The organism is Pandoraea sp. LA3 (genome assembly GCF_022696215.1).
GTDB classification, from domain to species: domain Bacteria; phylum Pseudomonadota; class Gammaproteobacteria; order Burkholderiales; family Burkholderiaceae; genus Pandoraea; species Pandoraea capi.
The window spans coordinates 576,713-628,776 of the sequence record NZ_PTPY01000038.1 but is presented as its reverse complement, the minus strand read 5'-3'; the positions used below and the strand labels follow the sequence as shown (position 1 = coordinate 628,776).

Genomic DNA, 52,064 nt, shown 5'->3' with positions numbered 1-52,064 from the left:
GCGGAAACAGAGCGCGGGAAGCGGGCGGTTTCGGTGGAGGCACTGAGGGCGGGGAGGGAGACGGGCCGGGGCCCCTTTCTGCAGCGAGTTGGGTTTATGTCTGAGCGGCGGAAAGGGGCTCCGGCCCGTCAGGCGGGGGGTGTTCACCCCGTATCACTAGCAGAAGAAAAGAAAAATACGTCGACGCTACTGCGCCGAGGTCTCATGCTGGCAGCAATCCTGCGGCGCGATAGCTCTCGATGAGGTGATCGTAGACCGCGATGTCTGAGCGACTACGCGCGATCAATTGTGCGCCGGCAATCGCGGCGTAGATAGCACGTGCTCGTCCTTCGCTTTGGTCGGGGGCGACGAGCGAGGCTTCGCGCAGCATCCGGGCGAGCCATGTCACATTCACATCGGCAAACGTCATCACTTCCCGTAGCACGATATCGGGCAGATCGTCCGACTCTGCAGCCATGAAGCTGCCGAGGCAGATGCGATTGTCGCGCTCCAGCGCCTTGCGGAACGTGCCGGGATATTGTCTGAGGCATTCGACGGGATCGCCGGACCGTGCGTAGATCGCATCTAGATTGGCGGCAGTGTCTTCCCAGTAGCGTCGGGCGACGGCGGCTCCCAGATCGGCTTTGCTTTCGAAGTGGTGATAGATGCTGGCCGCCTTGATGCCGACGGCGGAGGCGAGATCCCGGAAATTCAGGCCGTTGTACCCGTGGGCCTGAGCGATCTGGGTCGCGGCCAGCAGAATGCGTTCCTTCGAACTCAAGCCCGAATCGGTCGTCCCCACCATTTCCCTGAATACTCCGAAAGTTGAAAAGCCCATTGACGCCAGAGATTATACCCTCTATCGTTAACCTAACGAACGTTAGGTAGTTTTCATCAACACACTGCGCAGAGGGCAGAGCATGAATCTCAAGAGCACCAGTTCCAACGACGAAACCTTGGCGGACATGGCGATTTACGACTTTCCGAGGGGACCGTATCCAACGCGCGTGCGGATTGCCCTGGCAGAGAAAGCAATGGAGCCACGAGTGAAGTTCGAACTCGTGGATCTTTACAAGGGGGATCACAAGCGACCGGCATTCATGGCGGAGAAGAACTACTCCGGCACGGTACCCGTGCTCCAACTGCGCGATGGCACGTACATCGCAGAATGCACGGCCATTACCGAATATCTCGACTGGCTGGACGGCTCCCCGACATTGACGGGCAACACGCCGTTGACCCGGGCGAAGATCCACATGATGAACAAGCGCGCCGAGCTGGAGTTACTCGATCCGATCAGCGTTTATTTCCATCATGCGACGCCGGGGTTGGGGCCGGACGTGGAGCTGTACCAGAACGAGGAGTGGGGTATTCGCCAGCGCGAGAAAGCCGAGCGGGGCATGCAGTACTTCAACGATCTCCTGGAAACGCAGGCATATATCGCGGGTGACGAATTCTCCATGGCGGATATCACGGTAATTGCGGGGCTGCTCTTCGCGTCCTACGTCAAGGTCGAAGTGCCGGAAACCTGCAAGGCACTGAAGGCGTGGCATGAACGGGTGAGGGCGCGCCCGAGCGTGCGTCATCAGCCGGCGTTTGCGGGGTAGTGATCCCCCGGGCGTTCGCCGTTTGCGGATGAGGGCAGTGTCGGGACGGGAGGTGCGTGAACGGGCGCATGCCCGTCCCACCGCAACCAGCGTGGATGCCGCATGCGTGTCGAGTGGGGGGCGCGTGAGTGCCGATAAGCAAGCGGGGTAAACACACGCGCCACGGAGAAAAACCAACTCCTATACTCCAACCATCGCCGAAACACCGTCGTGGTGCATTTTTATCGTCACCAAAGGGTGCGGCGGGCGCGCATAACGGGTGCATCGGCGTGGCTGAAGAGGTGCCGCACCGAAATCGTGCGTGGTGAGTCAAAAAAGCGGAAAAACAGCTCGGGCATGGATATTGCTCGATCTCGACACAGCAATCTGCGGAGAAGCGTATGGTCGAGAGCTATAACGAGATGGCGAGCATCACGGGTGCGACGCGTTCGCACTACCGGCGGTTCGACGACTGGCTGAAATGCCAGCCCGACGATGTCTTGCACCATAAGCGAGCTGAGGCCGATCTGGCGTTCCGGCGCGTCGGCATCACATTTGCTGTCTACGGCAATGAAGCGGGAACCGAGCGCCTCATCCCGTTCGATCTCATCCCGAGAATTATCCCTGCCCATGAGTGGCAGACCTTGCAGACCGGTCTGCGGCAGCGCGTCGAAGCGCTGAACAAATTCATCCACGACGTCTACCACGACCAGAACATCCTGCGCGCGGGCGTCATTCCAGCGGAGCAGGTGCTGAAGAATGCGCAGTATCGCCCCGAGATGCAGGGCGTCGACGTGCCGGGCGACATCTACTCGCACATCGCCGGTGTCGACGTCGTTCGGGCAGGCACAGGGGACGACGGCGTGTTCTACGTGCTGGAGGACAACCTGAGAGTGCCGTCCGGCGTCTCGTACATGCTGGAAAACCGCAAGATGATGATGCGGTTGTTCCCCGAGCTGTTCGCGAGAAACCGCATCGCGCCGGTCGAACATTATCCCGATCTGTTGCTGGACAGCTTGCGGGCCGTGGCGCCGATGGGGGTCGACGATCCTACCGTCGTCGTGATGACGCCGGGCATCTACAACTCGGCGTACTTCGAACACGCGTTCCTCGCCCAGCAAATGGGGATCGAACTCGTGGAGGGGCAGGACCTCTTCGTCGAAGACAACCTCGTCTACATGCGCACCACCAACGGTCCCAAGCGGGTCGACGTCATTTATCGCCGTATCGACGACGACTTCCTCGACCCGCTCGCGTTTCGCGCTGACTCGACGCTGGGCGTGCCCGGATTGCTGAGCGTCTACCGGGCAGGGCGCGTGACGCTCGCCAACGCCATCGGGACCGGCGTGGCGGACGACAAGTCCATCTACCCGTTCGTGCCCGACATGATCGAGTTCTACCTCGGAGAGAAACCCATCCTGAACAACGTGCCGACGTATCAGTGCCGTCGTGCCGACGATCTGGCCTACACGCTCGACAACCTCGGCGAACTCGTCGTCAAGGAAGTCCACGGGGCGGGCGGATACGGCATGCTGGTCGGGCCGGCGTCCACCAAGGCCGAAATCGAAGCGTTCCGGCAACGGCTGATTGCCAAACCCGACGGCTACATCGCGCAACCCACGTTGGCACTCTCCGCGTGCCCGACTTTCGTCGACGCCGGTATCGCCCCGCGCCACATCGACCTGCGGCCGTTCGTGCTGTCGTCGGGCAAGGGCGTGACCATGGTGCCGGGCGGTCTCACGCGCGTGGCGCTCACCGAAGGGTCGCTCGTCGTCAATTCCTCGCAGGGCGGGGGGACGAAAGACACCTGGGTCCTCGAGAAGTAAGCGGCGTTCGCCAGAGACAGAAGACAACTTATCGGGAAGAGATCATGCTCAGCCGTACCGCCGACCACCTGTTCTGGATGGCCCGCTATATGGAGCGCGCCGAGAACACCGCGCGCCTGCTCGACGTCAATCTGCAAAACCTGTTGCTGCCGCAAGACGCCATCGACAATCTCGACGACGAAGACGATACCGATTTGGCACATGCGCTTGCCGGCGGCATCGACAACGAAGCCGGGTGGCGCGCCACGTTGCGTATCTCCGAGCTTGAGCCGGCGTTCAACCGCAAACACGCGCGCGCCACACGTGCGAACGTGCTCGACTTCGTGGTGCGCGATCGCGACAACCCGTCGAGCATCGCCTGCTGTCTGGCCGCCGCCCGCGAGAACGCGCGTGCCGTGCGCGGCACCCTGACGACCGAACTGTGGGAGACCGTCAACAGCACCTGGCTGGAATTCCCGCGCATGCTCGACCTCCTGGAGCGCGACCCGGCGCATCTGTTCGAGTGGGTCAAGGTGCGCTCGCATCTCTCGCGCGGCGTGAGCTTCGGTACGCTGTTCCAGGACGATGCGTTCTACTTCACGCGTCTGGGGCTCTTCCTGGAGCGTGCCGATAACACCGCACGGATTCTCGACGTGCGCTTTCATGAGGCCGTGCGTGCCGACAAGGCCGGGCCGGACGCCTCGCATCCCACGGACTTCTACTACTGGTCTGCCGTGCTGCGCAGCGTGTCGGGGTTCGAGATCTATCGCAAGGTCTACCGTGACGTGATCACGCCGGAGCGTGTCGTCGAACTGCTCATGCTCAACGCCCACATGCCGCGCTCGTTGCTGGCCTCGCTCAACGGCGTGTGCGAAAACCTTGCCACGCTCTCCAATGCACAGTCCGGCGACGTCGAGCGTTATGCCGGTAAACTTCAGGCAGACCTCAAATACGCCGACATCCAGCAGATACAGCAGCAAGGCCTGCACCCCGTCCTGACCGAGTTTCTCGAGCGCGTGTCCGTGCTCGGCAACAAGATCAGCCAGACATTCCTGATCCCGCTCGCCGCCTGATGCCATGCGCCTGATCATCCGTCACGAGACCACCTACCGCTACGACACGCCGGTGCGCTACACCATCCAGCAGCTTCGGCTGACGCCGACGGCGTCCGAAGTGCAACGCATCGTGCAATGGCGGTTGAGTGCGCCAGGCAAACTCACCGCCGCGCGCGACGCGTTCGGTAACGACATGCATACGCTCGTGCTGCACCAGCCGCACGACGAGATCCATCTGCTGGCCGAGGGGGAGGTCGAGACCACGCCGCTCGTCGACGGCAAGCTCGGTGAGACGAGTCACGCCGTACCGGTGTTATGCTTCGCCAGCCCAACGCCGCTCACCGGGCGCAGCGACGGAATCGATGCGCTCGCCGCCGACGCCGGGGTGACCACGCCGGGCGACCTGCTCGCGCTGGCGGCCTCCATTTGCGAACAGGTCGACTACGAGTCGGGGATCACCGCCGTGACCAGCACCGCCGCGCAGGCGCTGACGCTGGGGCGAGGCGTCTGCCAGGACCACGCGCATCTGATGCTGGCCGTATGCCGCGCGCGTGGCGTGCCTGCGCGATACGTCAGCGGCTACATCGATCCGGGCGACGTGCCGCATGCGGCAAGCCACGCGTGGGTCGACGTGTGGGTGGATGGCAGCGGCTGGGTGAGCATCGACGTCACCCACGCCTGCTTTGCCAGCGGCAACTACTGTCGTCTGGCGGTCGGCCGCGATTACGAATCTGCGGCGCCCGTCAGAGGCATGCGCAGCGGCGGGGCGAGCGAGGCGTTGCACGTGTCGGTGAGTGTCGACACCGTGCCGCCGGAACAACAACAATAGCTTTTCGCGTGACGAGGCGGCGCGCCTCGCACGGCAAGACAGGAACGACATGACGTATTGCGTGGCCATGAAGCTCGATGCCGGGCTGGTCTTTCTCTCCGACACCCGTACCAATGCGGGGGTCGATCACGTGAGCACCTTCCGCAAGATGCTCGTCTTCGAGCGTCCGGGCGAACGTGTGATCGTGCTGCTCTCCGCAGGAAATCTCGCGCTCACGCAAGCCGTGCGTCAGCAGCTTGTGGATGCCCGCGATGCCGAGACGTTGTGGACCGCCAAGTCCATGGGCGACGTGGCCCGCGTGGTCGGACAAGCGATTCGCGACGTCTACGCACGTGATGCCAAATCGCTCGAAGCCTTCGGCGTCGACTTCAATTGCAGCTTCTTGCTCGGCGGGCAGATCGCCGGGGCGAAGAGCCGTCTGTTCCAGTTGTACTCAGCGGGCAACTTCATCGAAGCGTCGTCCGTCAATCCGTACTTCCAGATCGGTGAGTCGAAGTACGGCAAACCGATCATCGACCGGCTCGTGACGCCCGCGACATCCCTCGACGACGGCGCCAAGTGCGCGCTCATCTCGATGGATTCGACGCTGCGCTCCAACGTGTCCGTCGGTCTGCCGCTCGACTTGCTCGTCTACGAAGAAGATAGCTTGCGCGTGACGCGCTTCGCCTCGCTCGACGACGAGAACGTCTACTACAAGATGATTCACGATACGTGGGGCTCGCGCTTGCGCCAGGTGTTCGACGAATTGCCGGAGCCGCAGTGGGCGACGAGCAGCGTGGTGAGCGTGCCGGCATCGCTGCCGCCGCGCGCCGAGCCGCCCGAAGGCATGCCCGGTGCGGACGAGGCGGGCAGCCTTCAGTCACTGGCACAAACGGTGTCGCTCAAGATGCCGTCCTGATCGGACGATGCGAGACGGGCGGCATTGCGCCGCCCGGAGTCTCAGGCGTGGCTGGGCACGCGATGCTGCTTGCGGTACAGCCATGCGCTGACCGCGAGCGTGACGGCTTCCGTGGCCAGCAGGGTGTACCAGATGGCGTCGCCGCCAAGCAGCGCATCGAGCCCCCAGAGAATGCCGAGCAGCAGGATCCAGCTACGCAGCATGGCAATGGCGGCCGATGGCCCCGGCGCTTCGACGGCCGTCAGGTAACCGGCCACGATCAGATTACCGGCGGCCGGCAAGAACGCCAGTGCATACCAGAGCACCGCGTGCTCCAGAATCGACCAGGCCTCGCCGCCTGCCGGCAGGAACAGAAACGTGAGCGGGCGCGCCAGTGTGGCCATGGCGACGGCGACGAGCAATGAGAAGCCCATCACCGCGATCACGCCCAGACGGAACGATCCCTGAAGCGCCTTCACGTCGCCCGCGCCGCGGTAGAAGCTGATCATCGGCTGCATGCTCTGCACCAGCGCGACCATCGTGACCGTGGCCCCGAGCGTCATGTACTCGAGAATCGCATAGGCCGCGAGACCGGGCTCACCGAAGTTCGTCAGAATGACGCGGTTGAAGACGAACACCGTCACCGCCGGTGCGATCGCGCCGAGAAACTCCGACGCCCCGTTGTACATCGCCCGCCACACATGGGTTTCCCCGTGGCCGAACGCGCGGCGCGCGGGCACGACCTGCTTCGCCAGCACGAAGTGATAGGCGAGCATGACGCTGCTCGACACCATCATCGACAACCCGGTCGCCAGCGACGCGCCGTACATCCCCATCCCGCGAACGACGATAAACCAGTAATCGAGCCCCACGTTGGCGAGTGCGCCGAGGAACATCGCGTACAACCCGAAACGGGCAGCCGGTGCACCCTCGACGCGCAGGAACAACTCCATGGCGTAAAGACCATTGGCGAACAGCACGAACCAGCCCCAGCCGGACAGATAGGCCACGACGTCCGCAGTGATCGCGCCTTGCGCCCCGAGCGCCGCAGCGATTTCGTGCTTGAAGACGAGCACGCCGATGCTCATCGCGATACCCGCCGCGAGCATGACCCACAGCACTTGCGAAAACGCGCGCTGCGCTTCGCTGACGCGTTGTTCACCGAGCAGACGGGCAATGAGCGTGGCGCCGCCCACGCCGACCATCACGCTGATGGCATACGGCACGTAGAGCAGCGGCACGACCAGGTTCAGCGCGGCGAGCGCCTGCTGGCCGACGTAGCGGCCGATGAAGATCCCGTCGATCAGCGTATAGACCGTGTAGACCCAGCCGGAAAGGATCGTCGGGACGGCGAGCGAGGTGAATTCCTTGAGCAGGGATGTCCTTGCGCCCTGCGAGGTGTTGCATGAATTGGTAGACGTGGAAAGAGACATGGTCCCCCCGATGACTTCGCACCGCGTCGTGTCGGGACGCGGCTCACCGTGGCTTGCACATCAAAGACTTCAGAGACTTCGGAATGGGGAGTGTTGTCGCTCACGCGCAAGCGATGGCGTAAGCGCTCCGCCCCGCAACGACATCGCCCCTTACCGGAAGCAAGGAGAACGCCAGCGAGGCAGTCAGACGGACGGAGGGAACATCGCCTGGTGCAGATGCACCCAGACGACGCCTTGTCGGGAATCGGAAAACAGGAGGAAATTCATAGGGTCTCGCACTTGACGCGCCTGCGTTGGGGCATCGCGCCGGTCGTTTGACGTCGTGGGAAGGTGTCGCCGGTATTGGCGTCGTGATTCTCGCGAAAACGTCACGCCCGGACTGCCGGGCGCTAGAGACAGACCGATGGCAGGCGCAGGAGTTCCCCTGCATAAAAAAGGGGCGCCTAAGCGCCCCAACATGGGTCCAGCAAGAAAGTCTGTGAACGTTGGCGCTGCCGTGTTACTGCTGCGCGCCGCCGTTGAACCACGCGGCGATCTTCTGACGTTCTTCGTCGGTCATTTGCGTCACGTTGCCCAGCGGCATCGACTTGAGCGCCACGGATTGCTGATAGATCCGTTGGGCGTTCTGTGAAATTTCCGCAGGTGTGTCGAGCATTACCCCGGCCGGTGCGCTGCCCATCATGGTCGGCTTGGCCGAGTGGCAGGTGGCGCAACGTTGCGTGAGGATCGGTTGAATCTCCGAGAGCTTCACGGCCGGTGCGGCGGCCTCACCGTGCGCCCCGGCGACCGGCGCCGGCGCGGGCTTCGGTGCGGCGAACACGGCAACGCCTGCGAGCAGGGCGGCGCCGGCCACGGGCAGGGCGTACAGATTCTTGCCGGCGTGACGCAGCACGAAGAACTGACGAATCATCGCGCCTGCGGCCATGATGATCGTGAGGATCACCCAGTTGTACGGATTGCTGTACGTGAACGCGTAGTGGTTGCTGATCATGATGAACACGACCGGCAGCGTGAAATACGTGTTGTGCACCGAGCGTTGCTTGCCGAGCTTGCCCCAGATTGGGTTCGGGACTTCGCCTTTCGACAGGGCGTCCACGCTCTTGCGCTGTCCCGGAATGATCCAGAAAAACACGTTGGCCGACATCGACGTGGCCATCATCGCGCCCACGATCAGGAACGCGGCACGTCCGGCGAAGATATGCGTGGTGGCGTACGTGGCGGCGACCACGAACAGGGCCACGGCGACACCCAGCACGCGCTCGTTCTTGCCCAGTGCGCGGCACAGGAAGTCGTAGACGAACCAGCCTCCGATCAGGAAGGCCACCGCGAGGCCCACCGCCTGATTCGGTTGCAGGTCCATCACGTTCTTGTCGATGAGATACGTCTGCGGTTGCAGCAGATACAGCACGCAGAACAGGGCGAAGCCCGACAGCCACGTGGTGTACGACTTCCACTTGGACCAGTGCAGGTCTTCCGGCATCTGCGGCGGCGAGTTCAGGTACTTCTGCGCGTGGTAGAAACCACCGCCGTGCACCGACCACATTTCGCCGAACACACCCTTTTGCCTGTCTTCGGCTGCCTTGGGCGGCTTCAGACCGTTGTCCAGCATCACGAAATAGAACGACTCGCCAATCCAGGCGATGGCCGCGACCACATGCAGCCAGCGCAGCAACAGATTGACCCAGTCGGTAATAAACGCTTCCATCTTATGTTCTCCTCAACTGCCTGACATTCACGTTCGCGATTTAGCTACCGCGATACGTAGAAAAGCTCCACGGCGACACCAGAAGGGGCACGTGGTAATGCTGCGAAGGCGCCGCGATGCCAAAACGCAGCACCACGCGATCGACGAAGCGCGGCGTGGGTACGTCAACGCCTTGCGCGGCAAAGTAATCGCCGGCATGGAACACAAGTTCGTATTCGCCCGCGACGAATTCCTCGCCTTCGAGCAACGGCTTGTCGCAACGGCCGTCGGCATTGGTCAGCACGTCGCGCAGCGAACGGCGCTCGCCGTCCACACGCCACAACTCGACACGGATGCCCGCGCCGGGTTTGCCGTGCGATGTATCTAGTACGTGGGTAGTCAGTCGTCCCATGATGTCTCCTGTGATGGATGGGTGCATTGTAGGGAGATGGCGGCGGGGCAACGCGCGCAATAACAAAGATAAAAACGCGCACATACCCTGTCACGTCAGACAAAAAGGTGATGCGCATCAATATGGCATGCCGACGTCTTCAGCGTATGTCGTATGCACCGGAAATGGGATTTTTTGGACCACTATTTGATTCCGTTATCCCGGATATAACGCCAATCGTATGACGTGTTATCGCGACAGGAGACGACTCGCCCGGAAAGCCCAATGGCGACGTGCGTGCTTGGGGAAAACCCGAGACGCAAGATAAGCATTCATGCATACGTTCCATGAAAAAAACACTATAGCCCCGGGTGGTCTTGCCGCAAAAGGCGTCGACCTGCACCATTGAGTCACCCTAAAAATAGACATCAAACAGCCCCCCGAGGGACGGAGACGCAATGAGTGTGACAACCAATGCCGTGGATCCGGTCGACGAGCGACTGCCGATCGGAAAATTGTTCATGCTGGGCCTGCAACATGTTTTGGTGATGTACGCAGGGGCGGTGGCCGTGCCGCTCATCATCGGCGGTGCCCTCGGGCTGCCGAAGGATCAGATTGCGTTCCTGATTTCGGCCGATCTGATGTGCTGCGGTATCGCTACGTTGATTCAGAGTGTCGGCGTGGGACGTTTCGGGATTCGCATGCCCGTCATCATGGCCGTGACGTTCGCGGCCGTCGGTCCGATGCTCGCCATCGGCACCAATCCCTCCCTCGGGCTACCCGGTATCTTCGGGGCAACGATCGCGTCGGGCATCATCGGCACGCTGATCGCGCCGCTCGTCGGCAAGCTGCTGCGCTTCTTCCCGCCGATCGTGACGGGTATCGTCATTACGTCCATCGGTCTGACGATCATCGGCGTGGGCATCAACTGGGCGGCCGGCGGCGTGGGCAACCCCGACTACGGCGATCCGGTCTACCTCGGCGTGTCGTTCGCGGTGCTCATCTTCATCTTGCTGGTCACGCGTTTCGTGAAGGGCTTCTTCTCGAATATCGCCGTGCTGCTCGGCATTCTGTTCGGCTTCGTGATCGCGTTGATGCTGCACAAGGTGAGTTTCGACGGCCTCGACCAGGTGAAATGGTTCGATATCGTGCTGCCGTTCCATTTCGGCATGCCGGTGTTCGATCCGTGGGCCATCGTCACGCTCACCATCGTGATTCTGATTACGTTCATCGAATCGACGGGCATGTTCCTGGCGCTGGGCGAGATCGTCGGCAAGCCGGTCGACGAGAAGGCGCTGGTGGCAGGCTTGCGTGTCGATGGTGTGGCGACGGTGATCGGTGGCCTGTTCAACACCTTCCCGCACACGTCGTTCTCGCAGAACATCGGTCTGGTCGGCGTGACCGGCGTGAAGAGCCGCTGGGTGTGTGCCGCTGCCGGCGTCATTCTGCTGGTGTTCGGTCTGATTCCGAAGATGTCGGTGGTCGTGGCCTCCATTCCGCAGTTCGTGCTGGGGGGCGCCGGTGTGGTCATGTTCGGCATGGTGCTCGCCACGGGCATCAAGATCCTGTCCAAGGTCGACTACTCGCATAACCGCTACAACCTGTATATCGTAGCGATCAGCATCGGTATGGCGATGATTCCGGTGGCGTCGAACAAGTTCTTCGCGAAGATGCCGGAGCAACTCGCCCCGTTGCTGCACAGCGGGATTCTGCTCGCCACGCTGTCGGCCGTGATTCTGAACGCCTACTTCAACGGCTTCAAAGCCCCGGCGGTCGACGGCCATGGCGAGAAGAACGGTTCGGGCATGGGGCTGGAGGCGCACTGATGAAAACGCTGCTCGTCAAGAATGCCGAGGTACTTGTCACGATGGACGCCGGTCGGCGCGAGATCGCCCGCGGCGGACTGTACGTGGAGGACAACCGGATCGTGGCCGTGGGCACCAGCGATACGCTGCCGTCGACGGCGGACGAGGTGCTCGATCTCAGCGGCCACGTCGTCATTCCCGGTCTGGTCAACACGCATCACCATATGTACCAGAGCCTCACGCGCGCCATTCCGGCCGCGCAGGACGGCGAACTCTTCAATTGGCTGACGAACCTCTACCCGGTGTGGGCGAACCTCACGCCGGAGATGATTCGCGTCTCGACGAAGACCGCGATGGCCGAGCTGCTGCTCTCGGGATGCACGACGTCGAGCGACCATCTCTACATCTACCCGAACGGCTGCAAGCTCGACGACAGCATCGAAGCGGCTGCCGAGATCGGCATGCGGTTTCACGCGAGCCGGGGGAGCATGAGCGTCGGCCAGAGTCAGGGCGGATTGCCGCCCGATCGCGTGGTCGAGCGCGAGGCGGACATTCTCAAGGACACGCAGCGGCTCATCGAGACGTATCACGATGCAGGCCGCTACGCGATGCTGCGCGTGGTTGTTGCGCCTTGCTCGCCGTTCTCGGTGAGCCGCGATCTGATGCGCGAGTCGGCGGAGATGGCGCGTCACTTCGGCGTGTCGCTGCACACCCATCTGGCGGAGAACGTCAACGACATCGCGTACAGCCGCGAGAAGTTCGGCATGACGCCTGCCGAGTACGCGCAGGATCTGGGGTGGGTCGGTCATGACGTCTGGCACGCCCACTGCGTTCAACTGGACGACGCCGGGATAGCGCTCTTCGCGAAGACGGGCACCGGCGTGGCGCATTGCCCGTGCTCGAACATGCGGCTGGCCTCGGGCATCGCGCCGATTCGCCGCATGCGCGACGCTGGCGTGCCGGTCGGGCTTGGCGTAGACGGTTCGGCATCGAACGACGCCGCCAGCATGATCAACGAAGCGCGTCAGGCCTTGCTGCTGCAACGCGTGGGCTTCGGCCCGAGCGCCATGACGGCGCGAGAGGCGCTGGAGATCGCCACCGTGGGCGGCGCGCGGGTGCTGGGTCGTGACGACATCGGCGTGCTTGCCGAAGGGATGGCGGCCGACTTCGTGGCGTTCGACACGCGGGGTGTCGGCATGGCGGGCGGTCTGCACGACCCGGTGGCGGCGCTCGTCTTCTGTAATCCTGGACAAGCTGCGTACAGCGTGGTGAACGGACGGGTGGTGGTGCGCGAAGGGCGTCTGGAGACGCTCGACCTGCCGTCGCTCGTCACGCGTCACAACGTGCTGGCGCGGCAACTGGCCGAGGCTTCCCGATAAGGCGTTGCCACTCCGGCCGCATATTCATGGTGTGCGGCCGAGCGTGGCAATGGGCAGGCGGGAAGTCGGGGGTGGCGCTCCTGTGCATGGGGAGCGCTGCCATGCGGTTCGGCGGGGCGGTGGGGGCCGCTCCGCCGGTAAAACCGGCGGCGGGCGATATAAGGTCGGTGCAAGGCCGATGCAGGGGCGATAGAGGGCCGCTACAGGACCGACGCCCGCTCGTGGGCGCCGCCGACGTTACGGTAGCGTGCGGGATTCCAGCAACGTGCGCGTCGCGTCGGAGATCACGCTGCGCAGCCAGCGCACTTCGTCCGAGTAGTGCGTGCGTTCGTGCCACAACTGGTAATACTGCATCGGCGGGAAGTCGATGGGCGCTTCGAGGACCGTGAGCGGCAGGAATTCCGCGTAATGGTCGGCAAACAGGCGCGTCGTCGTAAAAATCAAATCGGATTTCAGCAACACGTACGGCGCGAGGTTGAAGTACGGAATCGTCACGACCACGTTGCGCTTGAGACGCTCGCGCGCGAGGTGCATGTCGATGGCGCCGCGTTGTGCGACGGAGTAGGGCGTGGGCGCGAGGTGCGGGCTGCCGAGATACTGTTCCAGCGTCAGGCCGCGTTTCGCATACGGATGCGTGTTGCGCACCAGACACACGATCTGGTCGACGAAAAGATTCGAGAGGTGGAGCTGTTCGGGGGGCTCGGGCCAGTTGCCGATGACGATATCGACCTTGCCGTCTTCGAGCGCATGCTCGTAATCGAATGCCGGTCCGAGCGAATGCAGTTCCAGTTGCGCATTGGGCGCTTGCTGACGGAAGCGCTCCACGACCGTCGGCACGAACAGCGTATTCAGATAGTCGGGCGAGCCGATGCGAAAGGTGCGTACCGTCGTGGCCGGGTCGAAATTCGATTGCTGCACCGTGATGCGCTCGATTTCGCGCAGCGCGTTCTGGGTCGGCTCCAGCAGCGACTGACCGTACTCCGTGGGCACCATGCCCGATTTACCGCGCACCAGCAGGGGATCGCCGGTGATGTCGCGCAAACGACGCAGCGCCGCGCTGATGGCCGGCTGCGATTGATTCAGTTTGACGGCCGCACGCGTCACGCTGCGCTCGATCAACAGGGTATGAAGAACGCGCAGCAAATAAGTGTCAATCGGTTCGCGGTTTTGGCTCATGAGAAATATAACGATCCGAATATGTCGGACCCTGTAGTGCATAAGGAAATCATTATGAAGGACAAGGTCGCACGGCTCTATAGCGGAAAGCCCCTATCACCAAAATAGACGGTTGTCCGCTCGTTTGTCGTGAGTCAGGCGGCCTTAGATGCCGTGTTATTGACACACGCTCGACATTTCTTCGCGAATTGGGTATTTTCGGACCGCCCCATCCACAACCCGGCGCAACTTGGGGCATCTCAGACCTCTTTGACTCCGCCCGTGACCCTTTCCATGCAAGCGACGCCACGTCTGGCGCTGACCGGCATCACCAAACGCTATCCGAGCGTGGTGGCCAACGACGACATCGCGTTGAACGTATTACCCGGCGAGATCCACGCCGTACTCGGCGAGAACGGAGCAGGCAAGAGCACGTTGATGAAGATCATCTACGGTGCCGTACGCCCTGACGCCGGAGACATCCGCTGGGAAGGGCAACCGGTGAGCATCGACAGTCCGGCGGCGGCGCGCAAGCTCGGCATCGGCATGGTGTTCCAGCATTTCTCGTTGTTCGAGACGCTGACCGTCACGGAGAACATCTCGCTCGCACTCGACGACGCCGGTCACGATTTGAAGGCGCTCTCTCATCGTATTCGCGAGGTATCGACGCAATACGGGCTGGAAGTGGACCCGGCGCGTCATGTGCACAGTCTGTCCGTCGGCGAGCGTCAGCGCGTGGAGATCGTGCGCTGTCTGTTACAGAATCCGCGCCTGCTCATCATGGACGAGCCGACGTCGGTGCTCACGCCGCAGGCTGTGCAGAAACTCTTCACGACGCTGCGGCGGCTGGCCGCCGAAGGGTGCAGCATCGTCTATATCAGTCACAAGCTCGACGAAATCCGCGATCTCTGCGACCGCGCGACCGTGCTGCGCGGCGGCCGTGTCTCGGGGCACGCCGTGCCACGAGAGGAAACGGCCGAGACGCTCGCGCAGATGATGATCGGGAGGGCGCTCCCGCAGATCGAGCGTCGCGCCCATCAGCCGGGCGACGTGCTGTTGTCGCTGCGCCGGTTGTCGATGACGAGTGACGATCCGTTCGGCACCTCGCTGCATGACATCAATCTCGACGTGCACGCAGGGGAGATCGTCGGCATTGCCGGCGTCTCCGGCAATGGGCAGGCCGAACTGCTGGCCGCGCTTTCCGGTGAGACGCGCGCGCCGCATGCCGACGCCATTGCGCTGCACGACCGTGCCGTGGGGCGCATGGGGGCGGCCACGCGCCGACGTCTCGGACTGGCGTTCGTGCCGGAAGAGCGTCTGGGGCGCGGCGCGGTGCCCAGCATGTCGCTCACGGACAATGCATTGCTGGGTGCGTCCGGCACGGCACACCTCGGGCTGCTGCGCGGCGGATGGATTCGTCGCGGCACGTTACGCAAGTTCGCTTCGCTCTGCATCGAGCGCTTCAACGTGAAGGCCGGCGGGCCGGAAGCGGCGGCGCAGAGTCTCTCAGGCGGCAATTTGCAGAAATTCATCGTCGGACGCGAAATCCTGCAAGAGCCACGCGTGCTGGTCGTGGCGCAGCCGACGTGGGGCGTGGACGTCGGGGCGGCCGCTTTCATCCGTCAGCAACTGCTGGACCTGTCGGCGCGTGGCGTCGCGGTGCTGGTGCTGTCCGAAGAGCTTGACGAACTGTTCGAGATTTGCGACCGGATCACGGTGCTGGCACAGGGGCGTCTATCACCTGTGCGCAAGCCCGAGCAGACCGACGCGCGCGAGATCGGCCTGTGGATGGCGGGAATGTTCCCCGGCGGCCCCGGCGAGCGCGCGGCCTGAATCACCTTGTCATCGGGGCAGCGCCGGGCGATGACGCCCACACCGCACGCACCGACGCCGTCACCGTAACGTTTTCATTGATTTCCAGACACCATGTTCGACTTCACGCTTGAGCCTCGGCCGAGTCCTTCGCGCACCATGCGGCTTGCCATGCCGCTCGTGGCCACGCTCATTACGCTCGCCGGCGGCGTGCTCATCTTCAGCTTCCTCGGCAAGAACCCTGCACAGGCGATGGCGGCGTTCTTTCTGGCGCCGATCAGTAGTCTGAACGGCTGGTCGGAGTTGCTGCTCAAGGCCTCGCCGTTGTGTCTGATCGCGTTGGGGCTCGCCATCGGCTATCGCGCCAACGTCTGGAACATCGGCGCGGAGGGGCAACTGCTGCTCGGCGGGATTTTCGCCTCGGGCGTCGCCATCCATTTCGACGGTCATGGCGGCCCGTGGCTGCTGCCGTTGATGATGGCCGCCGGGGCGCTCGGCGGCATGCTGTGGGCAGCCATCCCGGCGCTGCTGCGCGTGCGTTTCAACGCCAACGAAATTCTGGTGAGCCTGATGCTCACGTATGTCGCTACGCAACTGCTGATCTATCTGGTGAGCGGCCCGTGGCAAGACCCGCACGGGATGAACTTCCCGCAGTCGATCAACTTCAGCCGTGACGCCTTGTTCCCGCGCTTCTTCGGCGACTGGCACTGGGCGGCGTGGCGGGGCACACGCCTTAACGCGTCGGTCTTCATGGCGGTAATCGCCGTGCCTGCGGCTTGGTGCTTCATGCGCAAGAGCTTCGCGGGCTATCGGATGGAAGTGGGCGGGCTGGCACCGCTCGCGGCACGCTACGCAGGTTACTCCGAGCCGCGCGCCGTCTGGCTGGCGCTGCTGATCGGTGGGGCGGCAGCCGGACTGGCGGGCACGGGTGAAGTGGCCGGGCCGGTCGGTCAATTGCAGGCGACGTGGGCGCCCGGATACGGCTTCACGGCGATCATCGTGGCGTTCGTCGGCCGTCTGCATCCGGTGGGCATCGTGCTGGCGAGCCTGCTCATGGCGCTGCTGTATCTGGGCGGCGAAGCGGTGCAGACGTCGCTCCAGCTACCCAAGGCCATCAGCGGCGTGTTTCAGGGGCTGCTGCTGTTCAGCCTGCTGGGCTGCGATGTTTTCGTGAACTACCGCTTGCGTCGTCGCGCCCGTGCGCTGACGCGAGACGCCTGAGGAGCGCGGCATGGACTGGATCAATCTGCTCACGCCGCTGGCCGCAAGTGCCGTGATTGCGGCCATCCCGCTGATGCTCGCCGCCCTCGGTGAGCTGGTGACCGAAAAATCCGGGGTGCTCAACCTCGGCGTGGAAGGCACGATGCTCATGGGGGCCATCGGTGCATTTGCCGTCACTGTGCAGACGGGGAGCCTGTGGCTCGGCGTACTCGCGGGCGTAGCGGCAGGCGTCGCCATGTCGGCCATCTTCGCGTGGCTCACGCTCTCGCTCATGGCCAATCAGGTCGCCACGGGGCTGGCGCTCACGATCTTCGGCATTGGGCTGTCGGCCTACGTCGGTCGTCCGTACACCGACGCCACGATCCCGATGCTGCGCGACATACCGATTCCGGGGCTGTCCTCGATACCGGTGCTGGGACCGTCGATTTTCTCGCTCAACCCGCTGGGCTACCTCTCGGTCGCGCTGCTCGCGGCGATCGCATGGTTCCTCTATCGCTCGCGTGCCGGGCTGGTGCTGCGCTCGATCGGAGAAGCGCCGTCCGTGGCGCACGCCATCGGCTATCCGGTGGTGCGCATCCGTTATCTCGCGACGCTGTTCGGCGGCGCGATGTCGGGACTGGCCGGAGCGTATTACTCCGTGGGCTATCTGCGCCTGTGGCAGGAGAATCTGACGGCGGGACGCGGCTGGATCGCGCTGGCGCTGGTGGTGTTTGCCACATGGCGGCCGGGGCGCACGGCGCTCGGCGCGCTGCTGTTCGGCGTAGTCATGGCGCTGCAATTTCAGGCACAGGCGATGGGCATCCGTATCCCGTCGCAAGCGCTGGCAAGCCTGCCGTATCTCGCGACCATCGTGGTGCTGGTGGTCATTTCGCGCAATCGTCAGACGATTCGCCTGAATGCGCCGGCGTCGCTTGGCAAGCCGTTCTTTGCGGGATCCTGAGCGGGACAACGGTGCCTGACGGTACAAGAATTCCACTGAAACAATCGATGACGAGGAGAGAATCGATGCGACGTAAAGTCCTGATCACGATGGCAAGCCTGGCAGCCGCCATGCTGGTCTCCGCCTGCGGCAAGCAGGAGAACACGACGGCGAGTGCGCCTGCGGCGGCGTCCGATGCGCAAGCGTCGGCGGCCCCGGCCGGCAAGGGCCCGATGGGCGTGGCGTTCGTCTACATCGGCAACCCGGGCGACGCCGGCTGGACTTACGCCCACGAACAGGGCGCGAAGGCCGTCGAAGCGAAGTATGGCGACAAGGTCACGGTGACCCGCGTGGAGAACGTGCCGGAAGGCGCCGACTCGGAGCGCGTGTTCCGCGATCTGGCGAGCAAGGGCAACAAGCTCGTCTTCGGTACGTCGTTCGGTTACATGGACTCGATGGTCAAGACGGCCGCCGACTTCCCGGACGTGACGTTCGAGCACGCCACGGGCTTCAAGTCGGCGCCGAACCTCGGTACGTACGACGTCCGCACGTATGAAGGCGCGCATCTGGCCGGTGTGGTCGGCGGGCATGTGACGAAATCGAACGTGATCGGCTATGTGGCGTCGGTGCCGATTCCCGAAGTGATCCGCAACATCGATGCGTTCACCATCGCCGCGCGCGAAGTCAATCCGAAGGTCAAGGTGAAGGTCGTCTGGATCAATAGCTGGTTCGATCCGGGCAAGGAGCGTCAGGCCGCCGAATCGCTCGTGGGGCAGGGCGCTGACGTGCTGATGCAGAACGTCGACTCGGCCGTCGTCATGCAAGTGGCGGAAGAGAAGAAGATTCACGCTTTCGGCTGGGATTCCGACATGAGCAAGTTCGGCCCGAACGCGCATCTCGCCTCGGCGGCCATCGACTGGAGCAAGTACTACATCCGCACGGTCGACGAAGTCATGCAAGGGACGTGGAAGAACACGCCGGTCTGGGGCGGCATCAAGGAAGACGAGATCAACCTCGTGGCCATCAACGACAAGGCGGTGCCGGAAGCGGCGCGCAAGGCCGTGGCGGCGCGTCACGATGCCATTCGCGACGGCAAGTACGACCCGTTCACCGGTCCGATCAAGGGGCAGGACGGCAAGGAAATCGTGCCCGCAGGCAAGACCCTGAACGACGACGAGAAACACCAGATCAACTGGTTCGTGGAAGGTGTCGAGGGCTCGTTGCCCAAGCAGTAAGGGCCGACGGGGGCGCGCTACCGCGCGCAGCTGCCCGAAGCGATTCGGTGCGGCCTTGTGTGGCAACGCGCTGAGGAAGAACCGCCGGTATTTACCGGCGGTTTTTTTATGGACGCCCGGAGGACGAATGTCGCACTGCTGACAGGACTGTTCCCAAGTGGGAGGGGCGACCGAGGGGCGCGTGACACGCATCGGTGCTAAAATGTCAGGTTTCGTGGCGCAATTTCGTGCCGCCGCACTTCATCTCCCGGATACCGCCTGTGCTGTCTACCGCCAATATCACGATGCAATTCGGCGCCAAGCCGCTCTTCGAGAACATCTCCGTCAAGTTCGGCGGGGGCAACCGCTATGGCCTGATCGGCGCGAACGGCTGCGGCAAGTCCACGTTCATGAAGATTCTCGGCAGCGATCTGGAACCGAGTGGCGGCAACGTCATGCTCGAACCCAACGTGCGTCTGGGTAAGCTCAAGCAGGACCAGTTCGCCTACGAAGACATGCGCGTGCTCGACGTCGTGATGATGGGCCACACTGAAATGTGGGCCGCCATGAGCGAGCGCGACGCGATTTACGCGAATCCGGAAGCGACGGACGACGATTACATGCACGCCGCCGAACTCGAAGCGAAGTTCGCCGAGTACGACGGCTATACGGCCGAGGCGCGTGCGGGCGAGCTGTTGCTGGGGGTGGGCATTCCGACGGAGCAGCATCAGGGGCCGATGAGCAACGTCGCACCGGGCTGGAAACTGCGTGTGCTGCTCGCGCAGGCGCTGTTCTCGAACCCGGACGTGCTGCTGCTCGACGAACCGACCAACAACCTGGACATCAATACGATCCGCTGGCTGGAAGACGTGCTCAACGAGCGCAACTCCACCATGATCATCATTTCGCACGATCGCCACTTCCTGAATGCCGTGTGCACGCACATGGCCGACATGGACTACGGCACGCTGAAGATCTACCCGGGCAATTACGACGACTACATGCTGGCGTCGGCACAGGCCCGTGAGCGTCAGATGGCGGCCAACGCGAAGGCGAAGGAACGCATCACCGACTTGCAGGACTTCGTGCGCCGCTTCTCGGCAAACAAATCGAAGGCGCGTCAGGCGACGAGCCGTCTCAAGCAGATCGACAAGATCAAGGTCGAGGACATCAAGCCGTCGTCGCGTCAGAACCCGTTCATTCGTTTCGAATTCGAGAAGAAGCTGCATAACCTCGCGTTCGAATTCGAAGGGATTTCGAAGGCCTACGATCGTCCGATCTTCAAGAATTACTCCGGCGCCGTGCGCGCGGGCGAACGTGTCGCGATCATCGGTGAGAACGGCGCCGGCAAGACCACGCTGCTGCGTAGCCTGATGACGGACCTGTCGGTCGATGCGGGCAATGTGAAGTGGGCCGAGAACGCGAACATCGGTTACATGCCGCAGGATACGTCCGAGGCATTCCCGCAAGACGTGACGCTGACCGACTGGATGACGCAGTGGGGCAAGGAAGGCGATGACGATCAGGTCATTCGCGGCTCGCTCGGCCGTCTGCTGTTCGGTGGCGACGACGTGGGCAAGTCGGTGCGGGTGCTCTCCGGTGGTGAGAAAGGCCGCATGATCTGGGGCAAGCTGATGCTTGGCCGTCACAACGTCATGATGATGGACGAGCCGACCAACCACATGGACATGGAGTCGATCGAGTCGCTTCAGATCGCCCTGGACAAGTACCCGGGCACGCTGATTTTCGTCTCGCACGACCGTGAATTCGTATCGGGTCTGGCCACGCGCATCATCGAAGTGAAGAACGACGGCACGCTGGTCGATTACGCCGGCACTTACGACGAATACCTGGCCAGCCAGGGCGTGGAAGTCTGACGGCTGACGCGACGCGTCATACCCGGTAGTTCCCGACAGGGCGCTTGCACGGCAGGCGCCCTGTTTGCGTTTACGGTGTGCGTCCAGTCGGTCGTGCGCCGGTGGCTTGTGTTCAAGCTGTGGTGGCCGTGTTGCTCCCTGTGGAGGGGGGCGGTCACGGAGGTTTGTCCGACGGTCGTCTCGGAATGTCGGAAAGCGGGCCTCGGACAAAACCGATTTCATCGGTGCCATGCGATGCCCGATGGCGAGCGGACTACAATGGCCCTTCGCCGTTCATTCGTCGCTATTGGATTAACCGGACGTCAGCAGGAGACATGACATGAAGACTTACGACAAATTTTTCATCGACGGCCAGTGGGTAGTACCCGTCGGGCGCGGCACGCTGGACGTTTTTCACTCCGCAGACGCGAAGCTCATGGGTCGCATTCCCGAGGGCGCGGCGGAAGATGCCGACGCGGCTATTGCAGCCGCAAGCAAGGCGCGTGATGCCTGGGCGGCTACGACACCGGCCGAGCGTGCGACCTACCTGCGCAAGATCGCGGCGGGCCTGAAGGCTCGCACCGACGAACTGGCGCAGGTCATGACGGGCGAGACGGGCATGCCGATCAAACTGGTGCGCGCCATTCAGGTTGGTGGTCCCGTCTATCACTGGAACAAGTATGCCGAACTGGTCGAATCGTTCGCTTTCGAGGCGCGTGTCGGCAATTCGCTGGTGGTGCGTGAGCCTGTGGGGGTGGTCGGCGCCATCACGCCGTGGAACTACCCGCTCAATCAAATCACATTGAAGGTCGCGCCGGCGTTGGCTGCGGGATGCACCGTCGTGCTCAAACCTTCCGAAGTTGCTCCGTTCAATGCTTTCATCCTCGCCGAAGTGATCGCCGAGGCGGGGTTGCCTGCGGGCGTCTTCAATCTCGTGACGGGATTGGGACCGGTTGTCGGCGAGGTGCTGGCACGTCATCCGGATGTGGACATGGTGTCGTTCACCGGGTCGACGCGTGCGGGCAAGCGGGTATCCGAAGTGGCCTCGCAGACGGTCAAACGCGTGGCACTGGAGCTGGGTGGCAAATCAGCGTCGGTGGTGCTCGACGACGCCGATCTGGCCGCAGCGGTCAAAGGCACGCTCAATGCCTGCTATCTGAATTCGGGGCAAACCTGCTCGGCGCACACGCGTATGCTCGTGCCGGCGTCTCGTTACGACGAGATCAAGGCACTTGCGCAGGACGCCGTGGCGCGTTTCACGTTGGGCGATCCACGTGAAGAGACGACGCGACTCGGACCGCTGGCGTCTGCGGCGCAGCGAGAGCGCGTGCAGACCTATATTCGCAAGGGATTGGCGCAAGGGGCTGAATTGATTGCGGGTGGGGAGAGCGTGCCGGCTGGCTTCGAAGCGGGCTTCTTCGTGCAGCCGACGGTGCTCGGGCGCGTGACGCCTGACGCCACGGTGGCACAGGAAGAGATTTTTGGCCCGGTGCTGTCCATCATCACCTATCAGGACGAAGCGGACGCCGTGCGCATTGCCAACGATTCCATTTACGGATTGGGTGGTGGCGTGTGGTCAGGCGATGAAGCGCGTGCGGTGCGCGTGGCACGCCAGATTCGTACCGGTCAGGTGGATATCAACGGCGGGGAGTTCAACGTGCAGGCCCCGTTTGGCGGCTTCAAGCAATCGGGGCACGGGCGTGAGAACGGCGTGTATGGCTTCGAGGAATTCCTCGAATACAAGTCGCTTCAGTTCAAGTCGACGAAGTCGTAGAACCGTTGTCGCAGAAGCGCATCGCCGTGCCGTCGCGGGTGATGCGCGCCCACACCGCCGCTTTCTCTTCCTCGGTAAAGAATACCCAGTTGGAAACTTCGTAGGCGGTGCGGCCGCAGCCTTTGCAGACGTCGTCGAAGAGTGTCGAGCAAACGCCAATGCAGGGGCTGTCGGGGCGGTCGTGCAATTCGGACATAGGGGCAGATTCGGCCAGCGCTGGCTGGGGTGTCACAGGATGTCGCCATTATCGCATCGATGCCCAGGGCTGGTTTCGATTCCCCTACGTCCGAATGTCAAGGGTGGACATTCGGCGCGATTTCCGGTTGATCGCCCGTGGGTCGCCAATCACTATGATGCGTGAGGATTTCTATGCTGCGTAGCTGGCAACTTTTTGCACTGGGTTCGGCGTTCTTTGCCGCGCTTACGGCGATTTTCGGCAAACTCGGTGTGACGCAGGTCAACTCGAACATGGCCACGCTGATTCGCACCGTCATCATTTTTGGTGTGACGCTGGCGATCGTGGGCATGCGGGGAGAGTGGCAGAAGCCCATGACCTTGAGCACCAACACGTGGATATTCCTGATTCTCTCGGGAGTAGCGACGGGGCTGTCGTGGTTGTGCTACTTCCGGGCGCTGCAACTCGGGCCGGTGTCCGGTGTTGCGCCGCTTGACAAGCTGAGTGTTGCCATGGCGATGCTGATCGGCTGGGTGGTGCTGGGTGAGCCGTTCTCGCTGAAAGAAGCCTTGGGCGGTGCGTTGATCGTGGCGGGCGCGCTGGTGCTGGTGTTGTGATGCGCCCGCGGGGCGACGCCATGATGATGGTGTTACCGCCCCGCGGTCGTTCTGTTCGGCGTTACCAGCGGAAAACGCTGTAGCCGATGCGCACCTGTGATGGCGAATGACGGTTGTAGTCGAGCATGTCTTCGCCGTAGCCGGTGAAGTAGCCGAGCCAGATGTAACCACCGGTGCCGGGGATCAGTTTGCCGAGCGGGTAGGTCACCTGCACATCGACGCTGCCGTAATTGCGTTTCATGCCTTTGCGCAGCGTCGCACCGATCTGCCAGCCGTTAGGCTTGCCCCACAGCACGAGCAGATCCATATAGCCGCGGTAGTTCTGGATGTCGGGGTTGTCCTTCTTTTCCAGATACGCGTAGAGCTTCGGCGCCACCGTCCAGTGGTATTCGGACGGGTTGCCGAACGTGAGGATCGGTTTGACGAAGACGGTATTGATGCTGCGGGAGTCGTCGCCCGCCTTGCCGTTGGATTCGTGTTCGATGCCGGCGGCAACGCCGAGCGACGAGAACCAGCCGGCGCGTACCCCGGTGTCCGGGACGTAGTAGAAAAAGCTCGGACGGTAGTTCGAGTCACGGAAGGGCGCTGACTCCGCTTCCAGATCCCATATCGACAATTGCGTGTAGCCGAAATACAGGTTGTCGAGGAAGGACTTCGATGCGGGGTTGTCCGGCTTCAGAATGTGGAACTTGAAACTCAGTTGGAACCGCGCGTTGGCGTCGCCGTTCTTGCCGAAAGCGATGTACATCGGCTCGTTGGACGAGATACGGGCAAATTCGGCGTCGGCAGTGGGCGCGATGGCGTCGGCGGAGGTGGCCGCCACGGCACCCGAAGCGGGTGAGGCAGCCGCTGCCGCACCGATACCGGTGCCAGCGGCGGTGGCCGATGCGCTGCCGTCTGACGGCAGCGGCGCAGCGGCGACCATGGGTTCTGCGGGCGCTGCGCGGTCGAGGACGATAGTCGTGGTCGAGGCGTCCCAGTCGACGGGCTCGATGCGTACGGCACCGCGTAATTCCTTTGGCAGTACGGCCGAATAGGCGACGCGGCGGAATTGCCCGTTGGCGAGCGTCACCTGTGCCGGCGCGATCGCTTCGCGCTTGAGTTGCAGCAGTGTGGGCTTGAAGTCGTCGTTGGAAATGCGCACGACGATTTCGTCCGGCAACTTGATCGTTTTTCTGCCCGGCGTGTCTTGCGTGGCCAGCAGTGTCAGTTGCAGCGGCGCGCCGCCCGTGAGCGCACGAGGTGGTTGAAGCAGCGACAGGTCGGCGTGTGCGACGCCGCTCAGGGCCAGGCAGAGGGCTGAAGCGCCGATCTGGATGGCGCGTCGCGGCGATGGGGCGAACGTAACGAGATTCGTCTTGGGCATCGGTCCGGTCTGAGTTGGCGGCCTCAGGCGGAGATGCCCGAAGCCGGTTAAGGCTCGCCCCGGGTGAGCACCCGGAGGTCGGATTCGCGGGCGCAGCGGTCGCGTCCGCGAGATTTGGCAAGGTACAGGGCGGCGTCGGCCCGTTGCAGCCACGCATTGTCGTCGTCTCCCTCATGCCACTGGGCGACGCCGGCACTTATCGTGAACTGTAGCGCCCGGCCATCGACATTGATGCGTGCTGCACGAACGGCTTCGCGCAGGCGCTCTGCGGCGTCGAAGGCTCGTGCCTCGATGGCGCCACTCAGGATAATAGCGAATTCTTCGCCGCCCAAACGACCGCAGATGTCATCTTCGCGTAACGATTCGTGACAAAGCCGCACGAATGTGGCCAGTACCGTGTCGCCAAGCGCATGGCCCCACGTGTCGTTGATCTGCTTGAAATGGTCGAGATCGACGAGGATGACGCTGGTCGGCACGTCGGCGGCATCGGCCTGAATGACTTCGGCGCGCAGGCGCTTGAGGAAGTGTCCGCGAGACAGCGCGCCCGTGAGGGCGTCGTACTTGACCTCATGTTCCAGCGCGGCGTTCTTGGCGAGCGTATTGGTCAGTTGCAGCTTTTCGCGGCGCAGATAGCGAACGAGCAGGTACGACGCACCGGCGAGGCTGAGCAGCAACGCGAATACCAGCGCAGCATAACGGCGACGTTCCACGGAGAGGCTGCCGAGCGTGGGTGCTTCGCTCATGGTGTAGATCACCATTTCGCCGTCCGATGAGGCCTCGGCTTCGAGCAGATACGGCTGATTGTCCGGGCGCACCCGCACCAGTCGTGCGTTGTGTGTGGTTTCTTCGTCGTCCGGGGTCAGTCGCAAAAAGTCCGGCGTGCCGGGCGCAAGGTCGTAGCTCTCGATGGGAACGACCGTGAAGTCCTCTTGCAGGTAAAGGTGGCGACGTTCCGTGCGTGAGAGTTTGAACACGGCGGCACCGGGCACCGCGAGGCCGGTGAAGGTCGGGTCGTTGGCGAGCACGATCACGCCGTTGGTGTCGGTGATGAACGACGCGCCGCTGTCGACCCAATGCGACAGGCGTCGGATACCGAGCTTCACGACCACCACGCCGACGAGCATGCCGTCCTGATAGACGGGGGCGGTGAAGTAGATGCCGGGGAGTCCCGTCTTGCGGCCTGTCACGTACTGCTGGCCTGAGCCGCCGAGCACGGCGGCATTGAAGTACGCGCGGTCACCGTAACGATCGCCGATCAGCGGATTCGACGAGTTGAAGTCGCTTGACGCGATCGTAATGCCATCGGGGGTGCCCAGCCAGACGAGGTCCGCGCCGAAATACAACTGCGCCGCGCGCAGCAGTTCGTTGACCGGCTTGAGTACCGGATCGGCTAGCAGCGTCTCGCGAGCCTTTTCCTGTGGAACGTTCGTGAGCGGGTGCGTGGCAATCGTTCTGGCCGCCTGCTGGAGCTGCTCGATCTGGGCCAGCACTTGCGGAATGCCCCGGATCAGGATCAGGTCCTGGTTGACTGTGTGAACGGTACCGTGCGCGAGCCGGGTGGCAATGCTGCGTTCCTCATACAGCAGACGTGCCGCACGATTCGCGACGAGCTGGTCGGCGGCGAAGCGCGCCAGCGCCCAGGCGATGAGAACGCAGACGAGGACGGCCAGACCGCGCACGAAAGCGGACGCGGCATGGTGACGGTTGAGAAGAGCGTAGACCAACGGCTGGTGCGGTTGCTGACGCGATTACAGGCGCCCGTGCCAGTCTCGAATGAACGTCTCGATGTGCCCGGGCGGTAAGGGACGCGTGCAATGATACCCCTGCCACGCATGACAGCCCAGCGACGCGAGTGCATCGCGTTGCGCACTGGTCTCCACGCCTTCGGCCACGGTCTCGATTTCGAGCTTGCGGGCGATGGCGATAATCGCGCGAATCAGCTCCGTGTCGTAGCCACCGAGCAGGACCCCGGCCACGAACTGGTAATCGATCTTGACCGTGCCGAACGGCCAGCGCTTCAGACGCACGAAGCTGGAGTAGCCCGTGCCGAAGTCGTCGAGCGACAGACGAACGCCCATCGCCACGAGCTCGTTCATCAGCGTGGCGGCTTCGTCGAGATGCGAGATCAGCGATGATTCCGTAATCTCGATCTCCAGCTTGTCCGGCGGCACACGGTGGTGCTTGAGGGCGTAGCGAACCGTTTCGAGCGTCTGGACGCGCATTTGCTGCGCCGACAGGTTCACGGCCACGCGCGGGTATTCTTCGCCGTCGGTGTGCCACTTATCGAGCTGACGACAGGCTTCGTGCAATGTCCAGTCGCCGATCGGACCGATGACGTCGCAGCGCTCGGCGGCCGGAATGAATTCGCCCGGCATGATGAGTTCGTCGTCGCGCTGCCAGCGGATCAGGGCTTCCAGCCCGGTCAGCCGGTGGGTTCGCATGTCGATCTGCGGCTGGTAGTGCAGGCGAAACTCCGAGTCCGACAGGGCGCGTCCGATGGCGCTGCGCCAGTAATGCTCGTTGCCTGCGTCGTCGGGCGGCGCGATGCCCTCGGTCGGTGCGGAAGGGGCTTCGGTGACGAGAAAACGCGAGGCGCTCTCCCGAATGGCCTGATCGGCGATATCCGAGGTGTGCTCCAGCAGCGTTGCCGGCCATACCGGCACCTGAGGGAGGTGCGTCACGCCAGCCGAAATGATGGGGTAGAGCAATCCGTTGCCGCACGGAACCGGTGATTCGCCCGCGCGGATGAAGCGTCGCGTGATCTGCACGGCGGCCTCGCGGCTGCCGAGGTCGCGCAGCAGAATGGCGATCTGTTGATCCGATACGCGGCCGATGAGGTCGCGACGGCGAATGCGCGAGCCAATGCGAAACGCCACCGTCGCGAGCAGATCGGCGTCGGAGATGGCGGATTGGCTGGTCGCCGTGCGTTGACCCCGGCCCACGTGCAGCACGATGAGCGCGCTGTGACTGTTGGGCGGACTCGGGGTACGCAACTCAAGGCTGAGGGCGCGCAATAGCCGCTGGCGGTCCAGCAGCAGATCGGCGAGGACGACTTGCCGTCGCAGCGCGTTCGTATCGTTCATCTCGGCAGGCAGGCAGACGTCGCCCGAACGGTTGAACGTTTGTCACCGCCGCGTTTAACCAAGGCAGTGACGACGATGCGGCCGATGAGGCGGCCAGCGAGGCCCCCGAGCAGGAAAAGCCCACGCGTCGAACAGGTCGTGCCGCCAGAAAACCCTTGAATCATGTTCTGCATAAGACGCGTAAATGTGTCGGCCGGACGGCTCGGAGACTGTGCGCCAACGGCACACGGCGATTCCTGACTTTCCGGCAGACCGCGCGCAAGGCGTGGCCCGACTAGATGCTCGTGCCCGGTTGCGAGACCGGGTCCTTTGACCTTTAACGGCACCCGCTTTTGAAAATTGAGTGCGGGTTTCACCTATGGTCCGATCAGCGCGGACGCGCAAACCACTCGCGCCCTTTCAGCATGAAGTCCCAATAAACCTTTGGCAGCACGTACTTTTTCAGTACCCAGGCAAAACGGTTGGCGTGTGTGCCATCGATCGGGAATGTAGGGAGAAGTTTCCCGCCATAGCCGAATTCCGCCAGCACGATCTTGCCATGCTCCACCGTGAGCGGACAGGCGCCATATCCGTCGTAATGCAATGAAAGTGGGCGGCCGTCCATCGTCGCGAGCAGATTCTCTGCGACGACGACCGCTTGCTTGCGCGCCGCTGCGGCCGTCTTGGCGTTGGGGGCCGAGATGGCGTCGCCGAGTCCGAACACGTTGGCATAGCGTGCGTGACGCAGCGTTGCCGGATCGACTTCACACCAGCCCGCAGCATCGGCCAGCGGACTCGCGCGCAACACGTCCGGTGCACTCTGCGGCGGAACGACATGCAGCAGGTCGAAAGGCTTGTCGACGAATTGCGATTGCCCATCGGCATCGAAGATTTCGAAGCGTGCAACGCGACGCTCGCCGTCTACCGCGCGCAGATGCGACAGATGGTTCAGCGAGATGCGATATCGCTGCACGTATTCCATCAGTGCCGGGACGTAATCCTTCACGCCGAACAGGGCCGGGGCCACCAGATGAAACTCGATATTGGTCTTGTCGAGCACACTGTTCTGGCGCCAGGTATCGGCCGACAGATACATCGCCTTTTGCGGTGCGCCAGCGCATTTGATCGGCATCGGCGGTTGCGTGAACAGCGCGTTTCCGCCCTTGAATTCGCGGACCAGCGACCAGGTGTACGGCGCCAGATCGAAACGATAGTTAGACGTCACGCCGTTGCGACCGAGCGTTTCGCTGAGGCCGTCGATAGCCTCCCAATTCAATTGCAGGCCGGGCGCGACAATAAGAAACCGATAGGCGAGGCGGCGACCATCCGAGAGCAGCACTTGCTGATGGTCGGGTGCGAACGCGGTGATCGCGGCCTGAATCCAGTTCACGCCCTCGGGAATGACGCTCGACATCGGGCGCGCAGTGCGCGCGGCGTCGAATTCGCCTGCGCCGACGAGCGTCCATGCCGGCTGGTAGTAATGCGTGTCGGTCGGATCCACGATCGTGATCGAGAGCGACGGACGACGGCGTCGCAAGCTCGCGGCGACAGAGATGCCTGCGGCACCTGCGCCCATGATGACGATGTCGGCGCTACTTTGCGTCGCGGGTGCTGGCGTAGCGGATACATCGCTGGACATAAGGTCTCCGGCAAAAGAGATAAGCAAGAAATAAAACGGATTACGACATATCGATGCGCATTCGGCGCATGTTCGATGGGCATTCGTTGTCTATCCGATGCGCGTCCCGCTCGAAGTGCAACGTCTCACGTGACGTAGTCACAGCAGCGGATACGAGATGTGCGGGACATTGTATAGAAACTATGTCGTTTTGCCCTTGTTTTCGCGGGGCAAACGGTGATTTCGCGGCGATCTCGGCACGCGTTTTCACAAATCGCCATCACTTCGCTGAGTCGTTCAAAACGCGAAGGCTTGAAGGCTTGCGAAGTGTGAGAGGACGGGGGGGATAAAAATCGCATCGAGTGTGCGATCGTCGGCGAGGCGACAAGGGCTGATGGAAAACGCCGGGCCATGTTTGCACATCGCCCGGCGGACCTCGCGAGTCATCCGTTTTGGCAGTGCCGGATCAAGCGGGCGACGACTTCGGCGTCACGCATGAAGACCGTTGTGTTCGCAGTGAACTTCAATCGGGTCGGCATCGCTGTGACAGGCGCAGGCTTCGCCGTGCGCGCCTTGCATGAGGGCGCGAAGAATGCCGCAATCGCTCGTCTCGTGACGGCTTTGGCATTGCGCTTGCAGATGCAGTAATTGCTGCTCGAGCGCCTGCAATTCGTGGATGCGGGTGTGCACGCGTGCCAGATGCGCTTCGATGAGTTGATTTGCGTCTTCGCACGTCACGTTCGTATCGTGCGCCAGTTCGCCGAGACGTTTGGCGTCGGCCAGCGGCATGTCGAGCGAGCGACAGTGACGGATGAAGCGCAGCGCTTCCAGATGCTCGTCACCGTAGGTGCGATATCCGGCGTCGGTACGGGGCGGGGGCGGCAGCATGCCGGCCCGCTCGTAATAGCGGATGGTTTCGACATCGGTGCCTGCCGCGCGGGCGAGTTCTCCGATCTTCATGCTTGACTCCGTAGTCACTACAGGGTTTTGAATGAAGGGTAACACGAATCATGTAACCAGGAGTTCACATGTCCAACCCCTCGGATTCGGTCCGTCTGGCGGGCGCGACGGCGGTGCAGCGCAAGATGCCCGGCCAGACGAACGTGCCCGATCAGCCGCCGTGCTGCGATCACGGGCACTCGCACGGGCACGAGCCCCAAGCCCGCTCGACATCTCATTCCCATGGCGATGCCCACGATCACGCGCAAGGCCGCGATCATGGTCACGACCACGACCACGACCACGACCACGACCACGCGCACACGCATGTCGATGGCGCGGCTTCCCACATGCATGGCGGGACGTCGTGTTGCGCAGGTGCGGCAAGTCTCGCGCCCCCTGAGCCGGTGCCGGACAACGGTGCACCGCAAGCGCGTTTTCGTATCGATCAGATGGATTGCCCGACGGAAGAGCGTCTGATTCGCGATCAGCTCGAACGTCAACCGGGCATCGATGCCCTGTATTTCAATCTGCTCAAGCGAGAATTGACGGTCGTTTTCGACGCACAGGCCTCCGCCGCAGACATTGCCCGTCAGAGCGACGCGGCTGCGCAGACGCTTCGCAAACTGGGTATGACGCCTGTGCCGTTGACCGGTGCCAACGCCAACGCGGCACCGCCGCCGGCGAGTCGCAAGCGTGACGTCGCAGGCCTCATCGCGGGCGGCGTGCTGGCCGCTGCGAGCGAAATTGCGGTCTGGTCGGGGGTGCCGGAGCATAGCCCCTGGGTCGGCGCGATGGTGGTCGCGGCCATTCTGGCTTGCGGTCTGCCGACGCTCAAGAAGGGCTGGATCGCGCTGCGTCACTTCACGCTCAACATCCACTTCCTGATGTCGTTGGCCGTGACCGGTGCGATGCTCATCGGCCAGTGGCCCGAAGCCGCAATGGTGATCGTGCTCTTCGCGTTGTCCGAAAAGCTCGAAGCGGCGTCGCTGACCCGTGCCCGCCGCGCCGTCGAGGCGCTTATGCGACTGGCGCCGGATCAGGCGTCGGTCGAGCAGGCCGACGGCAGTTGGGCGGACGTGCCTGCGGCATCGCTGGCCGTCGGCTCGCGCGTGCGTGCCCGACCGGGTGAACGGATTGCGATCGACGGCGTGATCGAGCAGGGCAGTTCTGCCTTGAATCAGGCGTCGATCACCGGCGAGAGTGTGCCGGTCGACAAGACCGTGGGCGACGACGTCTTCGCAGGCAGCATCAACGAAAGCGGTCTGATCGTGTATCGCACGAGCGTGGCGCCCGGCGATACCACGCTGGCGCGCATCGTGCGAATCGTCGAGACCGCGCAGCAGCAACGTTCGCCGACACAGCGTTTCGTCGACAAGTTCTCGCGCATCTACACCCCGGTCGTCGTGCTTTGCGCCTTGCTGGTGGCGCTGGTGCCGCCGTTGGCGTTCGGTCTGGCGTGGGCGCCGTGGATCTACAAGGCGCTTGTGATGCTCGTGATCGCCTGTCCGTGTGCGCTGGTGATTTCCACGCCGGTCACCGTTGTGAGCGGCCTGACGGCGGCGGCGCGCGCCGGGATTCTGATCAAGGGTGGGGCGTTTCTGGAGAGCGGGCGTCTGATTCAAACCGTCGCGCTGGACAAGACCGGGACGCTCACGCGCGGTGAGCCGAAACTGACGGATGTCGTGCCCCTGGGCGAGACGTCGCGCGATGAGGCGCTGAGGCTGGCCGCAGCGCTAGATGCACAGACGACCCACCCGATTGCCCGCGCGGTTGTCGATGGCTATGCACAGTCGGCGCAGTCGGCGCAGGCAGCATCAGGCGCGTTGCCGCCGGTCACCGGTTTTGAAGCGCTGCCGGGCATGGGCGTGAAGGGGCGCGTCGGTCAGACGCTGTACTACCTTGGCAATCACCGCCTGATCGAATCGCTCGGTGTGTGCAATGCCAATGTCGAAGCGGAACTGGCGCGTCTCGAAGCGCAGGCTCGCACCGCGATCGTGCTGGCCAGTGAAACGCAGGCGCTGGCGGTGCTCGCCGTGGCCGACACCTTGCGTGAGGAGAGCCGGGAGGCGATTGCGCGACTCGCAAAGATGGGTGTCAGAACCGTGATGCTGACGGGCGACAATCGGGCGACTGCGCAAGTGATCGGTGAGCAGGCCGGTGTTACCGACGTGCGTGCCGAGATGCTGCCCGAGGATAAATGGCAGGCGGTGTCGTCGCTGCGCGAAACGTATGGTCACGTGGGGATGGTGGGCGACGGCATCAACGATGCGCCAGCCCTTGCAGCCGCCGACGTCGGGTTTGCGATGGGTGTGACGGGCACCGACAGCGCGCTTGAAACGGCGGATGTGACGTTGATGGACGACGATTTGCGCAAACTGCCGGCGTTCCTTGCGCTGTCGAAACGTTCGGCAACGGTGCTCAAGCAGAACATTGCGGCGGCGCTGGCGATCAAGGCCGTCTTCTTCACGCTGGCGATCGTGGGATTGGCCTCGCTCTGGATGGCGGTGTTCGCCGACGTCGGCGCCAGTCTGCTGGTGATCGCGAACGGTATGCGCCTGCTGCGCATGAAAGTGGCGTGAAAGCGGCCGCGGCTGATTTTGGTTTATGGCCGAGGTGACGCTTAATCCCGACGCATGCCACGCTCGAGCGCGTGGGCGTCGGGCAACTGGCACAGAGCGTGTGCCGCCCGGCTGGTGGCATTGACGATGATCGTGTCCAGACGCCCCGTGAGCTTGTCGCGTTGCTCGGCGGCAATCGGTACATCCTCGAGAACACGCTGGGCGACGACGGCATCGTTGAGATGGCCGAGCAACGTTTGCGCAGCCCGCAACGTGTTCTGATAGGGCGTACGAATCGATTTGCGCATCCAGGGCGTCAACGCTTCGGCACTGTAGCGCGCCTGTTTGATCTTCACGCGCAACGCATGCAATTGCCCCGTATCGAGCATGGCCATCTGTCGACAATCGGGAAATAGCGCAATATAGCGTTCGCGAAGCACATTGTGCGCATGCTTCGTGAGCGCCCGGGGCCGTTTGCCGGGCGTACGAGCGGGGCGTCGCAATGCTTTCGCCGCCCGAGCATCGGCGCGGCCGTCATCCCGAATTCCGAAAGCCTCGATCAGCAGCGCATGCAGTGCGCATTGTCGTTCGCTGGTCAGCGCCAGCGCAGCCTGCTCGCGCGCGTCGCTGCGAAGCCTGGAGAGATGGGCATCGATCGCGATCCAGTCGACGTCCGGGTATTCGAGGCGAAGTGCGGGAAGTGTCTCGCCAGTCAGAACGTCGGCGTCGCGTGCCGGCCCCATCGAATGGCCGAGCCATCGCAACTCCGCTTTCAGTCGACGATGCCAGCGAGGCTTCAGCCATGGGGAAAAGACATCGATCAACGCGCGCAGACGACGTGTCGCAATGCGCAACTGATGCACCGCTTCCGGGGGAATGTCTTCAACGCCACTGGTGTCTGCCGACGCTTGCGGCAATGCGGGCCAATGCGCCAGTGGCGCGGCGGCGAGGGTCACTAACAGGCGGGATGCCGACATTCGACGCATTCGTGCAGCGCCGGGCATTGCAACGTCTTCTGTAGCGCCAGTGCCGAGGGCCGAGCGTGCTTCAGAGGAGGCTTGGGAGGCGATGGGGGAGGCGGCGGTAGCCGCTATCGGCGCGCGTGTCATGTCACGCAACATAGCATAACTGCGCGGGGTCGCAGCGCCGTGAGGTTTGCGTCATGTCAACCTGAGTCAACACCGCGTCGCGGGCGCCCGGTTTCCGAGAATCGGTGCGCAGGCCACCCGCGAGGCACGCAGCGTCACATCAGTCGTGGACCTCGGAAGAGGATGACGTGACGCCTTCTCATTGCTGCGCACTACCCGATGTGAAAACGGGCGCAAATGCGAGCAAAAAAGATAGGCCGACCCGGAGGCCGGCCTGCGCGCAACTGGTTTTACTTCTTGTTCACGGCGTCCTTGAACGCCTTGCCAGCCGTGAACTTCACGGTCTTGGCTGCCGGGATCTTGATCGCTTCGCCGGTCTTCGGGTTGCGGCCGGTACGCGCAGCACGCTTGCCCGAACCGAACGAGCCGAAGCCGATCAACTGGACTGCATCACCCTTCGCGACAGCCTTCTTGATGACTTCGATCAGCGTGTCGATGGTCTCGCCAGTCTGAGCCTTGCTTGCACCCGTTTGGCCGGCGACGGCGTCGATCAGTTCCTGTTTGTTCATGTGTGTTTCCCTTGAGAGGTGGTGAATACCGGCGACAACTCTAACACTTTCGCCATTTGACGAGTGTCGGTGTTGTATCCGCGCCATAAGGCACGCGGCACACGCCAGAATGTCGCCTTCGCGATACGTCACGTAAACATGATCCGAAGAGGGTTTCCGTGACATATCGAGAGGGCTCCGGCACTGGCCGGGCAGCCGCATTATAGAGCCTTCGGCAGGCTGTGGGCCAGTCCTGACAACGGTTTGCGGCGATTTTGTTGTGCGACGCCCCGTACTTTCTTGTTCTTGATGATAAAACCCCGGTAACTGCGGGCATCTCCGGTCATACCTCCTCGCAATCCCTTGCTGGGCGGGCTTTGGGAGTTTCCCTAGCCTTTTGGGGCTTGCGCATGCGGGTGTCTTTTGGTTGCGATTTACGGCGAGTTTCGGGTGGACGTCTAAAATTCATTCGGGTGTCATCTCCGATGGCTAGCTTTGCGGCGCCGTTAGCCATCAAGGAATTCCCGCCATGCTGCTCTGCCAGATCACCGATCTCCACGTCACGCGTCCCGGCGCGCTGGCTTGCGGTCGTGTCGACACGGCGCTTGCCCTGCGTCGGGCGATCGCCACGATCAACCGCTGGACACCGCGCCCCGACGCGGTCATCGCCACCGGCGACCTGATCGATACACCGCATCTATCGGAATACGAAGCACTTCGCGAATGTCTCTCGGCACTCGACATTCCGTTGTATCTGGTCGTCGGCAATCACGATCATCGTGCAGGGCTGCGCGACGCGTTTCCGGATCATGCTTACCTGCGCAGCGGTGGCGAATTCGTTCAGTACCGTATCGATCTGGGACCGGTCACTGTTTTGGCCCTCGATACACAAGATCCGCCAGGCGCCGGCGGGCACTTGTGCGAGACGCGGCTGCACTGGCTCGACGAACAGCTTCGCGCCTGCGAAGGCCGCCCCACGATCATCGCGATGCATCATCCGCCGTTCGACACGGGCATCGAGTTCATGGACGGCTATGGCCTGTCGGCGCAGGGCCGGGCGGGCTTCGCGCGCGTGGCGTCGCGCTACCGCCACATCGAGCGAGTGATCTGCGGGCATCTGCATCGCAGCATTCAGGCGAGCGTGGAGGGCGCCCCCGGCATCATGGCGAGTACGTGCGTGTCGACCGCGCATCAGATCACGCTGGGCCTCACGCCAGGGGCGCCCGGATCGATCACGCTCGAACCGCCCGGCTTCGCCATGCACCTATGGAAGCCGGGGGCTGGTGTGCGTACCCATCTGGCCTATGTCGGACCCTTCGACGGGCCGTACACCTTCGAAGGTAAATCGGTATCCTGAAGGATTCATGCGGGTTGGCGGCACGAAAAATAGGGGACGAAAGTAGGACTCGGCGTGTGTAAAGTGCATTCCCATCAAACAGACGAGATCAGTTCGGATCAGCAGTCAAAGGCCGTCCCGGCATGCAGCATTCGCGGGACGGGAACGACGGATCTTTCCAAAAGAACTGTCGATCCGTGGCCCCGACCCAGGCATGAATGAAAAGGCCGGGCAGGGCACCTTCTGATAACGGGGAATCATGCAGACCGCCATCGCGCAATCCTTGCGCGTTCGCCCGCATTGCGCGGGCATATCGATGGCTTGCGATCGCGCGGCGTGCGGTAGTCGGCACGCGGGTACCCGGTTGAACCCCATTTCCGCGAACGCCACGTGACTGCCGCCACGCCCAACGACGCCGATTCGGCGAGCGCATCGTCTTCCTCCGGTTCCACCACATTGCCGCCCAAGGCCGCGCGCGTTCGCCGCTCGCAACCGCTCGGCAATCTCGGTCGCTGGGGGCGGCGGGTTGCACCTGCGATTGCGCGTCCCTTCGCACTGCTGGAGGTCCTGAGCCTCACGTTGCTTGCCTTATTGATCGCCTGGCGTCTGCGCCCCGACGATCCGTTACTGCTCGGCACTCAGTTCCCGTGGCTGTGGCTCGTCGTGCTCGTGGCGGCATTGCGTTACGGGTCGCTCGCCGGCGCCGCCGGCGGGGCGACGCTCATGGCGGCGTGGCATGTCCTGTACGGTCATGCAGGCGGCGCGTTCCCCATGGCGCATTTCGCCGGTGGCATGACGATGGCGCTCATCGCCGGCCATTTCTGCGACATCTGGTCACATCGGGCGCATCGCTCGCAGGGCATTAATGCCTACTACAGCGATCGTCTCGTGGCGATCACGCACAACCATTACCTCTTGCGCGTCTCGCACGAGCGTCTGGAGCGCGACTTGCTGGCGCGTCCGGTGACGTTGCGCGATGCGCTCACCCGTCTGCGCGACCTCACCGTTCGCCGTTCGGCCGATGTGTACGGCGCACCCGGTGGATTGCCGAATGCGCAACCGATGCTCGAATTCGCCGCGCTCACCTGTCAGATCGAAGTGGCTTCGCTGTTCTCCGTGCGCGGTGGTCGCCTGAGCGCGACGCCCATCGCCCGCGTCGGCGAGGGCTTCGAGCCCGACGCACAGGACCCGCTCGTGCGCCACTGTCTGAGCGAAGGCACGCTGGCACACGTCAAGGCCGACGACACCGCCGGCGACAGCAGCCCTTATCTCGCGTGTGCACCGTTGATGGACGCTGACGGCGCACTCTCCAGCGTACTGATCGTGCGCCGCATGCCTTTCCTGGCGCTCAACCACGACAATCTCCAGTTGTTGCTGGTGCTGCTCGCTTACTACGCGGACGGCGTAGCCCATCAGCCCTTGGTGGCGGGGGTGAGGGCGTCCGTGCCGCAAGCGCCGTACGACTTTGCGCTAGAACTGGGGCGTCTCGCACGGCTCAAGCGCGCGAGCGGCATCGAGTCGTCGCTGGTGGCGCTGGCTTTCCCCCGTGGCGCGAGAGGCGACTCGTTGTTCGAGCAGACGGTGCGTCAGCGCCGCGCGCTGGACGCTCTGTGGACCATCGGCACGCCGCGCAAGCAGATCGCCATCGCGTTGATGCCGATTACGGACGAGCATGGTATCGACGGGTACCTGATGCGCGTCGAGACACTGCTGCGCCAGCAATACGACGTCGACTTCCAGAGCGGGCATATCGCCGTGCATACCGCCCATATCGATGCGGACGCCCCCGGCGACGGGCTGCTCAAACTGATGGAGCGTTGCGTCGACCATGCCTGAGCGTACGACGGAACGCAGCGCCGCGAAACCTGCCTGGCGGCTAAGGCAGAACGGGGCTGCGCGCGGCATTCGCCTCTTGCAATGGGTGCTGACGCTGGCCCTTGCCGTGCTCGCCGCCACGGCGCAGTGGCAGGCCGTGCGCCTGGTGTTGCAAGGCGACGCCTGGGGCGTGCCCGCCGTCACGTCGGACGCCATGCCGTATGTGCTGGCCTGGCAGGCCGTCGCGGGCCTGTTCGCCGGCGCATTCATGACATTCGCGTTGCCGTCCGGCTACCGCGATCGGCGCGGCGTGTTCTGGCACATCGCGCTGGTGACGTTTTTCCTGCCGGTGGCGGGCATGGTCGTTGTGATGGGCGTGTTGGCGATGGGCTATCTGTTTCCGTCGCCACGCGAGATGCCGAGCGCAGGGCGGGTGGCGGCGCCCGGGTTCGTTTCCCATCTGGTGACGCGTGTCCGGCACGGTGCGGGCATGCGCCTGCGTGCGCGACTGCGCAACGTGCAGGGCGAGCGCGACGACCGGGTGGCGGCGTTGATCTCGGTGCAGGCGCTGCCATCGCGGGTGACGAGCGAGATCGCACGCGACCTGCTCGGCGACCCGGTCGAGGAGGTGCGTTTGTTGGCGTACGGCATTCTCGACGGGATGGAGAAGCGCATCATGCAGCAGATCTTCGCCATGCGCGACCGATACACGGCCGCTGAGGACGACGATGAGCGTGCCCATGCCTGCGTGCGTCTCGCGCAGCTTTACTGGGAGTTGATTTACCAGAACCTGGTGCGCGGCGAGGTGCTGCGTTTCACGCTGGAGCGCGTGGAGCAATTCGCGCGAGAGGCGCTGGAGCAGCACGAAGACGACGCCTCCATGTGGTACTTGCTGGGTCGTTGCGCGCTGCTGCGAGAGAGCCCCGACGTGGCCGAGATGCACCTGCGTCAGGCGCAGTTCCACAGCTTCCCGACCGAGCGTCTGCTGCCGTGGCTGGCCGAAGCGGCGTTTCAGAAGCGTCGCTACGACCGCGTGTCGTATCTGCTGGGCGGACTGGGTGCCGGTGTGACGGGGGCCAAAGGCGCGGCCAGTGCCACGGCTTCGCCGGTCGTGCAACCCGCCGTACGTTTCTGGACACGATGAGCGAGATGACCACCATGACCGCATCTCGTCACCACGATATGCCCGAGCGCCCCCCCTCCCGTCGCACGACGGTGGCGGATGTCGCTCTCCTGCTCGAAGGCACGTTCCCTTACGTGCGTGGCGGCGTATCGTCGTGGGTCGACCAACTCATCCGCGCCTTTCCGGACCTGACGTTCGCCGTGGTTTTCATCGGCAGCCGCCGGAGTGACTACGGTGCGCCCGTGTATCCGATGCCGCCGAACGTGACCCATTTCGAGGCGCATTACCTATACGAGACGTCCACGGCATTGCCGGACTCGGCGGCGCGGCCCGAAATGCGCGGCGGTGGGCCCACGTCCACCCACGGAAAGTCGAAAGGGTCGAATGCTGACGACGCCGACGCATTTGCCCGGGTCGCCCGCTTGCACGATCTGTTTCGTCAGCGTTACGAAGGGGCGGCGGGTGGAGGCGAGACGGCGGAGTCCATGCGCGTGGACGGATTGCGCAGCATGCTCGAACATCTTCTGCCGATGCTGCGCGACGGCGAACCGCTCTCGCAGCCGACGTTTGCGCACAGCGAGCGATCATGGGAGTTCATCACGCAGCGATACGAGCGTTTCTGTCATGACCCGTCGTTCACCGACTACTTCTGGACGATCCGGGCGATGCACAAACCGATCTGGCAACTCGCGCGGATCGCCGCCGACATGCCCGCCGCGAAGATGTACCACACGGTGTCCACGGGATATGCCGGGCTATTGGGTGCGATGCTGCGCATGGCGACGGGACGCGCGCTGCTGGTGACCGAGCACGGCAGTTATACGAAGGAGCGCAAGCTCGATCTGCTGCAAAGCGAATGGCTGCGTGACAACCGTGGCCCCTTCGAGCGCGACATCTCTCGCGTGGGTTACTTCCAGAATCTCTGGATGCGGTTCTTCGAGGCCATTGGCCGCGTTTGCTACGACACGGCGGACGACATCGTGTCGCTGTACGAGGGCAGCCGTCAGCGGCAGATCGCAGACGGGGCGCCCGCGCACAAGACACGCAGTATCGCCAACGGCGTGGACATTGCCCGCTTTGCGGCACTCAGAGCGACGCATCGCGAGCGGGCCGACATTCCGCCGGTCGTCGCCTTGATCGGGCGTGTGGTACCGGTCAAGGACATCAAGACCTTCTTGCGCGCGGTGTTTCTGGCTTACCGCGCCCGTCCGGACGTGCAGGGCTGGATCGTCGGGCCGGACACCGAAGACCGGGCCTATGCGCAGGAATGCCGCGACCTCGCGGCCAGTCTGGGGATGGAGCATCAGGTGAAGTTCATGGGATATCGCGCCGTCGAATCGGTGCTGCCGCAGATCGGCGTGCTCGCGTTGTCGTCCGTCTCCGAGGCTTTGCCGCTGGTCATGCTCGAAGCGGCGGCTGCCGGGGTGCCGGTGGTGGCAACGGACGTCGGCGCATGTCGTCAACTGATCGAAGGCAACGATCCAGAGGATCGGGCGCTCGGACGCTCGGGACGCATCGTGCCGATGGCCGAGCCGGAGGCGCTCGCCGCCGCCATCGTCGAGGTGCTGGAGCCCGATGCGTGGCATGCGGCCAGCCGCGCGGGCATCGCCCGTGTCGAGCGGTCGTACCGGCTCGATACCCTGCGCGACGCCTACCGTGCGTTGTACCGGCAGTGGACGACCGACGATGCCGCAAACGCTGGAGGCGCTGAACATGCCGGGCGCGCGTCCGGCGCGGAGGGCGAGCGCTGATGGCCGGGATCGGTTTTGAGTTGAGGCGTCTGCTGCGCAGCGATACGCTCTCGGGCACCTTTGCCGCCTACAGTTATGCGGGCATCATCAGCGCCGGGCCGCTGGTGCTGTCGATGGTCGGTGTGGTGCTCGTCGGTCTGATGAGTCTTGCGCAAGTGCATCCGCAATCGGTGTTGACGCAGTTTCAGGTGTCGGTGACGTATCTGATCGCGTCGAGCGTGATCGTCACCGGACTGATTCAACTGGCCTTCACCCGGTATTTGAGCGATCGCCTGTTCGCGGGCGAGCCGCAGGCCGTCATGCCGTCTTTCAACGCCGTGACACTGGTCACGACTGTCGTGCTCGGCGGCATCGGTCTGCTCCTCTCGCAGACCCTCTTTGCCGACCAGCCGCTGGCGTACCGGTGGCTGATGTGGATGGGATTCGTGCTGCTCGGCAATCTGTGGATCGTGGTGCTGTTCCTCACCAGTGTGAAGCAGTACCGCGTGATTCTCGGTATCTTCTGCGCCGGCTACAGCCTGACGGTGATCTGCGCAGTGCTGCTGGGGCGGTATGGCCTCACGGGCCTGCTGGGCGGTTTCGTCATCGGCCACACGGCATTGCTGCTCGGCTTTACCGTCGTCGTCGCCCGGAATTACCGCGCGTCCACGTGGCTCTCGTGGGCGGTGTTCGTGCCGCGCAATCTTCGTCTGTCGCTCGTGGCGGTCGGCGTTTGCTTCGGGCTGGGGATCTGGATCGACAAGCTGATGTTCTGGTGGTGGCCGGCTACGGGGATGAACGTCATCGGTCCGTTGCGCGCGGCACCGGTCTATGACCTGCCGGTATTCCTTTCGTACCTCTGCGTGATTCCCGGCATGGCGGTGTTCCTGCTGCGTATCGAGACGGATTTTGCGGAAGCCTATACGGGCTTTTTCGACGCGGTGCGACGCGGCGGCACGCTACGCCAGATCTCGGCGTCGCGTGTGTTGATGGTGCGTGCGGTGCGTACCGGACTGTTCGAGATTCTGAAGGTGCAGGCCGTGGTGACGCTGCTCGTCTTCGCGTTCGGCGACGATTTACTCCGTTGGGTGGGCGTTCCCGCCGGATGGCAAGCGTTGCTGCGCATCGACGTCATCTCGGCCGGGTTGCAAGTCCTGTTGCTCGGCGTGCTCAATGTGCTGTTTTATCTTGACCGGCGGCGCGACGTGTTGCTGCTGACCTCGCTATTGGTAGTGCTCAACGCCCTGTTGACATGGGGGAGTCTGCACTACGGGCCGGCGTCGTACGGATATGGCTTTGCACTGGCCCTGTCATGTGTCCTGGGGCTCGGCGCGTACCGGCTGTCGAGGCGTCTCGCAGCGCTCGAATACGACACGTACATGCGCCCGCATGCCTGAAATATCGGGGGGCGACGGGCTCGCTCGATGGTGTTCGCCCATCGTCCGCCCATCGTTCTTCCATATCTCCCGCGCCAATGGCGTGTCACGGACGACCGGAGTAAGATGCCGGCTCTCGCGATCAAAACGCGCCGCGAATCGTTGTACACATTGCGTGCATTCGGGCCACGTCCAGCGGGCGTCGCCAAGGCATTTTCATGAAGAATCAGGGCACCATTCTCGTTACCGGCGGGGCCGGCTATATCGGCTCGCACACGTGCGTCGAACTGCTGGCGAGCGGCTATGACGTCGTCATCCTGGACAATCTCTGCAACAGTCACCGCGACGCGGTCGAGCGCATCGGCCGTATTGCCGGTCGCGCGCCCGTGTTCGTCGAAGGCGATGCGTGTTCGGCGAGCGTCATGGAAGACGTTTTCACGCGTTACCGTATCGACGGCGTGATCCACTTTGCCGCGCTGAAGTCCATCGGCGAATCACTCGAGAAGCCGTCTCTTTATTACCGCAACAATCTGGGCAGCTTGCTCACGCTCATCGAGACGATGGATCGTCACGATATGCGGCATCTGGTGTTCAGTTCATCGGCGGCCGTCTACGGCAATCAGGCGACCGTGCCCGTCGACGAGACGGCGGCGCTTGCGACGGCCAACCCGTACGGCCATACCAAGCTCATGGCCGAGCAGATTCTCACCGACACGGCCAAATCGGATCCTCGCTGGCGCATCGGCGTGCTGCGGTACTTTAATCCGGTCGGTGCGCACGAGAGCGGGCTGATCGGAGAGGATCCGGGCGTCACCCCGAACAACCTGATGCCGTTCGTCGCGCAGGTCGCCGTTGGCAAACAGCCGTTACTCAAGGTGTATGGCGGCGATTGGCCGACGCCCGACGGCACCGGGGTGCGCGACTACATTCATGTGGTGGATCTGGCGCGGGGGCATCTGTCGGCGCTGGCGGGCCTGCATGCGCTCGACGCGGGGTTCACCGTGAATCTGGGCACCGGGGCAGGGAGCAGCGTGCTGGATGTCGTGCGGGCGTTCGAGGCGGCCAGTGGCCGTCCGGTGCCGTACGAGATCGTCGAGCGCCGCTCGGGCGACATCGGTGTCTCCTATGCCAACCCGGCCCGCGCTCGGGCGTTGCTGGGCTGGCAGGCGCAGTACGATCTGGCGCAGATGTGCGCGGATCAATGGCGCTGGCAGCATCGCAACCCGGACGGCTATCGCTGATCCGGCGTCGCCTGTGTCCATGGGCGCGCCATTGCGCGCGGCCCGGGCAGCCCCACCTGATATACCCCTCGGGCATATCGATATGCCTTAAATGACTCAGGGGACAAATGAAAGCTATTCCCAATTGGGGTAAAATGGTGGGGTTTTCCCGTCCATAACCGATAGTGCGTATACCTGATGCGCCTGGAGTTCTGGCATCAGGGCCGTCAGGGATGGCCCGCGAGCGCGTCTTTCTGGCGATTCCGGCCGACATCGTTGTGTTTGTCGGTTTCGTCGAAGCGCAATGTCGCCGGCCTCCGTCACACGTCAAGTCAATATGAGCATTCAGAATCAACAAACCGTGTTGGAAGTCCATCACTGGACCGACACGCTGTTCAGCTTCAAGACCACTCGCGACGCTTCGTTCCGTTACGTCAATGGCCAGTTCACCATGATCGGGCTGGAAGTGGATGGCAAGCCGCTGCTGCGCGCCTACAGCATGGCGAGCGCGAATTACGAGGAAGAGCTGGAGTTCCTGAGCATCAAGGTGCAGGATGGTCCGCTGACCTCGCGTCTGCAAAACATCAAGCCGGGCGACAAGGTGATCGTGGGCCGCAAGCCGACGGGCACGCTCATCGACGACAACCTCCTGCCGGGCAAGAACCTGTATCTGCTCTCGACGGGCACGGGTCTCGCGCCGTTCATGAGCATCATCCGCGACCCGGAAGTCTACGATCGCTACGAGCACATCATTCTGGTGCACGGCTGCCGCTTCACTAGCGAACTGGCCTACCGTGACCTGATCACGCAGCATCTGCCGGAGCATGAGTATCTGGGCGAGTACATCCGCGATAAGCTGATCTACTACCCGACGGTCACGCGTGAAGAGTTCGAGAATCAGGGCCGTATCACGGAGCTGGTCGAGTCGGGCAAGATCTTCACGGACATCGGTCTGCCGGAGTTCTCGCCGGAAAATGACCGCGTGATGCTGTGCGGCAGCCCGGCCATGCTCAAGGACACCCGCGAGCTGCTGGAAAAGCGCGGCTTCGTCGAAGGTCACAACCACGCACCGGGGCACTATCTGGTCGAGCGCGCATTTGTCGGCTAATCCATTCGGTTAGACCGTTCGAATGTTGTCGTAAAGAGATGCAGGAAAAGGCCGCTCATCGAGCGGCCTTTTTCGTTGTGTCTATCCTGCCGGTCTTTCAGGCGCCGATCAGAAATCTATCGTGGCGCTGGCGAGGAACGTGCGGGTGGAGCCCGGCAGTACGAAGCCGTTGTACGTGGTCGTCCAGTAGTGCTTGTCCGTCACGTTGTTGATCGCGGCACGGAACACCACGGACTTGCCTGCGACACGCGTTGCGTACTTCGCCGACAAATCGATGGTGGTGTACGACGGGATCGAGAGCGTGTTGGCGGCGTCGACCGCCTGATCGCCGGTCACCTTGACGCCCGCTGCCACGGTCAGCCCGCGCACGAACGGGGTGTCGTACTCGACACGGCCCGTCACGACGTAACGCGGCGCGGCGAAGATGCGCTTGCCTGCGACTGCCGGATCGTCGACGTTCACGGCCTTCGTGTTGAGCAGCAGCACGCCACCCATCACGCGCCAGTCGTGCGCGATGCGTACCCAACCGCTGGCGTCCAGCCCCTGAAAGCGTTGCGTGCCGTCCTGCACGAAGAAGTTAGCCTGATTCGTGTAGCCATAGCCGCGCTCGACACGGAACAGGGCCAGATTCGCGCCCCACGATTGCTTGTCCGCCTTCCAGCCCACTTCGTATTGCTTGCTCTTGAGCGGACCGTACGTCTGAGGATAGTTGCTGTCGGTGATGCTCGCCGAGCCCCCCGGTTCCAGCGATTCGACATAGCTTGCATACGCGGTCGAATCATTGTCCGTCTTGTACATCAGCGCGAGCGTCGGCGTGACGGGCTTGGCCTGATAGGCGGTCGTCGTCTGGGCGTTGACGTCGTACAGGGCGTCGTTGAACTGCGTGTAGCGCAGGCCGACGAGCGCGGAGATGCGCGACGTGATGCCCACGGTATCGCTGGCGTACACCGCACGTTGCGAAATCTTCTCGCTGCGGTACGGTTGGTAATCCAGCCCGATGTCCTGATTCGGCAACAGTGACGGGTTGTAGATGTTGCTCGTGCCAAGCGAGATACCGTTGCCGCCGAGCCCGTTGTCGTTGAGCTTCACCTGGCTCTGATAGGCAACGCCGAACACCACGTCGTGGCTGAACGGGCCGGTGTTGAATTTGCCCTGCATCATGGCGTCCCACGCCTGATAGTAGTAGGCCGTTTTCCACTTGTACTGCGTGTCGGCGTAGTCGCCGGCCGGGTTCATCACGTAGAGGAAGCTGTCGCCGTTCAGACGGTTCTGGCGTGCGAAGCGATACTTGAAGTTCGCTTTCCACTGATCGTTGATGCGGTAGTCGAGGCCGGTGCCGGCGGTGAGCGCATCGGTTTCGTAGTACGTGAAGGGCTGGGCCAGATTGCGGGCGACCTTGTTGGCGTCGGGCACCGCACCGGCGCCGCCGAAGCTCATGCCGAACAGCGTGCCGGTCGTCTGACGCTTCCAGTACGCCACGTCCGCCGACCAGGTCAGATCGGGCGTGATGCGGAAATCGGTCGCGAACGAGATCGTCTTGCGACGCACGTGGTTGTTCGGCTCGGCCGTATTGCCTTCTTCGTTGACGAGATTCAGGCGGTAACCAAAGCGATTGTCGGGGCCGAAACGACCGCCGAGATCGAGCTTCTGGCTCCACACGTTGCTGGCTTCATAGCCGACCGAGAACTGACGCAGCGGCTCGTCCGTCGGGCGCTTCAGCACGTAGTTCACGATGCCGCCGGGCGCGCCGAAGCCGTACATGAAGCCGGACAAGCCTTTGAGCAGTTCGACCTGTTCGAACGGTTCGAGCGGGATGTCCGCTTGCCAGGACACGAAGTTCTGGCCGTCGATCTTGGTGCCGTCGAGCATGTCCACGCGCATGCCGCGCACCGCGAAGTACGAGTTCTCGTTGCGTTTGTTCTCGGAGAGCGTGGTGACGGCGGGGTCCCACTTGAAGGCGTCCGTCGCCGTTTGCGCCATCTGATTCCTGATCTGCTCGCTGTTCACGCCGACGACCGAGAACGGCGTGTCGACCGCGCGCCGTGTGCCCAGCGCGCCGCTCGACACGCGTTCCACCTTCACGTCGTCGTCGCGGTTGCTCGACACGGTCGTCGCCGGCAACGCGGCGGTGTCTTTTACGGCGGCGGCTTCCGGTTGGGCGTTGGACGTCTGTGGCGTCTGCTGCGCATGGGCCGCGCCGGAGACGAGCGTCAACGACGCCGCGCAGATCGCGAACACGCCGGCAACGGCGCGTGTGATGGACGAAGGCGTGAGGTCATGCGCAGCATACGGACGAACGGATCCGCGCCCTGCGAGCGGGCGGTATTGCAACATCGGTAAATCTCCCTGTTTTTACGCGCCGCGTGCCGGCGCGTCCTGTCGTGAAGCGATTTCGTGTAAAGCGATCTTTTATTTATGTGGGGAAGCTTGCGGTGGAGGCGATGCGCTCCACCGCGAACGCACGCGTCATCAACTGCGTGCGGGATTCGACTGCTCGGGCAGCGCTGTTGTGAGGGTGTTGTGGCGCTCGGTTTGCGTCGGCGCGTCGGTGTTGGTGGATGTGGACGACTTCGCCGTCTGCGCGGCGCTCGCGTCGGCCATCGGATAGGCCCAGACGCTGTTCGGATCGCCGCGACGCGCGCGACGCCACGTCGCACGGGCGAACAACGCAAAGATCACGGCGCTCACGAGTGCGATCAGGTCGACGCCCGCGAGCACCCAGTCGCCATCGGTGAGCGTGCGCACGAGGTTGTCGGCGGTGAACACAGCATCGGCGACAGGAATGGCGAGACAGGTGACGGCCGTCGCGATCAGCAATGCGGTGGCAGCCACGGCTGGCGCCGTGAGCGCGGCGAACACCATCGACAGCGCCAGGGTGACGACAAAGATCGACAGCGCGCTCGCGCCGGGAGCGATCACCGCGCCGACGAACGCCACGGCCATCCCGAGACACGTGCCCAGGAACACGCCCGCCGTGGCCTTCGCCATCCACCGCAGATTCGCGGGCTGAAGGGCGGTATTGCGTTTGCGGCGCGATTCGAGCCAGAGCAGATTGCCGCTGTAGACGAGCACCGCGCCCATCAGGCCGAGGATGAAGTACACCCAGCGCATGACGTCGCCGGCGAAGTTACCGAAGTGCGCGCCATAGATCATGCTGAGCACGGCATGGTTCGTATCGCGTACGCCCGGGCTGTGCTGGCCGACGATCTCGCCGTCGTTCAGACGCACGGCCACCGCAGCGAACACGCCGAGCGAATCGCTGGCTTCGCCGTAGACCTCTGCGACTGCGTCGGGCTGGCCGTAGCGCGACCAGGCAACCGCCGTCGTTTCCATGTCAGGCGCAGCATGCGCTGCACGGGCGAGTATCGCCTGAAGGTCGAGCGGCTTGCCGTCGACCGGCGCGATCTTCGCGGGCACCGAGCCCGTCATCTGCAAGAACTGCGGCGCCAGCTTGTTCTCGAACGTCACCACGTTAAAGGCCATCATCAGCGGCAGGCTCAGGCACAGCAACGCGCCCGTGAGTGCGAAGACGATGTGAAACGGCAGGCTCAGTACGCCAATGGCGTTGTGCGCGTCTTGCCAGAAGCGTTTGAGGTTGCGTCCCGGGCGCAGCGCAAAGATGTCGCGCGTGACGCGCGGCAGGTGCACGATCACGCCGGAGATGAGCGCCATGCCGTAAAACAGCGACACCACGCCCATCAGATACAGGCCGTAGGTCGGAACGGACAGCGAGTAGTGCAGCGCATTGACGGTGTTCGACAGGCCGGGGCGCGCGTCGCCGATGATGAGCGACGTCGCCGTGCCATCTGCATTCAGGCGCAGTCTCGCCTGCATCCATTCGCCATCCGGCTGCAGCCAGTAAGCGAAAGGCACGGGCGAGTGGCTGGGCAGGACCACACCCATCTGTTCGCGCGCTGCCGGGTACTGCGCACGCACCATCTCGGCGAGCTGTTCGGTCTGGGCGAGCGAGAGCGGGGCATGACGCGTTGCCGGTTGCTCCCAGCGTTCGATCTCGTGATGAAAGACGGTCAGGGCGCCGCCGAGCATGGCGACGAACAGGGCGAAACCGGCCACGATGCCGGCCCACGTGTGGACGCTGAGGTACTGACGAAGGGTTTGAGCGCGCATCGGGCGATCCTTACCAGACGGCGCGCGCCAACAGCAGCGCGGCCCAGGCGACGACGGTGGTGGCGCCCATGCCGATCCACGCGCGTGTCGCGGTGCGGCTCGCGAAGACCACGGCAAACAGACCGAGCCATACGAGCGGGAAGAGGGCGATGACGGGAATGACGGCGGTTTGCCAGCCGGCAGGCGTCATGTAGGCGATGGCGCCGCACAGTGCCATGGCGGCAAAAAAGCCGGGGACGAGGCCTGCGAACGTTCTACTCCACATGGGCGTCTCCCCGCAGCCAATGCCAGCCGCCTGCGGCATACGGCCAGAACAGCAAGCCGAAGCACAGCGACATGAAGGCCGACGCGATGCCCGCCGACGCGCCGGCGGCGATCCACCAGCAGACGAGGCTGACAAGGGCCGCGATCAGCGCGATCGCGCGCGCGGGCTGCGCGGCCAGACGTTGCGTGCGCAATCGCTGGTGTTCGGACGTGAGGTAGCAGGCACCGCCTGCGAGCCATGCCAGTGCAATGGCCAATGCAATCAACATGCTTGGGTCGTGCGGAAAAATCGTTGAAAAATGAAGCTTTGCCAACGTCGGATGCCATCCCTTCGACAAACGAAAACGCCGCCTCTGGGGCGACGTGGCTGGCGATGCAAATCAAAAACGGTTCCGGTCAGGCCCGACCGATGACGCCCGCTGGACATCCTTCGGTATTCTCAGGGCGCTTGATGAAGTAAACCAACGTAAACGTTAACGAAAACGATTCGCATTTATAGCACGATTCGGACAAATCCCGAAACAATCCGTCCGAAATCCCGGATATACGAGTGACGCGTGGCGTGCAGACAACGACAAGGTGAGGTGTCGTTGTCTATCAGGCTTGCTGAGATGATGCGTCGTATGTTCGTCGGGCCTGCGCTCAGGACGCGCGAGCGGCGTCGGCGACGAGACTGCTGGTCGGCAAGGGGCCATGAAACTGGCGGACGATCGCGTGCCAGTAGGGAATCACCGGCCCGGACGTGGGCTGTGCTGCATCGATTTCCGGCAGCAGATGCCAGGGGGCGGTCGGGTACTGATGGTGCACGCGGTGCAGGTGATGATTGAGCACCAGCAAGCGGCCGAGCGCCGGCGCATGGAAGTTGCGCGAGCGGGCTGGCTCGTCCATCGTCACGCCGAAGTGCGGCAGATTGTCGGCAATGGAGAGCCAGACGCCGCGCGCGACGAACGTCGCCACGAACACGGGCCACCAGGGGCCGTAAGCCCACAGCGCCAGACCGAGTGCGACGAGCAGGATCAGAAAGTCTCGCTGAATCCGGCGGCGACGCACCGGATCGGAGGCGAACATCACCACGCGGCGACGCACGTCGTCGTCTTGCGGGTCGGCGCCGAGCGCGCGCAATGCCAGCGCAGGCAGGCGCTTGGCCGGGATCCACGCGATCAGCGGTGCGAACAGTTCCGTGAGCCACATGCCGCCGAGCAGGCGCGACTGATAGCTGAACCAGCGCCGCACGCGCTGTGCGCGCGGCGCGTCGGCCGGCAGCGTCGAGATGTCGGGCTGGTCATAGGGTTGACGGGTGAACCGATGGTGCATCAGATGCCCGAATCGCATGATCTCGAAGGGCAGCCCGAGGAAGAAGGAGAGCGTGCGGCCGGTGCGTTCGTTGGCGCGCGGCTTGAGGCGCAACTGACCGTGAATGGACTCGTGAATCAGCCCCCAGTGCATGGGCGTGAGGAGCAGCACGGGAAGCAGCGACAGCGCTGCGAAGCCGCCCCATTGGCGCAATGCGTAGCCGAGTCCGAGCCATTGCCAGAGGCCGGCGAGCGCCGTCAGACCGATCAGCCAGGGATTCCAGTGCGATGGTTTGGCGTGGCGCCATAGCGCGGGCGATGGCATGGCGTCGCTCGTCAGTGTGGCACCGACTGACGGTGTTGCCCCGGCGGTGGCGGGAGACGAGGGGCAGGGGGAGGCCGAAGAAGCGAGGGGGGCGAGGGAAGCCGGGGGAGTGGCGGATGGCGCGACGGCAGGTGCGGCTGAGGGCGTGACAGCATCGATCCCGGCCGGGCGCGCAACGACGTTCTCCATGAGGTCTCCGTGACGTAACGTGACTGAAAGCAGCGTGCAACGAAATAACGCAAGGGGGCATGCCGGGCGTCATTCGATGCGATGCGACGCGCTCCGGCACGTGGCGACGAGAGTGTATGTCGCTCTGCGGGAAGGGAATATGTCAGTCGTGTTGCAGCGCCTTACTTTCGTAGCATTTCCGTCATGTGCTACATCGGCGAAGGGCTATTGCGAGTCGTCGGACGTGCTCAGGCTGTCCAGTTGAGCGACGCCGGCCGCCGTGAGCCGAACCAGTTGCAGGCCGCGCTCACCGTCTTCGAGCGAGACCCATCCCGCTTCCGTCAGCACGCTGAGGTAGCGTAACAACGCGCTCATCGGCAACGTACTGCGCTTGGCCAGGCGCGCGAGCGACAGCGACTCGCGGCCTTCTTGCCGACCATCGGCCAACGTTTGCAGCAGGCGAGCGAGGTCCTGCTCGGCCTGCGCCAGATCGTTGTCGTGTGCCGGGGCGTCAGCCAAGGCGGCGCTCCAGCAGCACGGGGACCGACTTCGACGTCGGCGTGCCGGCGCCGTCCGCGATGGCGTCGAGCGGCACGAGCCCGTTGGTCTCGGGGTAGTACGCGGCGATGCTGCCGCGCGGAATGTCGTAGGCGACGAGCAGGAAGTCGTCGGCGCGACGGGCAATGCCGTCGTTCCACACGCCGACGAGGTCGACCCGCTCACCAGCCCGCAGACCCAGCGCGTCCATATCCTCGACATTGACGAAGACGACGCGCCGCTGCCCGAATACGCCGCGATACCGGTCGTTGAGACCGTAAATCGTGGTGTTGTACTGGTCGTGCGAGCGGATGGTGGCAAGTTGCAGCACTTCGGCGCCCCGTGCGCCCGCCTGTCGGCGTGCCACGTCGATGGGGAGCTCGTCCGGGAGCGGATGCGTGGTGAAGTTCGCGCGGGCGTTGGCCGTCGTCCATTGACGCTCCGACGGCGGCACCGGCAGACGGAAGCCGCCCGGATGCCGCACGCGGCGATTGAATCCGGCGAAGTCGTCGAACGTGGCGGCGATGGCGTCGCGAATACGGTCGTAGTCTTGTGTGTACCAGTGCCAGTCGTCATGCCCGCCGAGCGCGCGGCCCATGGTGGCTTGCGCAATGCCGGCGACGATGGCGGGCTCCGAGCGCAGATGCTCCGAGGCCGGTGCGTTGATCCCGTAAGAGAGATGCACCATGCTCATCGAGTCTTCGACCGTCACACCCTGCACCGTCCCGTCCTGCATGTCGATTTCCGTGCGACCGAGGCACGGCAGAATCAGTGCGTCGCGTCCGTGCACGAGGTGACTGCGATTGAGCTTCGTCGCCACGTGCACGGTCAGATCGCATTGGCGCAGACCTTCCCACGTACGCGGCGTGTCGGGCGTGGCCATCGCGAAATTGC

General features: G+C 63.5%; 42 protein-coding genes (1 of these 42 cut by a window edge). 22 read left to right on the top strand and 20 right to left on the bottom strand.

All coding sequences use genetic code 11. The annotated features are described in order from the left end of the window. Nucleotides 1–202 precede the first annotated feature (202 nt). On the bottom strand, nucleotides 203–784 hold the full coding sequence (locus C5N93_RS25140) for a TetR/AcrR family transcriptional regulator (protein ID WP_242561381.1): 582 nt from the start codon (nucleotides 782–784) through the stop codon (nucleotides 203–205). 115 nt (nucleotides 785–899) lie between these two features. Between C5N93_RS25140 and C5N93_RS25135 the strand changes: the two genes are divergently transcribed. From C5N93_RS25135 to C5N93_RS25115, 5 genes are all read left to right on the top strand, one after another. Further along, the gene (locus tag C5N93_RS25135; RefSeq protein WP_242561380.1) at nucleotides 900–1,586 is read left to right on the top strand and encodes a glutathione S-transferase; all 687 of its coding nucleotides are present in this window, start codon (nucleotides 900–902) and stop codon (nucleotides 1,584–1,586) included. Between the two features lie 380 nt (nucleotides 1,587–1,966). Further along, nucleotides 1,967–3,391 (top strand): circularly permuted type 2 ATP-grasp protein, encoded by a 1,425-nt coding sequence (locus C5N93_RS25130; RefSeq protein ID WP_242561379.1) that lies wholly within the window; start codon nucleotides 1,967–1,969, stop codon nucleotides 3,389–3,391. A gap of 44 nt (nucleotides 3,392–3,435) precedes the next feature. After that, nucleotides 3,436–4,443, top strand: a complete 1,008-nt coding sequence (locus C5N93_RS25125; protein ID WP_150720032.1) for an alpha-E domain-containing protein — start codon at nucleotides 3,436–3,438, stop codon at nucleotides 4,441–4,443. Between the two features lie 4 nt (nucleotides 4,444–4,447). After that, complete coding sequence (locus tag C5N93_RS25120; protein WP_242561378.1) at nucleotides 4,448–5,254, top strand: transglutaminase family protein; 807 nt, start codon at nucleotides 4,448–4,450, stop codon at nucleotides 5,252–5,254. Nucleotides 5,255–5,303: 49 nt separating this feature from the next. Then, a complete protein-coding gene (locus C5N93_RS25115; RefSeq protein ID WP_242561377.1) occupies nucleotides 5,304–6,152 on the top strand; it encodes a proteasome-type protease in 849 nt (282 codons plus the stop codon). 41 nt (nucleotides 6,153–6,193) lie between these two features. On the opposite strand, the gene C5N93_RS25110 is transcribed toward C5N93_RS25115, so the two are convergent. The 3 genes from C5N93_RS25110 to uraH all read right to left on the bottom strand — a co-directional run bounded on the left by C5N93_RS25110 (nucleotide 6,194) and on the right by uraH (nucleotide 9,660). Then, nucleotides 6,194–7,564, bottom strand: coding sequence for an MATE family efflux transporter (locus C5N93_RS25110; RefSeq protein WP_242561376.1), 1,371 nt, complete (start codon nucleotides 7,562–7,564; stop codon nucleotides 6,194–6,196). A gap of 499 nt (nucleotides 7,565–8,063) precedes the next feature. After that, on the bottom strand, nucleotides 8,064–9,269 hold the full coding sequence (locus C5N93_RS25105) for a urate hydroxylase PuuD (RefSeq protein ID WP_242561375.1): 1,206 nt from the start codon (nucleotides 9,267–9,269) through the stop codon (nucleotides 8,064–8,066). A gap of 40 nt (nucleotides 9,270–9,309) precedes the next feature. After that, nucleotides 9,310–9,660 (bottom strand): hydroxyisourate hydrolase, encoded by a 351-nt coding sequence (uraH, locus tag C5N93_RS25100; protein WP_242561374.1) that lies wholly within the window; start codon nucleotides 9,658–9,660, stop codon nucleotides 9,310–9,312. A gap of 443 nt (nucleotides 9,661–10,103) precedes the next feature. Here uraH and C5N93_RS25095 point away from each other — a divergent pair, with 443 nt between their 5' ends. Both C5N93_RS25095 and C5N93_RS25090 read left to right on the top strand, forming a co-directional pair. Then, nucleotides 10,104–11,465, top strand: a complete 1,362-nt coding sequence (locus C5N93_RS25095; protein WP_281354632.1) for a nucleobase:cation symporter-2 family protein — start codon at nucleotides 10,104–10,106, stop codon at nucleotides 11,463–11,465. After that, nucleotides 11,465–12,823 (top strand): 8-oxoguanine deaminase, encoded by a 1,359-nt coding sequence (locus tag C5N93_RS25090; RefSeq protein WP_242561373.1) that lies wholly within the window; start codon nucleotides 11,465–11,467, stop codon nucleotides 12,821–12,823. The genes C5N93_RS25095 and C5N93_RS25090 overlap by 1 nt, the downstream gene beginning before the upstream one ends. 237 nt (nucleotides 12,824–13,060) lie before the next feature. On the opposite strand, the gene C5N93_RS25085 is transcribed toward C5N93_RS25090, so the two are convergent. Then, nucleotides 13,061–13,999, bottom strand: a complete 939-nt coding sequence (locus C5N93_RS25085) for a LysR substrate-binding domain-containing protein (protein ID WP_069344468.1) — start codon at nucleotides 13,997–13,999, stop codon at nucleotides 13,061–13,063. 273 nt (nucleotides 14,000–14,272) lie between these two features. On the opposite strand from C5N93_RS25085, the gene C5N93_RS25080 reads away from it, so the two are divergent. The 6 genes from C5N93_RS25080 to C5N93_RS25055 all read left to right on the top strand — a co-directional run bounded on the left by C5N93_RS25080 (nucleotide 14,273) and on the right by C5N93_RS25055 (nucleotide 22,774). Next, complete coding sequence (locus tag C5N93_RS25080) at nucleotides 14,273–15,811, top strand: ABC transporter ATP-binding protein (RefSeq protein WP_242561372.1); 1,539 nt, start codon at nucleotides 14,273–14,275, stop codon at nucleotides 15,809–15,811. 93 nt (nucleotides 15,812–15,904) lie between these two features. Then, nucleotides 15,905–17,011: an ABC transporter permease gene (locus C5N93_RS25075; RefSeq protein WP_069344467.1), complete on the top strand. Its 1,107-nt coding sequence runs from the start codon at nucleotides 15,905–15,907 to the stop codon at nucleotides 17,009–17,011. A 10-nt stretch (nucleotides 17,012–17,021) separates the two neighbouring features. Continuing rightward, nucleotides 17,022–17,951 carry an ABC transporter permease gene (locus C5N93_RS25070; protein ID WP_242561371.1) on the top strand — a complete coding sequence of 310 codons (930 nt, stop codon included), beginning with the start codon at nucleotides 17,022–17,024 and terminating at the stop codon, nucleotides 17,949–17,951. Nucleotides 17,952–18,016: 65 nt separating this feature from the next. Further along, nucleotides 18,017–19,165, top strand: coding sequence for a BMP family ABC transporter substrate-binding protein (locus tag C5N93_RS25065; protein WP_242561370.1), 1,149 nt, complete (start codon nucleotides 18,017–18,019; stop codon nucleotides 19,163–19,165). A 260-nt stretch (nucleotides 19,166–19,425) separates the two neighbouring features. Next, entirely contained in the window at nucleotides 19,426–21,021 is a 1,596-nt protein-coding gene (locus C5N93_RS25060; protein ID WP_242561369.1) for an ABC-F family ATPase, read from the top strand. Between the two features lie 319 nt (nucleotides 21,022–21,340). Beyond that, nucleotides 21,341–22,774: an aldehyde dehydrogenase family protein gene (locus tag C5N93_RS25055; RefSeq protein ID WP_242561368.1), complete on the top strand. Its 1,434-nt coding sequence runs from the start codon at nucleotides 21,341–21,343 to the stop codon at nucleotides 22,772–22,774. On the opposite strand, the gene C5N93_RS25050 is transcribed toward C5N93_RS25055, so the two are convergent. Beyond that, entirely contained in the window at nucleotides 22,755–22,970 is a 216-nt protein-coding gene (locus C5N93_RS25050; RefSeq protein WP_150720044.1) for a DUF1289 domain-containing protein, read from the bottom strand. The two genes, C5N93_RS25055 and C5N93_RS25050, sit on opposite strands and share 20 nt — an antisense overlap. A gap of 173 nt (nucleotides 22,971–23,143) precedes the next feature. Here C5N93_RS25050 and C5N93_RS25045 point away from each other — a divergent pair, with 173 nt between their 5' ends. Beyond that, a complete protein-coding gene (locus C5N93_RS25045; RefSeq protein WP_242561367.1) occupies nucleotides 23,144–23,566 on the top strand; it encodes an EamA family transporter in 423 nt (140 codons plus the stop codon). 61 nt (nucleotides 23,567–23,627) lie between these two features. Here C5N93_RS25045 and C5N93_RS25040 read toward each other — a convergent pair whose 3' ends face one another. From C5N93_RS25040 to C5N93_RS25020, 5 genes are all read right to left on the bottom strand, one after another. Beyond that, nucleotides 23,628–24,932 carry a phospholipase A gene (locus C5N93_RS25040; protein ID WP_242561366.1) on the bottom strand — a complete coding sequence of 435 codons (1,305 nt, stop codon included), beginning with the start codon at nucleotides 24,930–24,932 and terminating at the stop codon, nucleotides 23,628–23,630. A gap of 47 nt (nucleotides 24,933–24,979) precedes the next feature. Then, a complete protein-coding gene (locus tag C5N93_RS25035) occupies nucleotides 24,980–26,656 on the bottom strand; it encodes a sensor domain-containing diguanylate cyclase (protein ID WP_242561365.1) in 1,677 nt (558 codons plus the stop codon). A gap of 24 nt (nucleotides 26,657–26,680) precedes the next feature. After that, nucleotides 26,681–28,015, bottom strand: a complete 1,335-nt coding sequence (locus C5N93_RS25030) for a GGDEF domain-containing phosphodiesterase (protein WP_139133320.1) — start codon at nucleotides 28,013–28,015, stop codon at nucleotides 26,681–26,683. Between the two features lie 367 nt (nucleotides 28,016–28,382). After that, a complete protein-coding gene (locus C5N93_RS25025) occupies nucleotides 28,383–29,633 on the bottom strand; it encodes an FAD/NAD(P)-binding oxidoreductase (RefSeq protein WP_242561364.1) in 1,251 nt (416 codons plus the stop codon). A gap of 468 nt (nucleotides 29,634–30,101) precedes the next feature. Further along, nucleotides 30,102–30,572: a Cd(II)/Pb(II)-responsive transcriptional regulator gene (locus tag C5N93_RS25020; RefSeq protein WP_069343875.1), complete on the bottom strand. Its 471-nt coding sequence runs from the start codon at nucleotides 30,570–30,572 to the stop codon at nucleotides 30,102–30,104. Nucleotides 30,573–30,640: 68 nt separating this feature from the next. Between C5N93_RS25020 and C5N93_RS25015 the strand changes: the two genes are divergently transcribed. Beyond that, complete coding sequence (locus tag C5N93_RS25015) at nucleotides 30,641–33,133, top strand: heavy metal translocating P-type ATPase (protein WP_242561363.1); 2,493 nt, start codon at nucleotides 30,641–30,643, stop codon at nucleotides 33,131–33,133. 41 nt (nucleotides 33,134–33,174) lie between these two features. On the opposite strand, the gene C5N93_RS25010 is transcribed toward C5N93_RS25015, so the two are convergent. Both C5N93_RS25010 and C5N93_RS25005 read right to left on the bottom strand, forming a co-directional pair. Continuing rightward, nucleotides 33,175–34,089, bottom strand: coding sequence for a CHAD domain-containing protein (locus C5N93_RS25010; protein ID WP_242561362.1), 915 nt, complete (start codon nucleotides 34,087–34,089; stop codon nucleotides 33,175–33,177). Between the two features lie 401 nt (nucleotides 34,090–34,490). Further along, the gene (locus tag C5N93_RS25005; RefSeq protein WP_044455653.1) at nucleotides 34,491–34,769 is read right to left on the bottom strand and encodes an HU family DNA-binding protein; all 279 of its coding nucleotides are present in this window, start codon (nucleotides 34,767–34,769) and stop codon (nucleotides 34,491–34,493) included. A 508-nt stretch (nucleotides 34,770–35,277) separates the two neighbouring features. On the opposite strand from C5N93_RS25005, the gene C5N93_RS25000 reads away from it, so the two are divergent. The 7 genes from C5N93_RS25000 to C5N93_RS24970 all read left to right on the top strand — a co-directional run bounded on the left by C5N93_RS25000 (nucleotide 35,278) and on the right by C5N93_RS24970 (nucleotide 44,456). Then, the gene (locus C5N93_RS25000; RefSeq protein ID WP_242561361.1) at nucleotides 35,278–36,105 is read left to right on the top strand and encodes a phosphodiesterase; all 828 of its coding nucleotides are present in this window, start codon (nucleotides 35,278–35,280) and stop codon (nucleotides 36,103–36,105) included. Nucleotides 36,106–36,474: 369 nt separating this feature from the next. Further along, on the top strand, nucleotides 36,475–37,920 hold the full coding sequence (locus tag C5N93_RS24995) for a PelD GGDEF domain-containing protein (protein WP_242561360.1): 1,446 nt from the start codon (nucleotides 36,475–36,477) through the stop codon (nucleotides 37,918–37,920). Beyond that, nucleotides 37,913–39,043 carry a lipopolysaccharide N-acetylglucosaminyl transferase gene (locus tag C5N93_RS24990; RefSeq protein ID WP_242561359.1) on the top strand — a complete coding sequence of 377 codons (1,131 nt, stop codon included), beginning with the start codon at nucleotides 37,913–37,915 and terminating at the stop codon, nucleotides 39,041–39,043. The genes C5N93_RS24995 and C5N93_RS24990 overlap by 8 nt, the downstream gene beginning before the upstream one ends. Nucleotides 39,044–39,057: 14 nt before the next feature. Then, entirely contained in the window at nucleotides 39,058–40,773 is a 1,716-nt protein-coding gene (gene pelF / locus C5N93_RS24985) for a GT4 family glycosyltransferase PelF (RefSeq protein ID WP_242561358.1), read from the top strand. Continuing rightward, on the top strand, nucleotides 40,773–42,149 hold the full coding sequence (pelG, locus tag C5N93_RS24980) for an exopolysaccharide Pel transporter PelG (RefSeq protein WP_242561357.1): 1,377 nt from the start codon (nucleotides 40,773–40,775) through the stop codon (nucleotides 42,147–42,149). Before pelF ends, pelG begins: the two co-directional genes overlap by 1 nt. 197 nt (nucleotides 42,150–42,346) lie before the next feature. Next, nucleotides 42,347–43,369 carry a UDP-glucose 4-epimerase GalE gene (gene galE / locus C5N93_RS24975; protein WP_242561356.1) on the top strand — a complete coding sequence of 341 codons (1,023 nt, stop codon included), beginning with the start codon at nucleotides 42,347–42,349 and terminating at the stop codon, nucleotides 43,367–43,369. 316 nt (nucleotides 43,370–43,685) lie between these two features. Further along, nucleotides 43,686–44,456, top strand: coding sequence for a ferredoxin--NADP reductase (locus tag C5N93_RS24970; RefSeq protein ID WP_069343885.1), 771 nt, complete (start codon nucleotides 43,686–43,688; stop codon nucleotides 44,454–44,456). A 108-nt stretch (nucleotides 44,457–44,564) separates the two neighbouring features. Here C5N93_RS24970 and C5N93_RS24965 read toward each other — a convergent pair whose 3' ends face one another. The 7 genes from C5N93_RS24965 to C5N93_RS24935 form a co-directional block, all read right to left on the bottom strand. Beyond that, the gene (locus C5N93_RS24965; protein ID WP_242561355.1) at nucleotides 44,565–46,790 is read right to left on the bottom strand and encodes a TonB-dependent siderophore receptor; all 2,226 of its coding nucleotides are present in this window, start codon (nucleotides 46,788–46,790) and stop codon (nucleotides 44,565–44,567) included. A gap of 135 nt (nucleotides 46,791–46,925) precedes the next feature. Continuing rightward, nucleotides 46,926–48,584 carry a PepSY-associated TM helix domain-containing protein gene (locus C5N93_RS24960; RefSeq protein WP_242561354.1) on the bottom strand — a complete coding sequence of 553 codons (1,659 nt, stop codon included), beginning with the start codon at nucleotides 48,582–48,584 and terminating at the stop codon, nucleotides 46,926–46,928. Between the two features lie 10 nt (nucleotides 48,585–48,594). Continuing rightward, nucleotides 48,595–48,849: a hypothetical protein gene (locus C5N93_RS24955; RefSeq protein ID WP_139133319.1), complete on the bottom strand. Its 255-nt coding sequence runs from the start codon at nucleotides 48,847–48,849 to the stop codon at nucleotides 48,595–48,597. Further along, nucleotides 48,839–49,117, bottom strand: a complete 279-nt coding sequence (locus tag C5N93_RS24950; RefSeq protein WP_242561353.1) for a hypothetical protein — start codon at nucleotides 49,115–49,117, stop codon at nucleotides 48,839–48,841. The genes C5N93_RS24955 and C5N93_RS24950 overlap by 11 nt, the downstream gene beginning before the upstream one ends. Nucleotides 49,118–49,490: 373 nt before the next feature. Then, a complete protein-coding gene (locus tag C5N93_RS24945) occupies nucleotides 49,491–50,654 on the bottom strand; it encodes a fatty acid desaturase (RefSeq protein ID WP_242561352.1) in 1,164 nt (387 codons plus the stop codon). A 204-nt stretch (nucleotides 50,655–50,858) separates the two neighbouring features. Continuing rightward, on the bottom strand, nucleotides 50,859–51,152 hold the full coding sequence (locus tag C5N93_RS24940; protein ID WP_242561351.1) for a helix-turn-helix domain-containing protein: 294 nt from the start codon (nucleotides 51,150–51,152) through the stop codon (nucleotides 50,859–50,861). Further along, nucleotides 51,145–52,064: the final stretch of an FdhF/YdeP family oxidoreductase gene (locus C5N93_RS24935; protein ID WP_242561350.1), read on the bottom strand. It continues 1,393 nt past the right edge of the window; 920 of the gene's 2,313 nt are visible here — the last part of the coding sequence; the start codon falls outside the window, past its right edge; its stop codon occupies nucleotides 51,145–51,147. Before C5N93_RS24935 ends, C5N93_RS24940 begins: the two co-directional genes overlap by 8 nt.

Coding starts and splice junctions, on each gene's coding strand:
- C5N93_RS25140 (WP_242561381.1), bottom strand. CDS start 784: ATGGTGGGGACGACCGATTCGGGCTTGAGTTCGAAGGAACGCATTCTG.
- C5N93_RS25135 (WP_242561380.1), top strand. CDS start 900: ATGAATCTCAAGAGCACCAGTTCCAACGACGAAACCTTGGCGGACATG.
- C5N93_RS25130 (WP_242561379.1), top strand. CDS start 1,967: ATGGTCGAGAGCTATAACGAGATGGCGAGCATCACGGGTGCGACGCGT.
- C5N93_RS25125 (WP_150720032.1), top strand. CDS start 3,436: ATGCTCAGCCGTACCGCCGACCACCTGTTCTGGATGGCCCGCTATATG.
- C5N93_RS25120 (WP_242561378.1), top strand. CDS start 4,448: ATGCGCCTGATCATCCGTCACGAGACCACCTACCGCTACGACACGCCG.
- C5N93_RS25115 (WP_242561377.1), top strand. CDS start 5,304: ATGACGTATTGCGTGGCCATGAAGCTCGATGCCGGGCTGGTCTTTCTC.
- C5N93_RS25110 (WP_242561376.1), bottom strand. CDS start 7,564: ATGTCTCTTTCCACGTCTACCAATTCATGCAACACCTCGCAGGGCGCA.
- C5N93_RS25105 (WP_242561375.1), bottom strand. CDS start 9,269: ATGGAAGCGTTTATTACCGACTGGGTCAATCTGTTGCTGCGCTGGCTG.
- uraH (WP_242561374.1), bottom strand. CDS start 9,660: ATGGGACGACTGACTACCCACGTACTAGATACATCGCACGGCAAACCC.
- C5N93_RS25090 (WP_242561373.1), top strand. CDS start 11,465: ATGAAAACGCTGCTCGTCAAGAATGCCGAGGTACTTGTCACGATGGAC.
- C5N93_RS25085 (WP_069344468.1), bottom strand. CDS start 13,999: ATGAGCCAAAACCGCGAACCGATTGACACTTATTTGCTGCGCGTTCTT.
- C5N93_RS25080 (WP_242561372.1), top strand. CDS start 14,273: ATGCAAGCGACGCCACGTCTGGCGCTGACCGGCATCACCAAACGCTAT.
- C5N93_RS25075 (WP_069344467.1), top strand. CDS start 15,905: ATGTTCGACTTCACGCTTGAGCCTCGGCCGAGTCCTTCGCGCACCATG.
- C5N93_RS25070 (WP_242561371.1), top strand. CDS start 17,022: ATGGACTGGATCAATCTGCTCACGCCGCTGGCCGCAAGTGCCGTGATT.
- C5N93_RS25065 (WP_242561370.1), top strand. CDS start 18,017: ATGCGACGTAAAGTCCTGATCACGATGGCAAGCCTGGCAGCCGCCATG.
- C5N93_RS25055 (WP_242561368.1), top strand. CDS start 21,341: ATGAAGACTTACGACAAATTTTTCATCGACGGCCAGTGGGTAGTACCC.
- C5N93_RS25050 (WP_150720044.1), bottom strand. CDS start 22,970: ATGTCCGAATTGCACGACCGCCCCGACAGCCCCTGCATTGGCGTTTGC.
- C5N93_RS25045 (WP_242561367.1), top strand. CDS start 23,144: ATGCTGCGTAGCTGGCAACTTTTTGCACTGGGTTCGGCGTTCTTTGCC.
- C5N93_RS25040 (WP_242561366.1), bottom strand. CDS start 24,932: ATGCCCAAGACGAATCTCGTTACGTTCGCCCCATCGCCGCGACGCGCC.
- C5N93_RS25030 (WP_139133320.1), bottom strand. CDS start 28,015: ATGAACGATACGAACGCGCTGCGACGGCAAGTCGTCCTCGCCGATCTG.
- C5N93_RS25025 (WP_242561364.1), bottom strand. CDS start 29,633: ATGTCCAGCGATGTATCCGCTACGCCAGCACCCGCGACGCAAAGTAGC.
- C5N93_RS25020 (WP_069343875.1), bottom strand. CDS start 30,572: ATGAAGATCGGAGAACTCGCCCGCGCGGCAGGCACCGATGTCGAAACC.
- C5N93_RS25015 (WP_242561363.1), top strand. CDS start 30,641: ATGTCCAACCCCTCGGATTCGGTCCGTCTGGCGGGCGCGACGGCGGTG.
- C5N93_RS25010 (WP_242561362.1), bottom strand. CDS start 34,089: ATGTCGGCATCCCGCCTGTTAGTGACCCTCGCCGCCGCGCCACTGGCG.
- C5N93_RS25005 (WP_044455653.1), bottom strand. CDS start 34,769: ATGAACAAACAGGAACTGATCGACGCCGTCGCCGGCCAAACGGGTGCA.
- C5N93_RS25000 (WP_242561361.1), top strand. CDS start 35,278: ATGCTGCTCTGCCAGATCACCGATCTCCACGTCACGCGTCCCGGCGCG.
- C5N93_RS24990 (WP_242561359.1), top strand. CDS start 37,913: ATGCCTGAGCGTACGACGGAACGCAGCGCCGCGAAACCTGCCTGGCGG.
- pelF (WP_242561358.1), top strand. CDS start 39,058: ATGACCGCATCTCGTCACCACGATATGCCCGAGCGCCCCCCCTCCCGT.
- pelG (WP_242561357.1), top strand. CDS start 40,773: ATGGCCGGGATCGGTTTTGAGTTGAGGCGTCTGCTGCGCAGCGATACG.
- galE (WP_242561356.1), top strand. CDS start 42,347: ATGAAGAATCAGGGCACCATTCTCGTTACCGGCGGGGCCGGCTATATC.
- C5N93_RS24970 (WP_069343885.1), top strand. CDS start 43,686: ATGAGCATTCAGAATCAACAAACCGTGTTGGAAGTCCATCACTGGACC.
- C5N93_RS24965 (WP_242561355.1), bottom strand. CDS start 46,790: ATGTTGCAATACCGCCCGCTCGCAGGGCGCGGATCCGTTCGTCCGTAT.
- C5N93_RS24960 (WP_242561354.1), bottom strand. CDS start 48,584: ATGCGCGCTCAAACCCTTCGTCAGTACCTCAGCGTCCACACGTGGGCC.
- C5N93_RS24955 (WP_139133319.1), bottom strand. CDS start 48,849: ATGTGGAGTAGAACGTTCGCAGGCCTCGTCCCCGGCTTTTTTGCCGCC.
- C5N93_RS24950 (WP_242561353.1), bottom strand. CDS start 49,117: ATGTTGATTGCATTGGCCATTGCACTGGCATGGCTCGCAGGCGGTGCC.
- C5N93_RS24945 (WP_242561352.1), bottom strand. CDS start 50,654: ATGGAGAACGTCGTTGCGCGCCCGGCCGGGATCGATGCTGTCACGCCC.